Raw genomic sequence first — 57,671 nt, 5'->3', positions numbered from 1 at the left:
GAAGCTTGTGATTTAATGAATCAAATCGCACCTGAACATGCATCAATCCAAACCGCTTCACCACGAGACTATTTAAATCATGTACGCTATGTAGGAGCTCTATTTTTAGGTCATTATTCACCAGAAGTCATAGGTGATTATGTTGCTGGACCAAGCCATGTATTACCTACGAATCAAACAGCAAGATTTACGAACGGTTTATCAGTGAATGACTTTTTAACGCGTCACTCGGTCATAGATTTGTCTCAAGATACCTTCAATCAAATTGAAAAGCCTGCTCGTGAACTTGCCCATATTGAACAACTATATAATCATGAACAATCTATTGAAATTAGAACGACAAAGGGGTCATATTAATGATAAGAATTAACAAAAATGAAAGTCCACTTCGTCCTTTAACAGATTCACAACTAGCTACAATAATACAAGATGCTGCCTTTAACTTTTATCCAGATGACGAATACGAACGCTTTAAAGACGCTTATGCAAATTATTATGGCTTTACTGCTGAACAAGTCATAGCTGGTAATGGATCTGATGAACTGATTCAAAAATTAATGCTAATCATGCCAGAGGGTCCGGCATTAACACTTAATCCAGATTTTTTCATGTACCAAGCTTATGCTGCTCAAGTAAATCGTCCTATTGAATTTGTGCAAGCTGAAGACGATTTAACATTTAATCTTGAACAGATTTTACAACGTATCGAGGAAGTGCAGCCTGCATTCTTTATAATGAGCAATCCACACAATCCATCAGGTAAGCAATATGGTACTACATTTTTAACAGCTATCGCTGACAAAATGAACAATATTGGTGGTTATTTCGTAATAGATGAAGCATACTTGGATTTCGGTGAAGCTTACAACTTTGATATGCAACCACACGTACTACAAATGCGTACCTTGTCAAAAGCGTTCGGTATCGCTGGCTTAAGGTTGGGCGTTCTAATTGGTACACCAGAGACGATTCAACATATACAGAGTATTGAGCATCCCTACCCATTAAATACGCTTACCCTACACATTGCTTTGTATATGTTTGAACATCCTGAAAAAACCAAACAATTTATAGAACATCAACGTCAATTAGCACTTAGACTAAGAAACTTATTTAACGATTATGTTGCAGATATTATGGTCGTATTTCCATCATCTACTAATTTTGTACTTACTAAAGGAACGGAAGCACAAAACTTAGGGGAATATATTCAAGCACATGGTTTTTTACCTAGATTATATAATGGAACAGAAATGAATGACTACGTGCGTTATTCTATTGCTACGGATTCACAATTGGATGATTTAGAAGAAATTATTAAAACTTGGAGGTCTCAATATGATTTATCAAAAAACGCGTAATACTGCTGAAACACAATTATCTATCTCACTTGCAGACGACAATCGTCCAAGCGAAATAAACACTGGCGTGGGTTTTCTGGATCATATGTTGACTCTCTTAACCTTTCATAGCAACTTATCTATTACTATTGATGCAAATGGTGATACAGAAGTAGACGATCACCATGTCACAGAAGACATAGGTATCGTTTTAGGTCAATTGCTATTAGAAATGACACGAGAGAAAAAATCCTTTCAACGTTATGGGGTAAGTTATATCCCTATGGACGAAACATTAGCTCGTACTGTAGTTGATATTAGTGGGCGTCCATTCCTTTCATTTAATGCCAGTTTAAGTCGCGAAAAAGTAGGCACTTTTGACACTGAATTAGTAGAAGAATTCTTCCGTGCGCTAGTCATTAATGCGCGCTTAACAACACATATAGATTTAATTCGTGGTGGCAATACGCACCATGAAATAGAAGGGATTTTTAAATCTTTTGCGCGTGCCCTTAAAGTAGCCTTAACAAGTAATGATACGGAAGGCACACCGTCATCTAAGGGTGTGATAGAATGATTGCCATAATTGATTACGGTTTAGGCAACATTAAAAATGTACAACGTGCAATCAATCATCTTGGTTATGAATCTAAATTAACAGATAATCCAAAAGATATTGAAGCTGCTGATATGGTTATTTTACCTGGTGTCGGTCACTTTAAAGATGCCATGCGAGCTATCCATTCCCGAGGTTTGGTTGAAGTTTTGCAATCCGTTACAAACAAGCCTGTGATTGGTATTTGTCTTGGCATGCAACTGCTATATGAATGGAGCGCTGAAGGTGATGTCTTTGGATTAAAACTAATACCAGGTCGCATCATACCAATTGAAACGCCCTACCCAGTTCCTCACTTAGGTTGGAACAATCTAATTAGTAACCAATCGACACTTTCTCAAGATGTCTATTTTGTACATTCTTATCAGGCACAAATGTCTGAATATGTTGTAGCATTCGCTGAATATGGCACACAAGTCCCTGCAATTGTACAATTTAAAAATTATATAGGCATCCAATTCCACCCTGAAAAGAGTGGCGATGATGGCTTAGCAATACTTAATCAAGCACTGAAAGGCGGATTCCTAAATGATCAAACTATGGCCAGCTATTGATTTAATCAATGCAACAAGTGTACGTCTTACTGAAGGTAAATATGATTCAGAAGAAAAAATGTCACGAAGCGCTGAAGAAAGCATTCAATTTTATAACCAATTCAATTGTGTAGATCGTATCCATATCGTAGATTTAATCGGGGCTAAACAACAATCTTCTATTGAACAAGACTACATTAAAGCCTTACGTACACTAACCGATAAACCGATAGAAGTTGGTGGTGGTATTAGAAGCGTAGAAACTATTGAAGCTTATTTTAACGATGGGATTGATTATTGTATTATCGGTACTAAAGGTATTCAAAACTTAGAATGGTTAGCCGAAATGGCGCACCAATTCCCTAATCGTTTATATCTCTCTGTGGATGCATATAAACGAGAAGTAAAAATAAATGGTTGGGAACAAGATGCTGAACTAGATTTATTTGAGTTAATTGAAAAAATTGAGTCTTTACCTCTTGCCGGTATCATCTACACAGATATTTCAAAAGATGGACGACTAGAAGGCCCTAATTTTGAGATTACTGGTCAATTAGTCAATGCAACTCAAAAACCTGTCGTTGCTTCTGGGGGTATTCGCCATCAACAAGATTTAGAAGAATTAGAAGCGCTTGGCGTTTCGGCAGCTATTGTAGGTAAAGCTGCACATAATCCTAATTTTTGGGAGGGCTTGTCATGATTAAAAAGCGTATCATTCCTTGTTTAGATGTTAAAGATGGGCGCGTCGTTAAAGGCATCCAATTTAAAGGATTAAGGGATATTGGTAACCCTGTCGAATATGCACTGTATTATAACGAGCAAGGCGCTGATGAATTAGTCTTTTTAGATATTTCACGTACAGAAGCGGGCCATGACCTTGTACTCGATGTTATTGAAGAAACTGCAGACAAACTATTTATACCATTAACTGTAGGTGGTGGTATATCAACGATCGCTGATATTTCTCAACTCTTAAATCATGGTGCTGACAAGGTATCACTCAATTCAAGTGCACTTAAAAATCCATCATTTATTAAAGAAGCTAGCGAAAAATTTGGCAGTCAATGTATATGTATCGCTATAGATAGTAATTATGACGATGAATTAAATGACTATTTTTGTTATACACATGGCGGCAAGCAACGTACAGATAAACGTGTTTATGATTGGGTTCAGGAAGTTGAAGCTTTAGGTGCTGGTGAGTTACTTATTACAAGCATGACCCATGATGGTATGAAACAAGGCTTCGATGTCACTCACTTACATGAAATCGAACAACTTGTAAATATTCCAGTTATAGCTAGTGGTGGCGGGGGTAATCCAGAGCATTTCGTTAATCTATTTAAGCAAACCGATGTTTCTGCTGGTCTTGCCGCAAGTATTTTACACGATAAAGAAACAACTGTAGATGAAATCAAAAAAACAATGGCACAAGGGGGTGTCCCAGTAAGATGAATACAGAACAACCTGATTTTAGCAAAGGTCTTTTGCCAGCTATATTACAAGACATTAATACAAATCAAGTGCTAATGCTCGGTTATATGAATGAAGAAGCTTATCAGCAAACACTCACAAGTGGTGTTGTTTGTTTTTATTCACGTTCCAAAGACCGTTTATGGACAAAAGGAGAAACGTCTGGAAATACTCAAATCGTTAAAAATATTCATTTAGACTGTGACCGAGATACACTCCTTATCGAGGTTGTACCAAATGGGCCAACATGCCATACAGGTAGTCAAAGTTGTTTTAATACGCCCATACCTTTCAACGTGCAACAACTAGAACAAACAGTAACTACTAGTGCCGAATCTAATAAAGAAAACTCATATACACAGTATTTATTAAATGAAGGACTAGAAAAAATCACGAAAAAATTCGGCGAGGAATCATTTGAAGTTGTTATAGGTACAATGAAAAATGACCGTGAAGAAGTGACGAATGAAACTGCTGATTTAATGTATCACTTATTTGTGTTGTTACATGCCTTAGATATAAAATTTGACGACGTTGAACAAGTACTCGCTCAACGTCATCAAACCGCTAATAACTTTAAGGGAGAACGCACAGATATTAATCATTGGTAACAATGCCTTAAATATAAAGACGAGATGAATTTGGAACAAAAATCTATTTTTAATAAGATTTCTGTAAACCATATTCATCTCGTCTTTTTTATTTGTTTTTCAACAATTCTTTTTTAAATAAATCTGCCTGTTTTTCCACAGAAATTAAATCTGCATAAATCGCTTCATCCATAGCATAATAAACCACATTACCATTCTGTACAGCTTGGTTATTTTTCCAAGTATTTGATTTTACAAAATCATTATTAGGTTTCTGTCCGTCTTTTGTAGGAACTAATAAATAGTCTCCTGAGTACGTATTAAATTTTTCTTTAGGTACTTTCATAAACTTCTCTTTTGGCATAGCTTGTTTCGCTTCGGGATCCTCTTTTAAACCGAATCCTTCATAGATTGCTTCACTACCCCGACCAAATCTAGGCCCAAATTGATATATATCTTTTGCTTGAATATCCATAATTGAGAAAGTTTTATCTTCTCCAATTGCTTTTTTAATTTCTTTACCATCCTTGGCTAATTTGGATGATAATTTACTAGCTTGCTTTTTAGCTTTTGCTTCTTTATTCACTAATTTACCTATTTCTATATGTGTATCTTTATAATCCATATTTTGCACCTTAATCGGAACAGTTGGCGCAATTTTTTCTAATTTTTTATTATTCTTATTTTCTTTATATGTAATGATTAAATCGGGTTTTAATTTTGCTGCTGCTTCCACATCTTCAGGATCTATCTTCTTAATGTTTGCCATATCTAAATATTTTGAATCAGGAAAAACACTCGTTATCGCAATCGGTTTAATACCTAACTTTTTAAAATTGCCATAATTAGCTGTTAAATCAAGTACCCTTTTAGGATTTTTAGGAATTTGCACCTTATCCCCTTCACCTGTTGTATATGTTTTCGTCTCGGTATTTTCTTTTGAAGCTGCATCTTTAGACTCATCATTATTACCACAAGCTGCTAAAAATAATAGTAAACACAACATGAAATAAAATAATTTTTTCAAAATATTAACCCCTTCCATAATATTATACTTCTATTCTAATCGAAAACGATTATCAATTGCAATATAATAATATAGAATTTTTAATTATTTATAGTTTGGCATTTTTCTAAACTCGAAATTTATTATAGTCGTTTTATTTTTACACTTTTGATATTATAAGTACAAAAGGAGTTGCTATTATGGAAAAATATTTCATAGGCATTGATCATGTACAAGTTGCTGCACCAGCAAACCAAGAAGATTTAGCTAGAGCGTTTTATGCTGAAAAATTAGGATTCAAAGAAATAACCAAACCAGCTAATCTTGCACGAAAAGGCGGGGTTTGGTTTCAAATCGGACAACAACAACTTCACATTGGTGTTGAAACCAATTTTGAACCAGCCAAAAAGGCACACCCTGCATTTGCAGTACACAACGCGACGGAAGTAAGGAAAAACCTTGAATTACAAGAAGTCGAAATTATATACGGAGATGAACTTGAAGGAGCTGATCGCTTTTATATTTACGACCCATTTGGCAATAGGATTGAAATTATAGAATGGCTGTAAAGTCCCACTCTCTAAAGAACCACTTCTTTAAAGAAGTGGTTCTTACTCAGATGGCCTACTAAAACTTTACAATTATTGGAAGTTGGGCTATGTAACATCTCATCGCCAACACGTATCATATAATCATAAACAGATATTACTCAAAAAGATAGACGTCTCCCATTTCTTCATAATTGTTATAACTGCTTATTTCTTCAAATCCTAATGATTGGGCAGTCATAATAGATGGGCGGTTATCTTTTTTGGTGCGCACAAGTATTTGATTACTGACTTGTATGTCTTCTTTCACATACTCTATAACCGCTAAACATGATTCTTTGGTATAACCTTTGCGTGCAAAATCTGGGTTCAAGCGATAAGCTAAATTAAGATATGTTTCACCTAACATTGTTTTATATGTCAAACCACACATACCAATCATTTTACCGCTTCCTTTTTCTATCATTAATGCGTAACCAAAACGGTATTTAAACCAATGTTCAATCCATGACTTAAGCATCTCTTCTGTTTCTTCTATACTTTGGTGAGGCCCTGCTGGGTTATAAACATTTGTTCTTGGATCTGAATGTAAATTGTACAAGTCGACTAAATATTCGTGTGAAGGTCTCACTAAATATAATCTATCTGTTTCAATAATAAAGTTTGTCTCCATAATATAATCTGTCTCCATATTTTCCCCACCTTAGCTTAATATTTTCAACTGTTATATATTATAATTCCATGTACATTAAATCTTCATCATAATAATTAATTCCATCATAGAGTGCTTTAGGTTCTATGCCATAACGTTTAAATCCTAATTGTTCATATAATGCAATGGCACTTTTATTTTCGGACAGGACGCTTAATTCAATTATTTTCACAAACCCTAGTTCTTTTGTCTCATCAATTATTTTTTGAAGCAATAACCTGGCAATACCTTGTCGTCTATACTGGGGATCACAGTAGACCGCCACTAAGTTTCCTTTATGTTTTACCTTCTCTATGCTTTCACTATAAAAAGCACCTATACAAACTAATGAGGTGTCGTCAAATGCGCCAATTGTAAATTGAGTTTCTGTAGGTATGATTCGTGATTTAAACTTATCTATGGAGAATTCAATCTCACGCTTGTAAGTAGATGCAAAACCTTTCGGATCAGTTTGCAATGATTTCAAACGCAGCTTGCGATATTCTTTCACGTCACTTTCAATTAAACGCCTATAATACATTGATTAACACTTCTTTCATAAATTAGATACAAAAATATAACTTTTAAGAGTGAGAGGAAAATCAAAATTTGTAATTTTATTTTCCTCTCACTCTCATATGGCTAACAGATAACAAAGAACATAATAAATAAAACAAGGCTTGTCTACGCGCTATTTTATACTGGTCTTACGGTAACTTCATTTATATTGACGTGACTAGGTTGTTGTAATGCATAAACAACAGCTTCAGCAATATTTTTCGGGTCTAACTTTTTACGAGAACCCCAATCAGTATTACCACTTAATGGCGTATCTACCATACCAGGTGAAATACTTGTGACCCTTACACCTGTTTTAGCTAATTCTTTTTCTAACCCTTGGGTAATAGTATGTACCGCCGCTTTAGATGCGCTATATAAGGTGCTTTGTTTTGTAACTTCAAAACCAGAAATAGAAGCAATATTTATAATATGTCCTGTAGATTGATTTAAAAATATTGGTAATACGGCATTAATACCATATAAAGTACCTTTGACGTTGACATCAATCATATTTTCCCATGCCTCAACATCACCATCTGTAATTGCAGAAGAGAGCATTAAACCTGCACTATTCACTAATATATCTACATGACCAAATTTATTTTCAGTCTCTTTTACTAATTTTGCTACTTCATTTTTTTGCGTAACATCAACGATATGTGTAGCAATTTCAGACTGACTATTTTCTTGAAGTTGTTCTGCTACATCAGATAAACGTGCTTCATTGCGCCCTGTTAACATTACTTTCACGCCATGTTGTGACAATGTTTCGGCAATACTTGCACCGATACCACTACTTGCACCTGTAACAATTGCAACTTTATCTTTTAATTCATTCATTCATATCTTCCTTTCTTCTTCAATTTAACTATTTATAAGGTCATTTCCCTATTTTCAATTATTTTATCATGTTAATTTATTTTTTATTAAAATTTTGTGTTATAACAATTATTCATTACCTATACTTCAATTTAATGTGGGTATATAATAGATATATATCAATTTAGCAACGTTTGATTAAAGGGGGATAAAATTTGAACTTTGATGAAAAAATCAATCATTTACATGCATTTAAGGGCAAAGACAACTTTGAATTTCGCTTTGAAGCATTGTTTGATCAAGAAGAGTGGATTCAAATGTCTTTAAATCAACGCAAACAACTAGAACGTGAATTCCGTATCTATGTAGAACACCATGATCACTTACGTATACCTTATGCGTCACAAGACCATATTCGCATGGGTATGTATAATTCCGTTTATGACTTCAATTCGGTTAAACATAATTTCAAGGCCTACATTTAAGATTAATCTTTCAATAGGTTTCGTTTAAATCAATATACAAAAAGCCTACACTACTATAAAAACAGTAGTGTAGGCTTTCTTAATACTGGGGGTGAGGGTGTTTAAATAAATCATGAAAGTTTTACTGGGGAGAAAAACTTGCACAAAGTTAATAGGTTTTTATTGTAAGCGCAGTTTAAAAACACTATTAAACCTCGATTTACATCGATGTATACAGCGTATTATTGATTAACTAATAGCTCTTTCTTTAAACCATAGTTGTAAATTTTCTCTGCATCAATGTAAGCTATATAGTCAATACTTCTGTATCCATCTTTAATGTCATTAATAATACCTTGATTTACACCTGTGTGTGTGTATATTTCGTAACTACTTTCGTTTGAAAAAATAACTGCTTCAATTACTTTTCTCATAATTAATCACTCCGTAGTTTTCTATTAAGAAGCTTTGTTTATCTTCTACACCCTTATCATAATGCATATTCTAATAATTTAAAAGGATTTTGTGATTATTTTCACAAATTTATCACTTTTGTTCTTTTTTCTTCTCCCATTCAACTCTTATATTTGACATTCCCTTTGCTCAACAAATATTAAGTTGTTGTTTACAATAATTACGCTTAAATTTTCATAAAAGCTGGCGCTTATTTTCGAGGACTCTGTGGTATACAATTTTTATTTATCGCCTCATATAAACCATTTAAATATGTTGCGCCTAACGCCCGATCATATAAACCATACCCTGCTTTACCTGTTTCTCCCCAAATCATGCGTCCATGATCTGGTCTAATGGGTCCCTTATATCCAAAATCATGTAATGTCTTTATAACTTTATACATATCGATAGATCCTGATTCTGATAAGTGTGCAGATTCTTGAAATGACTTATTCCCAACTAATTTCACATTACGCGCGTGAACAAAATGTACACGTCCTTTTTGACCAAAATATGTTAACATTTCCGGAAAATCATTATGCTTATCCGAACCTAAAGAACCTGAACACATCGTTAATCCATTATGTTTAGACGGATGTATGCGAATGAACCTTTCCAGATTTTCTCTATTTGTAATAATTCTGGGTAATCCAAATATCCCCCAAGGTGGATCGTCTGGATGTATTGCCATCAGTACATCCGCTTCTTCTGCAACAGGTATTACTTTGTTAATAAAGTAACTTAAATTCTCCCATAACTTTTCTTCATCAATTGTTTTGTAATCTGCAAAGAGTGCAGCTAAGTCTTCTTTGGTGTAGCTTGAATCCCAACCTGGTAAAGAGAGTTCACCCTTTAGTGGATTCATTTTAGCAATTGCTTCTTCATCATATATCAATGCTGTCGAACCATCTGCTAAAGAAAAATCTAACTGTGAACGCGTCCAATCAAATACTGGCATAAAGTTATAACACACTACTTTAATACCCACTTGACCTAAATGTCGTAATGTTTGGCAATAATTTTCAATATATTTATCGCGCGTTGGCTTCCCTAATTTAATATCTTCATGTACGGGCACACTCTCAATGACTGAAAGTTCTAAATTGGCACTTTCGATTTCTGATTTTAATTCCTTAATTTTATCTAATGGCCAAGCTTCACCTACTGGTATATCATAGATGGCGCTGACAATGCCTCTCATGCCTGGTATCTGCTTGATATATTCTAAGCTTATTGGATCATCCTTGCCATACCATCTAAATGTCATTTCCATTCCAAATGACACCCCTCTCTATATCAATTTAAAGTAGTTATAAGCATTGTTATAGCAAATATTTTTAATTAGCTTCTCTAATAGTCTTGGATCCTCAGGTATTTCTCCTAACTCAACCAAATTACCAATATAAGTACATAGAATCCTTCTAAAATAATCATGTCTAGAATAAGAAATAAAGCTTCTAGAATCTGTTAACATACCAACAAAGTGCATTAATAAGCCTTGATCAGCCAAGGATGTCATTTGATTTAACATACCGCGTTTTGTGTCGTTAAACCACCAGCCAGCACCATGTTGTACTTTACTTTGTATATGTGCTTGATTTTGGAAATTGGCAATAGTAGACCCTACGATGTCGTTATATGTAGGATTTAAATTGTATAATATTGTTTTTGGCAAGTGACCACTTGAAGCCATCATATTTAATAAACTATTTAAGTTTTCAGCAAGATTTTGTTGATCACGTATAGAATCAAATCCGGCGTCAGGGCCTAATTGTTCAAATGCAGTAGTGTTATTATTGCGAATTGCACCAAAATGAATTTGCATAACCCAATCTTTTTCGTTATAAATTTTACTTAATTCATATAATAAGAATGTTTGAAATTGTGCATATGCTTTACTACTTACTTGTTGTTTTTTCAACGCTTTTTGGAAAATATCATCAATATCTGAACGATTATATGACTGATATTCAATAGAACTTAATCCATGATCTGCTAATCGTCCACCTTTGTCATGGAAATAATTAACTCGCATTTTTATAGCTTCTACAAAATCATCTACATTACTAATAGGGTGTGTTAAGCTACTTAATGTTTCTATAAATTCAGCAAAACTTTCTTCACCAACTTTAAAAGCAACATCGGGTCTAAATGAAGGTAATACCTGAGTCTTGAAGTCCATTTGTGTTTGTAGCTCATCATGATAACGCAAATCGTCTGTAGGGTTATCTGTAGTACAAATCACTTTAACATTTGATTGAGTAATTAAAGATTGTGCTGTGATATTATAACGCTGCAAATAACCATTAACTTGATCGTATATTTGATCAGCATTGTTTTCGTTTAACACTTCATGCACATCAAAATACATAGCTAGCTCTAAATGAGACCAATGATATAAGGGGTTTGCAACCGAATTTTCTAAAGTAAGTGCCCATTTTCTAAACTTTTCTCGTGGTGAAGCATCACCAGTTATATAATATTCATCAATACCTTGCGCACGCATCGCTCTCCACTTATAATGATCTCCCCCTAGCCACAACGTTGTGATATTATCAAAGTGCGTATTCTCGCTAATTTGTTGTGGATCTAAATGGCAATGATAGTCATAAATAGGCATATCTTTTGCGTATTTATTATATAGCTCAACCGCTTTTGTATTTTGTAACATAAAACGATCAGTGATAAATTGAGTCATTACTGAAAACGCCCTTTCCTTTAAATTTCTTCTCTTAATGCTAGTTCTTTAACAATTTGTTTATGACGCTTGTCTGTTAGTGGATAACCAATTAAGAATATAATTAGTGCAATTAAACAACCTACACCTGGCACAGCAAAGAACAATACTTTAAGCCCTGTTAATGTTTCCGTAGTCTGAGCAACATTAGGTTGATAACCGATCATAGTTAATGCAAGCCCAGGAATAAAACCTGCCAAAGCTTGTGAAATCTTACGGGTGAAACTATAGCTTGAATACGTAATGCCTTCAGAACGTATTCCAGATTTCCATTGCCCATATTCAACAACATCAGCAATAAATGCCCAAGTCACTGTATTAGGTATAACTAAAAAGAATGAAGAAATTGTATTTACTATTAAAAATGTTGTAATATAATCTCCAAAAAGTGCAAAGTTTAAAATTTCGCACACTACAAATCCTGCTATACCTACGATAGCTGTCATCTTTTTCCCTATCCTCTTGCTTAACAACGTTGTTATATAAAGCGCTGGAACAAGAACGGCAAAGTTCAAAGTACTAACAAGACCAACTAAATTAGGTGCATCCATAACATATTGGAAATAATATAATTGTGACGATTGTTTTAAAAACATCGACATAATTGTTAGTAATGTATAAATTGCTAATACTGCAAATGCTCCATTTTTCAACAAGCTCACAAAAGCTTTTTTACCCATTCCTTTTGTCTTAGGACGTTGTATCACATGTCTTTCTTTGACATTTTTATAACAAATTAAATGTAGTATAACGCCGACAATAGCTAATAATGCTACTGCAATAGGATATCCTACTGCATGATTGGGAAATTGATTAACTAATGGTATGACCACGATACCTGCCACAAATAACGCGGCTTGTGACCCTAAGTTTCTATACACTGATAGCTGCGTTCTATCTTCAGCATTAACAGTCATAGACGCAGAAAGTGAACCATAAGGTATATTAACAACTGAGTATGCCGCATTAAATAACATATAAGTCGCAAATGCCCAAATGGTTTTACCAGTTTGATCTAAATTTGGCGCAATAAATGATAAAACCGTACAAATTGCAAGTGGTACTGTACCGTATAAAATAAATGGTCTAAATTTACCACGTTTACCAATATTCGTTCTTGAATCCACATAAGTACCTACACCAGTATCTACAAAAGCATCAAATATTTTTGATACAAGAAACACCAGTCCACCATAAAAAGCGGAAATACCTAGTATATCCGTAAAAAATTTCAATAAATATATTTGTCCCATATCAAACATCATACCGTTACCTAAATCACCTAAACCGTATGATAACTTTTCTTTGAATTTTAATTTTGGTGTACTAATATCGTCAAATTTTTCTTGCTTTGTTTGTTCTTTCTTCGCTGACATTGAAACCATAAGATGACCTCTTTCTAACGTTTGATGTCCCCTAAACATTTACTTAAGCATTAAAATTATCTAAATAAAACTGTCTTTGTCTTTATTTAATATTTGATTTGTGATTTTAGAAGCACTTTCTTCTATAAATACTTTAAACATAATTTGGAGCATAGATTAATTACAATAAGGGGTAATCAAACCTACCTATATTCATATTCCAATTACACATATATTTTTATAAGCTAAAGGTTCTATGACTTTATTTTGTAATTCCAACAATATATGTAAGCGATTTCAATAAACTTCAAAATTTTTATTACTCATGCTCATGTTACATATACCGTTCCCTAATACAACAATTAGCGTTGTTTGTAATGTTATGCTATTTTCTTAAATAATGAGAATTGACAGTTATCAAAGTTAAAATATTAAGCTTTTAAATTTTTAAACCTTTCCACAAATGCACGTGTCTGTTCTACAATAATTCGATCTGCTCCATCTTGAGCACCTTTGGTTAATGCACTACCAATACCTAAGGCAAACGCCCCTTTTTCATACCATTCATGCATATTTTCTATGGATACGCCTCCTGAAGGCATCATTTCCACTTGTGGTATCGGGCCGTGTACATTTTTTATAAAATCTGCTCCTAAGCCATCTCCAGGAAATAACTTCACTACATCAACACCATGTTGTAAAGCAGTCGTTATTTCTGTAACTGAACTACATCCAGGTAAATAAGGTATCGTATATAAATTACACATCATTGCTATTTGTGCGTCAAAATGAGGACTCACAATAAAGTTTGCACCATTCATTATTGCGATACGCGCTGTAGTAGCATCCATAACTGTTCCGGCACCAATCAAAACATCATTCTTATATTTCGTATTTAAAGATTTTATGACTGTTTCCGCATTTGGTGTCGTGAATGTAACTTCAATATTTAGTATGCCGCCTTCAATAATTTGTTTACATTTTTGCCATGCGTCATCCTCCGTATTACCTCTAACAACCGCAACTAGATAATTTTCTTGTAGTTGTTGTAAAGTTCGCATTTTATTCATCATCATCTTCCTTTTCTGATTAAAATCTCATACTCAACTCACTTTCATTATATTTTTTATTTATTTCCAGTCAATTACAATAAAAATATGTCTAAATAGTGTCATGAACTCATTTACAATAGAATCATTCGAAAGTACTTGATAAATCTAAGATCAATACTAATATCTCAAATTTCAAATGATGCAAAATTAAATAGCTCACAAATTTGTAGCGACGCAGTTAACCATTTGAATTATTGAGATATATGCTCCTTTTTATAAACTTATTAACATTTTTAGAAATAAATTAGCCTAAAATAGCAATTTTGTGAATTAAATCACATAATTACTGATTATTCTGTAGTTTTTTTGAATTCTAAATGCTAACTTTAATAGTGTGAAGAAAGCGCTTTATCATATGGATTATCTACTTTAATAGAACAATAATTCCACTCGTCTTTTACACTACTCAACTCAATTATGATTGTAAAAAACATTATGATAATCACTTTATTCAAACTTATGGGAGAGGAATTTTAAAATGATTCAATCTTTATCACACTATAAAGCTAAATATAATAAACTCATTTGCGTTGATTCAGATGGATGTGCCATTGATTCTATGACTATTAAACATGAACGCGCTTTTGGTCCAGCGCTTGTCGAAGAATGGCATCTCGAAGATAAATCTGAAAGGATCTTAGAACGATGGAATGCATTCAATCTTTATGAAATAACCAGAGGCATCAACCGTTTTAGAGGTCTTGAAAAAATGTTAGGAGAACTTGTTGCAGAGGGTTTAGACATTCAAGGATATGACGACATAAAACAATGGGTACAAACTACCCAATCTTTTTCAAATCCTAGTCTAGAAGAAGCTATTGAAGATAACCCAAACAAATCTGGTTTACGCAAAGCTTTATCTTGGTCTCATAAAGTCAATGCACGTATTAAAGAACTTCCTAGTATCGGTCCTTTTGAACACGTACACAATACCTTAAAAGATGCCGCTTCATTTGCAGATATAGCTATCGTATCGTCAGCCAACCTTTCTGCAGTTCAACATGAATGGGAGTCTTATCATTTAACACCTTACTTGAGCGGCATGTTCGCCCAAGAATCAGGTACAAAAGAGCATTGTCTTGAAGTATTAAAGTCATTCTATGACTTAGAAAATATTATTATGCTAGGTGATGCCAAGGGAGATTTGGAAGCTGCTCAAATGCATGATTTATATTTTTATCCTATCCTTGCCGGCCACGAAGATCAATCATGGTTAGATTTTCACAATAAATACTTAAAACTATTCAGAGAAGGTCGTTTCAATCAAGAAATACAAACTTCTCTAATTTCTATATTTTATAATAATTTTGAAGGAGCGAAATAATTAATGGTAAAAGTAAACTTAAAAGCATCCCCTTATAATCTAGACGACACACAAATTGCTTGGGTTGAAGAAACACTAAAAGATTTATCAAGTGAAGAAAAAATTGGCCAACTCTTTTTCAATTTATTTTCATTGGAAGGTGGGAAAAAATTCCACGACGCAGATTTGAGTAATAAGGAAGTTTTAGAACGTTATCATATTGGTGGCGCACGTTATGAAGGCGGTAATAAAGTTGATGTACAAAGCTTACTCAATGACTTACAACAAAGTACAAAGGTTCCGGTACTTGTTGCAGCTAACTGTGATTCTGGAGGTAATGGAGCATGTAAAGATGGCACTTATATTGCAAGTGCAGCACAATGTGAAGCTGCACAAGATACTAAGGTTGCATACAATGCTGGGCTTGTTTCTGCACGTGAAGCTTCAGCATTAGGTGTACATATCAATTTCGATCCGTGCGTTGATATTCTTAAAAACTGGCGCAATACTATCGTAAATACACGCGCATACGGGACAGATGCACAAACTGTCATCAAATATTCTAGCGCTTTTATTGATGGTTTCAACTCAGAACGTGACATGATTACCTGTATTAAGCATTTTCCTGGAGATGGTACAGAAGAACGTGATCAGCATTTAGTATTAGGGGTAAACGAATTATCTACAGAAGAATGGGACAATAGTTTCCGTAAAGTCTATCAACACCATATTAATCGAGGCGTACAAATGATTATGGCTGGACATATTGCACAACCTGCTTATTCTAAAAAGTTAAACTCAAACTTAGAAGATAAAGATATTTTACCAGCAACATTATCAAAAGAACTTATCACTGATTTACTTAAAGACGATATGCATTTCAATGGTTTAGTCGTTACAGACGCTAGTCATATGTTAGGTATGACTGCTTCTATGCGTCGTGAAGATTACGTGCCACTTTCAATTGCCGCTGGATGTGATATGTTTCTATTCTTCAATGATTTAGAAGAAGATTATCAATTTATGTTAAACGGATATAACAATGGTATCATCACAGATGAACGATTAGATGATGCTGTTCGTCGTATCTTAGGACTTAAGGCACAATTGAATTTACACAAGAAACAAAAAGATGGCACGATTATTCGCACTAAAGAAGACTTGGAAGTTATCGGTTGCCAAGAACATTTAGATATGCGTGCTGAAGCTGCTGATTTAGGTATTACACTCGTAAAAAATACTTTGGATCAATTACCGATTCGTCCAGAAACACATAAAAACATTCGTCTTTATGTAATTGAAGGTGAAAAAGATGGCATTTATAAATCTGCTAATAATGTGCCTGAAGACATTATTAAAGAACTGGAATCGAGAGGTTTTAATGTTACTTTAAACGATGGTTCAACACGCGTTAAAGGCAAGACATTATCTTATCGAGAAGACGTTGATGCAGCACTAGTTTTCGCTAACATTATTGGTTACGCTGCTGAAAATAACTATCGAATCAAATGGGGTACTGCAATGAGCAATGAAATTCCTTGGTATGTACATGAAGTTCCAACGGTATTTGTTTCCTTAAACTTCACAACTCATTTACACGATGCAACGATGGTGAAAGCTTATATAAATGCTTATCATTCTAACCCTGAAACTATTAAACAAACGGTCGATAAACTTATGGGATTAAGCACTTTTAAAGGTACTTATAACGATTTGGTTTGGACTGATAAATGGCAAGCCAAATTATAATATAGACAACAGCATAATATAAATGAATAAATAGGGATTGGAACATAAATCCAAGAAAAATAGCACTCAGATGATTTGATTCTATTCAATTCATCTGAGTGCTTATTTTTTTATTCAATACTTCGCATTGTTGGCTCGCTTTCTTAGGGAGACAGCTTCAGCCTGTAATCTTCAGCTTGTCCTATCCTCTCAAGAGTTTCCCGAAAATACGTCTCATTCATATGGATTTTCACATTAAAATACTTAAAAAATAAGCCCCTTTCGTATAGTTTAATAAACACTACTAAGCTAAACCAACGAGCTAACTATAATCAAAACAATATTGAAAAAGACAATTTCTATTTTATTTCAATAGAAAACGCCTTTTTTTCACTTATCCAAGAACTTTATGTCCCAGATTCTTAATCATTATATTGGGCTAGTGGGACTTATGCTTGAACTTTAACTCACAGTTAAGCCTGTTATGTTTTCACCCCTAGTTATCCTTATTACAGGTATGACCGAAACCTTTTTAAATAAATTATATTTCTGTCTGACTCCCGTCCTCATCTATTATATTTTATATCCAAAATCCGGAATATTTGACCATCTTTCTTTGAAGTAATGAGCGACGGCTTTTGGCCTTCTTTCACGGGTGAAAATCCCTTTCTTATTTCCTTGAACTCTAATAATACCCGTAGAAGTTTCAAAATCTGCAAAATTCCATACCTGTTCTCCAATAAATTGTGGATACTTATCAATAACTTCATGATTGGCTTCGTAATAACGTATTTGGTATTCCTCTGTGAATAATTCATCGTTTATTGCATGCATTCCTGCCACTGTATCAGCACCATATTCAGTAAACATAATTGGTTTATCTGGTTGTTTAATACTCCAACCATCTAACTCTTCTGCTAGTGCCAATTTAGCAGCTTTCAAATCTGCTGTTTGAGTATACCAACCATAGTACCTATTTAAGCATAATACATCGACTAAATCTTGCACTTGGCATGTATCTGGTTGAGAAGTCAGTATTGTTACAATTGTAACAGGTCTCTGTTGTGGATCACACGTTCGTGCTAGATTCACTAATGGTTCGAAATATGCTTTAGCCCCCTGTTCGTCAGAAGCTGGTTCATTGGCAATCGACCACATAACCACACATGCATGGTTTTTATCGCGTTCAATTAACCCTTTAATCGCAGATTCATGCGCCGCTTTCGTACCTATTTCTTCAAATGTATTTCTTGCTTTTTCACCAGTTAAAATTGCATTAAAGTTTAAATGAACTCCTACAGCAGTTGTTTCATCAATCACCACTATACCCTGCTCATCAGCTAAACGCATCATTTCTTCTGAATACGGATAGTGCGAAGTTCTAAATGAATTTGCTCCTATCCATTTCATCAAATTAAAGTCTAATACATTCGCTACTTCATTCATACCTCTGCCATGATAATAACTATCCTCATGCTTACCAAAACCTTTAAAATAAAACGGCTCTCCATTAATTAAAAATTTACCCTTAGCCACTTCGACAGAACGTATACCGAAACGCTCAGAATAAGTATCAATTAACTCTCCATCTTCTATAAGTGACACTTCTAAATGATATAAATACGCATTTAATGGTTTCCAAAGATGTGGATTCTGAACCTTTATCGTACCTTCTACACCTGTTGCTTCTGCTATGACCTGTTTGTCTTCATCCACTAATCGAACCTCAACAGTCCCTCTGCTATGGTTCGTGCTTACTTTATAATTTACATAAGCATCCTCACCTTGTAATTCAGGTACAATTTCAATATCTTGAATATGGATCTTAGGTGTTGTATATATTTTTACAGGTCTATGTAAACCCGCATAATTGAAGAAATCAAAATTTGGTGTATTTTTCTTAATCACATTACCTTCTGCATCTGTTATTTCGCTATAATCTCCAACCGGTAAAGTTGTTTCATCTAATATATTATTTACGCATACCGTTAAACGATGCGTCCCAACTGTGTATGATTTATCTAATGTTACTTCAAATGGTAGGAAACCTCCTTGGTGTGATGTTACCTCTTTACCATCAATATATACGGTTGCCTTATGTGTTGCAGAACCAAATCGTAAGACAATACGTTCATTTTTTAAAACGTTAGGAACAGTGAATGTTCTCTCATACCAAACGTTCCCTACATGGTGGCGAATATTAGCAGTGACACCTTGGTCATTAAACGAACCTGGCACAGCCATAACTTGTTCAGTATTTAATGGTTGTGACACATCAATTTGATCTTCGTCCTCTTCTAATTTAAAACGCCAAATACCGTTTAAATTAATGATACTTCTAAATTCATTTACAACTGGATACAACATACTCAATTACTCCTTTCAATTTCATTAAATCTATCTACAATTCTTCTCTCAATGCTAACTCTTTAACAATTTGTTTATGTTTACGGTCAGTTAATGGATATGCAAAGAAGAATAGTACGACTGCAATTAAACAAGCTGTCGCAGGAACGATAAAGAATAATACTTTCAATCCATGTAATGTATCTGCTGATTGAGTAGCATTAGGAACAAATCCAATAAGTGTTAAAGATGCACCTGGTATAAAACCTGCTAAACCTTGTGATATTTTTCTTGTAAAACTATAGCTCGCATATATAATCCCCTCAGATCTAAGACCCGATTGCCATTGCCCGTATTCCACAACATCAGCAATAAATGCCCAAGTTACAGTATTAGGAATGACCAAGAATAATTGTGCAATCGTATTAATAACCAAGAACATTACGATATGATCTGAGAAAAAAGTAAAGTTGATGAATTGGAATAGAATAAATCCTCCTACACCTATAATCGCAGTCATTTTCTTGCCAACCAATCTACTTAAAAACGTTGTTAATATTAACGCAGGAATTAGCACAAGGAAGTTTAGCGTACTAACTATCCCTACTAAATTTTGTTCTCCTAATACATATTTAAAATAATATAATTGAGAAGCTTGCTGTAAAAATAGTGCACTAATTGTTAAAAGTGTATAAATTGCCAATATGATAAATGGTCTATTTTTCAATAGATTTAAAAACGCCTTACGACCAATCCCTTTCTCTTTCGGTCTTTCAATCGTATGTCTTTCAGTTACACCTTTATAACAAATCATATGGAATATTACCCCAGCAATAGCTAGAAACCCTACTGCTATTGGATAACCAATTTGATGATTTGGAAATAAACTAACAACAGGTATAACGACAATACCAGATATAAACATCGCACCTTGAGAGCCCATATTACGGAATACAGATAATTGCGTACGATCATCCGCATTAATAGTCATTGATGCAGATAATGAACCATATGGAATATTTACAAATGAATAAGCTGCATTAAATAATAAATACGAACCAAAAGCCCATATAATTTTTCCGGTTTGCCCTATCTCTGGTGATAAAAAAGTTATGACTGTAAGTGCTGCTAGCGGTATACTGCCATATAAGATAAACGGTTTAAATTTGCCACGTTTAGCAAAATTAGTCTGATTATCTACAATTGTACCTACCGCTGTATCCACAAAGGCATCAAAGAATTTCGAAACTAAAAATACCAAACCTCCTACCCACGAAGGTATACCTAAAATATCAGTGTAAAATAATAGTAAGTAAATCTGACCCATGTCAAACATCATACCGTTACCTAAGTCCCCAAATCCGTAAGATAACTTTTCCTTAAACTTCAGCCTTGGTTCCTGAATTTCTTTAAAACGCTTTAGTTTACTGTTTGCTGGCTTTAATTTTGCTGTAACCATATCGATTACCTCTTTCCACTATTGAAGTTATTGAAATAATTGATTGTTCCAATAACTTCTTAGTATGTATTAGTAACTGTATTCATAATTAACACTCAATAAGTACGCGCTTTTTTGTAAGCGTTTTCTTATGTGTGCAAAAAAAAGTAACTCTACAAATTTCTCCATCATATAATATGGTTGAATACATCCCCTGTAAGTAATTTATAGAGATCTTTCTTTTATTATATTTTTTAAAATAAAACAGTCAACACAAAAATAACAACGTTGTTATAATTACATAACATACAGCCTTGTGTTCTAAACTGAGATAATACGAATAAAAGCTATAACTAAAGTATGTTGAAAAATTACATAGACTGGGACCATTTATTACAATATACACAACTTAAATTATTTTCATATATTGTAAAACTGCATTTTTCATTCCATTTTGATTAATTTTTGAGATTATTTTTACATTTTTTATAAAAAATTTACTAAAACCGCAACTTTTTTATGATTTTAAATTTTTGAAGTTAATTTCTTAGTAAAATTCTTTATGCTCAGTTCTATATTTCAATGGAGGCATGCCATATTGCTTTTTAAAACATTGTGTGAAGTAACTCTGTTCTTTAAATCCTACATACGAAGCAACTTCAGCAACCGTCATCTTGGTTCTCGCAATCAAATCGCGGGCTTTTTTAACTCTTAGTTCAATGATATATTGTGAAATTGATTTGTGTATTTCTTGATTAAATATTCTAGTCAAGTAACTCGGTGCTAAATCTACATGACTAGCTAATTCTTTCAAAGTAAGTTGATTATCTAAATTTCTTTCTATATACTGTATTACTTTACTGACCTTTGGGCTGTAGGCATTCGCTTTTGTCTTCATAGCTCTTTCTGCATATTCTTTAACAATTGCATGAATGACTTCATCAAGCATCTCACCGTCCATAGTTTGATCAATTATACCAGCATACCTCTCAGACATTTCATCGATGTGAATTAAACTAATACCTGCTTTTTCACCCGCTTTTCTACATAACGTGTTGATGAGAAAAGCTTTATATTGTTCATTAGAAATGTCATCTTTAACTCTGCGTAAACCTGACACAGATACATTCATTTCATTTAAAATTGATAAGGCTTCTGTCACATTCCCATTTTCAATTGCAGTAAGTAATTGGTTTTCTAAATTATAGCGTTGTTCTATTTCTTGCAATGTATACTCCATTTGTACTCTCGATTCAGCTAATACTTCTATAGTAGAATGAAATTTGAAATCAATTTTCACAGTTTCATAAACAACGTTTCTATTTTTTAAAAAGCGTATTGCTAACCGACACATCTTTTGAGCTTTAACATGATGACACAAAGGTATACTGAGTAAATACTGTTTTAATATCGATAACTTTGATATTTTAATATCTGCTCTTTGCAATAGTTCATTACAACGTCGTTCATTCGGTCTTTGCTCCATATACGGTCCAATAATATAAATCTGCTTATTTTTCTTAAATTTAAAAATCAAAAAATTAACATCAAAACTATTAGAATAATGATAAATTTTATTACTGTTCATATGAACAATAAAGTGTTTTAACTCATTCTTAAACTGTTTTCGCGCAGTATTTGTAAATGGTGTTTTAATATGCGTGCTAATACCCTTTATATCACTCATATCATAACCTTCTAATTGAATACCTAATAATTGAAGAGCATTCATTTGTAAAATTTCTAACGTGTTCTCGTTCATAAAAAATCACCCCATTTCTTTATTTTATTATAACTAAAAATAAAGAAATGGGGTTGTAAATTTTATTTTATTAAGCCTGATTTTTCATTTTATTTTAGTAGCATTTTTTAATTTGCTTATGATTTTTTATTATTAAACTTAAGTTTTATTGGAGCATAGAATAAAACAAATATAAGTACGAGTCCTAAATAGCCAATTAACGGATAGAATATAGCTACTAGATCTGTAAATCCAACAAAACTTAAACATAACCCTACGATAACTGCTATTGTATAGAATATTTTAAATCTCATTGTATCGACTATCGTAAAACGTGACGCAAAAGCATAAAACATACCTAATCCAGTATTGAATATCATAGCAAATATAACAATGGCCATAATAATACCTAACACAGGTGAAATATTATTTACAATACCTAACATCGGCATATCCATATTTCCCACAACATCAATTTGGGTGAAAATAGCCAAGTGACTCAGTACAATCATGATACCTAAAGCAAGACCACCAATTAATCCACCAGTCGCAGCAACCTTTGTATTCTTTTCTGATCCTCCCATAACTATAGCCATTGAAGCACCAACAGCAGTATTAAAGGAAGCATAGTTCACTCCAGCTACAAACCAGTTTGGCAACGTTGACGGTTTAGCATCTGATAATGAATTAAGCTGTGAAAATGGTGTGTTTGTAGTAATAAAACTATAAACTGAAATAATGATAATAAATATAATTAAAAATGGCGTTATATTGCCAATAACTTTTACCACACCTTCAACTTTTAACATGCCTGCAAGCAAGATTAATGCAGTCATTAATAACGTACCAACAATGGAAGGTAAACCAAATTGCTGATTAAGATTTGAACCCGCGCCTGCAATCATCACTACACCTACACCAAATAATGTAAAGATAATAACTAAGTCAATAATCCAGCCGAGTACTTTTCCTACTAATGATTTTCCTGTTATATTATGTATCACTTCTTTATGAGAATCTGTCTTGAATTTACTACCTAACCATACAAGCATCATACCAACATAAGTAAATAGTGCAGTGGTAATTATCGCACCAAACGTACCCATAATACCGAAACTTGTAAAATATTGGAGTACTTCTTGACCAGATGCAAAACCTGCACCTACAATGACACCAATAAACGCACTTGCAATTAATAATATCCTTTTCATAGTGTAATCCCCCTATAATAAAAAAACAAAATAACTTACCCCTTAAACCATCATAATATGACTGAATTTATATAGCCTAACTTTCTGACTCATATATAAATTTATCTCCCATTTACCATATTTATAAAATGAGCAATCGTTTCTACATTTTATCATTTAAAGCGTAATTAATGTTGTATTTTCAATAGTACACCTCATACAATGAGCATTTATTTTATTATTAATTCTTCAATATTCTATAAAAAAGAGGCAAGTACAAAACGATGTACTCGCCTCCTATAACTAAATTAGTAATACGCTTTTATTATCTTAATAAATAACCACCATCAACAGGTAAAGTAGTCCCTGTAATATAATCAGATGCACTACTTGCTAAGAATATTAATGGTCTCATTAAATCTTCGGGTACGCCCCACTCACCAGATGGTATATGTCCTTTAATTTCTGGGCCTCTTATTTATTGGATCTTCTTCTAATACTTTAGTCATATCAGTACGAATGTAACCAGGAGAAAGTGCATTCATTTGTATGTTATAGGGTGCTAATGCATCAGCATACGCGCGAGTAATACCAACGACACCATGTTTACTAGCTGCGTATGGAAAGATGTTTTTACCTGCATGGTATGACTGCATAGAACCTATATTTATAATTTTGCCTGATTGCTGTTCTGACATGACTTTAGCCACTTCATGTGCCATATAATACGTTGCATTCAAATTGATATCTATAACATTTTGCCAGTCTTCATCTTTATAGTCTAAGACATTATTTCGAATTTGAACCCCAGCATTATTTACTAAGATATCTAAACTTACCCAAGTTTCTACAGCTTGTGTAACAATTTTTTCTGCAGCACCTTGTTCTTTGAGATCTTGTTGTATAATTAAGACTTCACCTTCATTTTGTACTACGCTTTATTTTAACGCTTCCCACGCTTGGTTTGAAGAACTTACAACCGTTACGTTGGCGCCATACATCGTTTATGCGATAGTGTAATATTTACCTAGTCCTCTAGCACCGCTCATAATATTAATTACTTATATTATATAATTTTACATTGTCATTGTGTTGATAAAAATATAGGAGACAGGCAGAAATCAAAGTTTGATTTCGCATACCTGTCTCCCTAAATTTTCATCTCATTATTTGATTTTAATTTTCATTCTAATTTTCTGCTGTAATATACTTAAGCATATTATAATCGTTTACACAAAAATACTTAATATTAATATAAATACAAGCCCAGAAACTGAAATTACTGTTTCTAGTAATGACCAAGTTAAAAATGTTTCTTTGACTGTTAAGCCAAAATATTCCTTGAACATCCAGAAGCCGGCATCATTAACATGAGATAATATAACACTACCTGCACCTATAGCAAGCACTACTAAAGCCACGTTAACATCTGACGCTTGTAATAACGGTAATACTATTCCTGTTGATGAAATCGCCGCTACAGTTGAAGACCCTAAAGCAATACGTAGTACGGCAGCCACAATCCACGCTAATAGTATTGGAGACATTTCTGTACCTTCAAATAATTTAGCAATTGTATCTCCTACGCCGCCATCAATTAGTACTTGTTTGAAGGTACCGCCACCTCCAATAATTAAGATCATCATACCAATTGGATAAATTGCATTAGAAACTGAATCCATAATTTCTGAATTGTTACGGCCTTGTTTAATTCCCATTGTAAATATGGCAAATAATACTGCAATAAGCATCGCGGTTCCTGCTGTACCTATAAAGTAAACTACAGATTCAAAACCATTTGTTGCTGTTTCATTTCCTGTAATTAACTGGACGATTGTTGAAAATAACATTAGTATAACTGGCGAAATAGCTGTTAACAAACTAATACTAAATCGTGGCATCTCATCTTCACTAAATTCTCTTTGTGCACCTAATGCTGATATATCGCCTTCACGTGTGTAAGCAGTTGGCGCAATTTTTTGTGCAATTTTATTAAATAATGGACCCGCTATCAATGTAACAGGAATCGCAATAATAATACCGTACATTAATACATGACCGAGGTTAGCTTCCAATTCTTTTGCGATAACTACTGGGCCTGGATGTGGTGGCAAGAAGCCATGTGTCACAGATAAAGCTACTACCATTGGTAAACCTAGTTTTAATTGTGATACGTTTGCACGCTTAGCTATTGTAAACACTAATGGTATTAATAATACTAATCCCACTTCAAAAAATAGTGCGATACCTACAATAAACGCTGCAACAAGCATTGCCCATTGTACATGTTTATTGCCGAATTTTTTAATCAACGTGTCAGCTATACGCGTCGCGCCGCCACCATCAGCAAGTAATTTACCTAAAATGGCACCAAGTCCAAAAATCAAAGCAATATGACCTAGAGTACTGCCCATACCATTTTCAACAGTTTCTATTATTTTATCTAAAGGCATTCCCAGTAAAATTGCAGTTACAATAGATGTAATTATTAATGAAATAAAAGTATTTAATTTCAAGAAAATTATTAATGATAGTAATACGATAATCCCTATTACCACCGTAGCTAGTGGCCAAATTGTTTCAAACATCTTCGTTCTCCCCTTTCATAGTAAAGAGTGAATATAGCTAACAGACATAGCTATTTCCATTCTTGGTAACGCTTTCTTTTTATTCTAAAAAAACTTTACTAACTGTAATATTTGTAGGTATGTAGGAAAGGTAATTAAATAATTTGCCACCCAATGACAACAATTAATTACTGCTTTCCTTCTCCTCCAACCTACATACTTACTTGATTATCATTAATCCATATGTTCACGTTGGAACGCTGAAATTTCTGTATAACGCTCCTCTAGTGAACGGCTTAGATTTATAAATATTGAAATTAGTTGTTGGTATATTTTCACATTGTCCTCATTTGGTTTATGTTCGTTAGTAGTACCAACCATTTCCTCAATAATTGAGAAATCTTCAATTTCTCCTAACGCTTTCATTCCTAATACACAAGCGCCTAAGCATGAGCTTTCATAACTTTCTGGGACGCTTAAATTAGTATCGAAAATGTCTGCCATCATTTGACGCCAAACTTCACTTTTAGCGAAGCCACCAGTAGCTTTAATAGTTGACGGTGTCTCATCCATGACTTCAATCAGAGCTAAATAAACTGTATATAGATTATAAAGAACACCTTCTAAAGCAGCTCTAATCATGTGTTCTTTTTTATGAGATAGTGTTAAGCCAAAGAAAGAGCCTCTCGCATCTGCATTCCATAATGGCGCACGTTCTCCAGCTAAATACGGATGGAATATGAGACCTTCTGCACCAGGCTTAACTCGGTTAGCAATTTTAGTAAGCACATCATATGGATCAACGCCTAAACGTTTTGCCGTTTCAACTTCACTTGCTAATAACTCATCACGTAACCATCGTAGTACTACCCCGCCATTATTGACAGGGCCACCAATAACGTAATGATCATCTGTTAATACATAGCAAAAGATTCTTCCTTTATAATCTGTACGCGGTTTGTCTATAACAGTTCTTATCGCACCCGATGTGCCTATGGTTACAGCGACTTCACCTTTTTTAAAGGCATTCACGCCTAAATTAGATAGCACCCCGTCACTTGCGCCAACCACAATTGGTGTATCTTCATCAATGCCCATCAATGTTGCATACCGACGTTTCATACCTTTTAATATATGCGTTGTTGGTACAAGTTTTGGCAATTGAGATTCGTTAATACCTAATAGGTCGAGCGCTTCTTTATCCCAATTTAATGTTTCCAAGTTCAACATACCCGTTGATGATGCCATAGATTTATCTATTACAAATTCTTCGAATAGTTGATAAAAAATATACGTTTTGATATCAGCAAATGTAGCTGTTTGATTATATATTTCTTGTTGCTCATGCTTCATCCAAAAAATTTTAGATAAAGGTGACATCGGGTGAATTGGTGTACCTGTTCTTTGATAAATAGCATCGCCATTATGCTTATTTTTAATTTCTTCCGCGTATTTACTCGCTCTGTTGTCAGCCCATGTTAAGTTTTCAGTTAGACGTTGATTGCTAGCATCCATAGCTATAAGACTATGCATTTGAGCGCTAAATGAAATAAGCTTCAAATCTTTTTTATCAATATCAGCCTCTCTCATGACATATTTAATCGTCATTAATACCGCATCAAATAACTCATCTGGGTTTTCTTCTGATATTTCAACATTCGGTGTATGCAATGGATAACCAATATTATGTTTCATTATAAATTGACCTTTTTCGTCATAAAGTACTGATTTTGTACTTGTTGTGCCTATATCGACACCTATCATGTATTTCATGTTTTTGCCTCCCGATTCTTCACTGCGTTAAAATGCTAAGTTAACCAAAAGCTTTCGATATCATCACCTACGTCATCAAAGTTTAAATGAAATGCTTCTTTCAATTTGTGCGCATCTTTATTTGCAATCGCTTCGATAAATACTTCGTGGTTTTGGTGAATCCTTTCAAAGTCTTCAGGGTTTTCATTCATACGTTTACGCATAGATAACAAAATAAGTGCTTCCATTACCGGGCGTAAATTATTCCAACATGTTTTTAAGTATTGATGTTTAGATGCCATAATTGTTACTTCATGAAATTTCATATCATGTTCTGTAAACGCTTCTGCATCTTCAAATTTCACCGCTACCTTCATCATTTCTAATTGCTTTCTTAATTCTTTTACAATTTGATTATGCATTAAGGGTTTAATTCTACTGAACGCAAAAGATTCCAACATAATTCTTAAATCATAAAGTTCTTTTTTCTCATTATCATCAAATGGTAGAACTTCTGCACCCATTCTTTCTAGATGGATTAACTGATCTTGTTTTAACAATTTAAAAGCATCTCTAACTGGTGATCTACTGACGTTAAATTCTTTAGCAATTTGATTTTCTGTTAATAAAGTGTCAGGTGTTATCGTACCATCAACAATTCTCAAACGAATTTCAGCTGCAATCATTTCGCCTTTTGATACACCGTCTAACCATTGTTCAGGATATGAATAATCCACTAAAACATCACCTCTTTATCAATACGATATACTTGTATACAAGTATGGTAATACACAACTATCAATATTGCAAGCGCTTGCAACTATTGATTGATATGCTTTACATCATAAAAAACCGACACATCAGGTTTTTCAAACCTAATATGCCGGTAAAAATTTTTTTAGTAACGCTAATACAGATATGTAAACTCTTGTATTCTTTAATATAATTAAATTTGTTTTAGTGTGTTTAAATTTTCATATTTTCTGTCCTATTGCCATACAATGACTAGTCTCACAGCAATTAGGACACTTCAGTTTTCTAGTCTTTGGTGTGTGCGATGCAAAGAGCCAAAACTTTATATTTGGCTTGAAAACCTCCTGGCAATTTGGACAAACATACATCAAATGCTTATAGATAAAACGTGTAAAATAGACAGCAAAAGCTATTAAAAACGGTAATACAATAACACTGGGCCACCACTTTCTCGTAATAACGCTTGTTACTAGCGCTGTATATTGTACAATCGCAACTGGTAACACTCGATATATGATTGAGCGAGTCAATATGTTCATGTTACCTTTATTTGTTACATATTGATTAGTTTCTAATAATTTATTTAATGGTGCCTGAGAATCTTTATCGATATAATTTTTAAATTGCTTTATTTCTGATAAAAGCATTTGGTTTCTCTGAATTTCATGTTCTATATTTAATGCTCTTTGTTCAATCATTGATCGTACCGACTTTAATTTATTCTCTTCTATGGTAATTTTTTTAATATCTTTCAAACTAAATCCAAACCGCTTAAGAATTAAAATTATTTCTAAGTCTTGCTTACTTTGATCGTCAAACACTCGTCTTCCATTCTGTTCAGTCTTAGTTGAAGTTAAGAGACCCTTTCTATCATAATATTGAATTGTTCTTATTGAGACATCACATTGCTTTGCTAATTCACCTGTTTGATACTGTGTCATATTTTTATACCTCCTCAATAAAAATATACATGGTGACGTTACGTAATCAGCAAGCAATTCATTTAATTTTTAAATACTTCTGAATATATATCTTGTAATTTACCTTCTACAGAAGTAATATCTGTTGCACATTGCTTCAATACAGCTCTATATTTTTCTGTATTTTCACTATTTTTATAACGGATTTTATGTTCTAGGCTAGCCCACATATCCATTCCTATTGTTCTTATTTGTATTTCTACTGGTACAAGTTCCATAGAATGCGCTAAGTAAACCGGGATAGTCACTACAATATGCAAACTCCGATATCCATTTTCTTTTGGATTTTCAATATAATCTTTACGTTTTATCAAATTAACATCTGCTTGTTTAAGTAATAAATCTTCAATCACGTATATATCATCTAAATAATTACAAACGACTCGGATACCGGCAACATCTAAAATATTCTCTTTTGCAGATTCTGTACTTATCTCATAACCTTTGCGCGCTAATTTGTTTATCAAACTCCGCATTTCTTTAACACGGCGTTCCATATGATGTATTGGATTATGTTTATACATCTGCTGAAATTGGTCATCTAATATATCTAATTTTGTACTTACTTCTTTTAAAGCTGAAGAATACAGTTGTTCTAAGGCAACAAAACCCACAACCATTTCTAAAGCCTCTTCCGATTCATTAATATGATCAATACTTTCTTTAAATTCTTCCTTCAAGTCGTCAACATTCAGCGAAGGTTTACGTTCTATGTACATATTTCGTACCTCCAATTAATAACTTCTTATAAAACATTATAGCTAATTCTAAATTACAATTTAAATATAAAGATAAACCACTTATATTATTCGCCATCCTAAACATGTTTTGGTTATTAAATTTTATGTATCCTATTCAATTAATATTTAAATACAAAAAGAGGGGCAAGCCAGAAATCAATTTTTGCTAAAATGATTTCATCGTCCCGCCCCGGTGAGTATGACTTGGAATGAAGGACTACGTAGTCCACAACATCTATTTATGTCAAAAACTGTTTTAACGCTTTAACAAATACATAGCATTATTAAATAGTAAATATGATTATTCATCTTTTTTATGCTCTATAATTTCTGTTTCTCTATTATCCGTAATATTACGTGCTCGTTTCATTGCATCTTCTTTTTTAGGAAAGGTATCTGAGGCTTGTTTCGCTCCATCTGATTTAACTTTCCATTCCTCGTCTTCATAATATACGTGTACGTCTTTTTGATTTAATTTCGGATTGGCTGAGTCATCTTGTTTGTGATTAGTGATTTTTTTGTTTTTTAATTCTTTTAATTCGCTGTCTGAGGCGTCTTTATACCATGATTCAGCTTGTTTAGTTGCGATAGGAATTATGTTTTCTTCTTTATAACCATCTTTTAACATAGCGTTACCTATATCAATTGCCTTTTTACGTTCTAACTCATCAAAATTTTTCCAACTTTGAGGATAATCTTCCATTGTCCAAGGCATGAACACCACTTCCAATCTTTTTATTCTTGTTTATTGTTTACCACTAATAAATTAGTGTAAACTGTTCGTTGTACTCAATTCATATTAAAAGTCATACAGTTAACAATGATTAATCATTGTCATAAAGGGAATTGTAGTACATGTATTAATTTGATAAATCTCATACATATTGGAGGGACTTTTATGGCAAATATCACAGTTGGTTTAATCCCTTCACCTGATATGCCGCATAAAATTATAAATAAAATATACGACGAATTACCTAGAGCAATTCAAGAACAGACAGATTATGACGGCTGGCACTTTGATAAACATGTAGCTTCTATTGTTGGTACTGCTGAACATATGGATAAAGCCATGGATATAGCAGCTAACATGAAAAAGCAAAAAGAATGGGATTACGCCATTTGTATTACTGATTTGCCCAACTTTTCTAACCATAAAACAGTTATCTGTGATATAAATTATGATAATAATATTGCACTTATTTCATTGCCCGTCTTAGGCGCAGTCAAACTTAAAAAGAAGTTGAAACATTTCATTACCTATGTCATCCAATTATTACACAATGGCAGTTCTGACCAGCAACTTCTAAATAAACGACACTTTAAATTAACTCAATTCAATACTGTAATACCTAATGAAGACACCGATGATCAAAATCATGAACGCATCGTTGTAAAGTCTACCACTTTAGGATGGTTTCATTTGATAGCGGGAATGACTTACGCCAACGAACCATGGTCTGCAATTTTTGATTTCAAAAAAATAATTTCAGTTTCTTTCGCTACTGGAACCTATATATCGATTTTTTCTACCCCATGGGATTTAAGTTTAGATTATAATTATTGGCGTTTTATATTACTTACGCTGTTGTCTATATTCGGGATGGTTGGCTGGCTAATTTATTCTTATAGTTTATGGGAACGACAAAGCCCTAAAACTCAAAAACTATATAGATATATTTATAATTTCACTACAGTTACTACTTTAACTACCATCACACTTTTTAACTTTTTAAGTTTATTTCTACTACTAACAATTAGTACCTTACTTTTTGTGCCTCCAGAATTATTCTCAAACTGGACAGCACTTAACAGCAAAGAGCCTACTTTATTAAACTATATTAATTTAATATGGTTTATAACTTCTCTAGGTATTTTGGCAGGAGCGATGGGTTCAACAGTAGAGAATGCAGATAAAATTAAACGTGTAACTTATTCCTTTAGGCAATATTATAGAAATAAACAGTTAGAACAGGAAGATGAGGATATTTATGATAAATATGAGGAAAATCATTCTTACGTAGGGCAAAAACAAACACATAGAGAGGAGCGTAAGTAATGTGTAGTAATATCGTGAAAATCGGTTTAGTTGCAGCGCCTGGTGTAACTGAAAAAATTGCTCAACATTTAAAAAAAGAGCTGCCAGAATTGCTTGCTTCACATTTTACCGAAGACAAAAAATGGCAAATCGAGACTATTATTGATCCTCTTACCGGTTCGGCAGAAACTGTCCAAAAAATATTTCGTAAGATTTCTGATTATCAAAATAACAATGAATGGCAATATACAATTGGCCTAACCGATTTACCGATTATCAGAAATGGGAATGCTGTCGCATTTGATATCAATAGTAGTAATGGGGCAAGCTTAATCTCTATACCTGCTTATGGTTGGCGTCCTATAAAAAAACGTCTCCAACGTTCTATATTAGGTATTATAGAAGCTATTAATGAAGATAATAAATCGACTATGACACAAACACAAGATAAAAGTGAACAACAATTAAATGCTCAGTTTCCTTTTTCGAATTTAGTCACAACAACTGAGTATTTTGAAGATACAAATTCTCAACATACGTTGTATTACGTTTCTTCAAATACGAAAGGCTCATTTCGTTTAATTAGCGGTATGACCTTTGCCAATAATCCATTTAATATGTTAAAAAGTCTTAGTAACGTAGTTGCAATTGCTTTTACCACAGGAGCCTTTGGTATCGTTTTTACTACTATGTGGAATTTAAGTTTTGTCTACTCTGCGTGGCGCATGCTATTGATTATGCTAGCCGCCATTTTAGGAATGATGGTATGGATTATTGTTGCACATAACTTATGGGAATCATCCAAAGAGAGTAACAATAAGCAAATAACAATGTTATATAATTTAACAACCACTTTGACTTTAACTGTATCTATTGTTTTTTACTATTTAATTTTATTTTGTCTTTTCTTGTTGGCTTCACTAGTAGTGTTACCGTCAGGATACTTAGGACAAACATTGCAGTTAAATGGGCCAGCCAACTTCATTACTTATATTAATCTCGCATGGTTTGCAACATCTATTTCTACCGTTGCAGGGGCGATTGGCGCTGGTCTAAATAATGAATCGCAAATATTAGAAAGTACGTATGGTTATCGACAAAAACAACGATATCAAAAAATGAATGAAGATGAAAAAGAACGTGCTGAAAGAGAAGAAGATGCTCAAGATGAAATAAAAGCAAAAAAACAAGAAAGTGAAACTAAAGCCAAAGAATATAACAATTAGTATTCAACACTCACCGATAGCCTAACCTGAGACAAACCTCAGTCTCTTTTGCTTCTTTATATTCAAAGTAACGACTAACTTTTTTATAAAACAAATAAGCCATCCTTAATGCTGTCGAAGCAGCAAAAGGATGGCTTACTTTATACATTTAATTATAATATCGCTTCTTGCCTCACATTCATACAATTATTTTGAATACTCAACAATGAAGTTTTTATATGTGCATACTGAGGTAAATCTGGTAATGCTTTTAATTGAATATGGTTACCTCTTTCAAAATGTTTAGCAATGTTTTCAAAAATCAATAAATAATCTCCCATAGTATCATCATCTATGTGATAACGTTGTTCATTGCTTAACGCTCTCGTCAGCATAAAACTAATTTCCTCTAAAGCATAAATACTCGGATAATAATTTTGTATTACCATTTTATCACTAAATATTTCACCATTAGCGCTATTATAAACTTGCGTCATATTATTTAACTTCACACTGAGTTTTAACATTTCACGTTTATCTTGTTCTCTTGAAGCGTATTTATTACTTGAAAATAAATAATGGAAAATAACTGCCTCATCTCTAGCAACTGCAGCCAACGTATCAGGTAGCATAGATGAAGCTGTTTTTCTGCCAATGAATAGCAAACAAATCACAGCAATGAGAATACCTACTATAACATCTATCACTCTTGGTAATGCAATTAAAATGGTTAGATGATTAGAGGCAAGCCCGTTTAATAAAATAACTTGTATTGTAATAAATATCACTGCAAACGAATAGTTAGCACCGACAAACATTTCAGTTATTCCTGCTGCCACAGCCAATAATATAATTGCTACAGGAATTGGTGGTGTTGCTAATAATATTAGCGATAAGAATAATACACCGATAATGGTGCCAATTCCTCTTGCCCCTGCACGTTCAAAACTGTGTAACGTAGTCGATCCTAATAATACAGTATGTGCACTTAATGGAATCCAATATGCTTTTTCAAAATCAAACATAAGCGCAATAAAAATAGCAATTGTCATGATAACGATATAACGTATCGTATTTCTAAATACAAATGAATCTAAAGTTAAATTCTGCATCATACGATGGCCATAGATAGGCACTCGAATATCTATTTCATGTTCAACGCGTTCACTATCTGCATTCATAATTGCATCCACTTTAATAATACTATCAACTAAATTTTGATATACAGAATCTACTTCTACTTTTTGTGTCCATTGACGCGTTGTATTACCTTGTGAATAAACCCGTTTAATTACATAATCGGCCATCTCTTTTATTTCTTCTGGCAAAGAGCGTGCACCCTTTTCATTTAACTCTAATAATTCTGAATGAATACCTTGTGCCGTATTATGTAACAATAACAGACGCTGAAACTCTGCTGATTCTTTTGATTTTGCTGTACTTGATGTGATGAGTTGAATATCTGAATTTCTGAACGCCGTTACTGCAAATTGTGACGCCTTAGCAAATGCTTTTGAATCATCAAAATTATAAATCAACTGTTTGATAATGTTGTAATCATTTTTGATTGCTTTTGATTCTGTAGATTCTTTGGATAACAATATTACTAATATCACAATAACAGTTGCTAGCAAACCTCCGACAAACATTGCGCCCCCTCTTATTAAAGCTTCTTCTGGCGCTATAGGTAAGTTAATTGGCAAACTAAATGCAACGATAAAAAACGTGGAAGATGGTCCAGGAATATTTAAGGAGCTAAAGATATAGTACGGTATTACTGAAACAACCAAAAGCAATACACCAAATATGATAGGTTGGCTAACAGTTAACGTCCCTAGAATCATAGCTAAAGACAATCCTATTGCTGAAAATAGCACCGTACGTAATTTAGATTTAGCTGGTCCTCCAAAAACATAGATATGTGCCAAAGTACCAGTTGAAATTAATAATCCAATAGAAAAATAGCCAGTGGCATAACCAATAAGTAAAGGAATTAACATTAAAATACATTGTCTAATCCCTTTTGTTACATCTATTTTCATTGAATTAAAGCGTAGTAAAGATTTTATATAATTAGCCAATATGATCAAACATCTCCTTTTCTGTTTTATTTTACAACGATATGTATCATTTTATTAAGTCTATCACCACATAAAGAGAGCGGGACAGAAATCAACAATGAGATGATTTCGTATTCCCGCCCTCATAAGGCCAATTAAATAGCTAAAGCGTCCTGTATTGAAACATGCCAACCTAATTGTCGGATGACAAGTTTGTTATATTTGCTTTAAATATCAGTGACTACCATTGCTTACTATAATTAATATGCCCGTTTATTAAAAAGCCATATGATTTAGTGAATTTGTTATTTACCTATTTAGTTTAATAAAATATATAGCGTCATCTTTAATATATACTCATACATTAGAAATATTACTTCTCTATTTTAACACTTTTTCTAAATTCTTCTAGATGTGATTCGTATGAGCACTTTTCATCTTATTCAACTAAAAATTAACGGTTGCTTTTGCTACTCTGCTTCTTTAATGTCTTCTTCCACATTTGAATAATCAATATCCGCTTCTAAGAAAGTTTGATTATTTACTGGGAAATGTTGTTCTAGTGTCTCTATATTACTCAATTCAACACTACCATGATTCATTTCAAAATCTAGTACGTGCCCTCCGACTGATTTATAATCATCTACAAAGTGTAAATGGAAGCCACTAGCAGCTATTCCATGAAATAGTTGTGGGGCATAAAAGCCAACAATTGTACCATCTATTTGTTCATGTGTAAATTCCGGTTGACGTTTAGCAGATTCAATAAGTTTCGTATATGGTTGTTCTTGTTTTGGCATCATACGTACATGCACCATTTCAAATTTACCAGTTATTTTTACAGCAATAAAAATATTATCACTTAAAGCTTGTTGTTGTACTTTATTTAATAATGTTTCAGAATCAGTTATATTACGAACATCAAATTGTTTATCTGGATTGAATGGTGTAACTGTAGCAAAAGGTGTTAGCTCGTCACCATTTAACTCTTTAAATTCTCCATATTCATTTGCATGAAATGCTTGATTGTCTAAAATAATCACTTCACCATCAGAACCTGTAAGTGTACCGATACCTAAATCACCGTGTTCTAAAATTTCATTAATTGTTGCAGTACCCTCTAATAAACCGGCCATTAACGTTCCTAAAGTCCCGTGTTGATATAACATTATTTTTACACTCCTAAAACTACTTTTCTCTACCAAAACCATTATTATATTACCCGCAACATAAAATTATACACTTATTAATATGATTAAAACAGTATGTTGCTTATATTTTCTAAGATAAAAGAGTGGGATAGAAATCAAAATTAAATTTTGATTTCTATCCCACTCTTTTATTATTTATGTTGTTTGATCTTGTGAAACGCTAATATCTGGTTTTTCAACTAAATATTGGCTTACTTCAGCAAAGAATGCTTTAAAATGATCAGAATTGTTATGTGCTTCAACAGCTGCTTCATCTTTGTAACGTTCTATGAATGCGAAAGTATTAGGTTCATCAGTTTGTTCGAAATGTTTATAGAATAATGATCCTTCCTCTGTGCTAGCACCTTCAAGTAATGGTTTTACTAATTCTAAATAATCATCTCTTTTAGCTGGGTCAATTTTCATTATTGCGTTAATAGTAATCATATTTTTCTCCTCCTCATAAGTATAATTATTATACTAGGAGCTAAATAAAAAATACAAATAATTAAACTTTATAAATTTTCTTTTTCTATAATTAAAGGTTGATCAGGTTTTACAAAGAACCACATAATAATTGCAAACACTACTGGGATAATTACTAATTCTAATGTCATTGTCCAACCCACGATGTCAACCATCATACCAGCTAATAAGGGGCTTAATAACGCACCGATGTTCCCCCAAAGATTCATCCAACCTGATACTGAACCAGAGAAATTACGTCCTAAATCCGTTGCTGCTGCCCAACTCATGCCTGTAGCAATACCAATACCACCAAGACATAACGACAACCAAAATACATTAACTACTAAGTTCTCTGTTTGTAAAGACATAAATAGTGAGATACAAAATACTAGAAAACCAATAATCGCAATTGATGCACGTGCTACAAAGCGAGATTTACCACTTTGTAATAGCTTATCTGAAATAGCTCCTCCACAAAGTATAAGTAAGAACATCGCTATCCAAGGGGCACCTGCTGCCCATGCCATATCAGGATCAGTAAGTTTCACCTTATACTGTTCTGTAAGATACGTTGGTAACCAAATTAAAAATAATGAGACTACAAACTGTACTACAAAGTATTGTGCTGCTATCGCATAAAAACTAAAACGTATAAAAAAGATATTCCACGGCGCATTCGATTTTTCTGTCTTGATAACATCCCTATTCTCAATAATATAATTTTTCTCTGCTTCATTTACCATCTTGTGTTGCTCCGGTAAATCTTTAGCAATCACCATCCATAATATAGCAATAACAAAACCTACCGCACCAAATATGTAAAATACCGCTTGCCAACCAAACATATTTACAATTGCTATCGTTACCACTGGCGCAATTACTGGACCAAAGTACGAACCAGCGAGCAATGCGCTAGACGCACGCCCTTTTTCACCTTTTGCAAACCAGTTTGTATTAAATACCGCATTAGAAGGATACATTGGTGCTTCGCCAATACCGAATAAGAAACGTACCGCGTAAAGCATACCATGATTTTTCACAACACCAGTTAAAATTGTAAAAGCACTCCACCAAACGAGTGCGATTGTTAATAATTTTTTTGAACCAAATTTTTCTGCCAAAAACCCAGAAGGCACTTGCATCAATGCATATCCTAATGAGAAGAATGACGCTAATAAACCAAATTGTGTTTTATTTAAGTTTAAGTCTTCCATCATCGGTCCTGCAATTATAGATATATTGGAACGGTCCATATAAGCAATTACCCCAATAATAAAAAATGCTATTGCAAAATACCATCTAATATTCGTTCTTTTTTCTTTCATTTCTCTCCAACTTTCTCCCTTAAGTCACTAGTCATCATATGACCTATTGTTTTTAATGATATTATCACAATATGAAATCGCTTACAATAACTTTTTTACTTTCTTCTTAAATAAATAAAATCAATCATAATATCATACTTGAGCCGTATATAAGTTCCATGGACAATTTAGTATTTTAGATTATACTTAAATATATACAAAAAAATTTTGAATTTTTGAGTTTAAAGGAGCCAATCTTAGAACTATGGAACAAATACTTACTGACTTTATTAGCACATGGGGCTATGCTGCCATTGCAATATTAATATTATTTGAAAATATATTACCTTTCATACCTTCTGAAATCATTCTAACTTTTGCAGGGCTAATGTCTGTTAAATCTGGATTATCTATACCAATACTTTTTATAATTTCAACAATTGCATCGTTAATAGGTTTACTTGTACTTTATTATATAAGTAGACTTGTTTCTGAAACACGTTTATACCGATTTGTTGATAAGTATGGTAAGTGGATTAAACTAAAAGGGAAAGATGTTGAACGTGCGAATGATTGGTTTAAAAAATATGGTGCCGTTGCAGTATTCATTTGCCGCTTCATACCAGTTTTACGTGTACTCATTACTATCCCTGCAGGAATTAATCGTATGAATGTTGTAGTTTTTACGATTCTTTCGTTAATTGGTACAACCATTTGGAACTTCGCTTTAATTTATTTAGGCAAATTATTGAATGGCAGTTGGGATATGCTAATGAATGGATTACATACCTATTCATATATTATGTATGTCATTATTATTTTAGCGGTGATTTTTGTCATTTATAGACTTTTCAAAAAAGACAGCGTCCAATAAGAAAACTTTCCAATTGAAAGTCTAATTCAATTAGCCTAAGGCTAATAAAAAAACATGCTCTTGCCACAGTAATCAAATATTGTGGCTGGAGCATGTTTTATATATACGTCTTTAGTTTTGAAACTATTATCAATATTCGAACGTAAAAAAGACTAACTTCCCCCTTTGAAGTTAGCCTTTTACGATTTATATAAAATTTCTCCCATTTAATTAAAACTATAATGTTTCATTGAACAGGTGAACATCAACCATAATTTAAACCCCTTTTTAAATTATGATTCACTCTGTTCATCTTTATTTTTAACAATTCGACGTACATCAGCTAAATCAGTCGCTACATCAATTTGTGGTTTTTTAGTCAATTTACTGACTATGAATGTAACAATCAGACTTGTTAAAAAGCCAGGTATGATTTCATATAAATTAAAGAAATCATTTATATCTCCTAGTGGTTTAACAAACGCAATCCAAATTATAACTACTATTGCACCTGACACCATGCCACTTATCGCACCAGTACGACTTAAACCCTTCCAATATAATGACAAGAGCACTAGTGGTCCAAACGCAGCACCAAAACCTGCCCAAGCGTTACCTACAAGATTTAATATCGTATCATTAGGCGACCATGCAATGCATATAGATATAATTGCGACGATTACGACTGATAGACGCCCAACCAATACAAATTCTTTTTGATGTTCTTTAGCGGCTTCTTCACCACGAAATAGTTTATAGAAATCTTCAGTTAATGAACTAGACGTTACTAACAATTGTGAAGAAATTGTGCTCATAATAGCTGCTAAAATTGCAGCGAGTAAAAATCCGCCAACGAGTGGATGGAATAATATTTGTCCCATTAAAATAAATAATGTTTCAGGATCTTTTAATTCAACACCACCGCTATTTACAAAAGTGATACCTACCAGCCCAACACCCACTGCACCAAGTAAGCTAATCGCCATCCAACTTATACCAAAACGTCTTGCTGTCGGTAATTGTTTGATAGATTTGATAGACATAAAACGAACAATTATATGTGGTTGACCAAAATAACCTAACCCCCAAGCAAAGAAAGAAATAATACCTATAAACGTTGTTCCTTTAAATAAGTCTAAATTTGTAGGTTTTAATTCTGCTGCTTGCGATATGGTATCAAGACCACTTAATTGCAACATAGCCACTATCGGGACCATAACCATAGCAATAATCATAACAACCCCTTGGAAAAAATCTGTTAATGATACTGCTAAATAACCTCCGAAGAACGTATATACAATCACTATAACCGCTATTAATAACATACCGAAGTGATAATTTAATCCAAAGGCACTTTCAAATAAAACCCCACCTGAAACCATTCCAGAGTGAGTGTAAAGCGTAAAGAATACAACGATTATGCCACCAGCGATAATTTTAATAAGATTTGATTTATCATCTACGCGATTTTTAAAGAAATCTGGTAATGTAATTGCGTCTCCAGCCTTTTCTGTATATACACGCAGTCGAGGTGCCACAACTATATAGTTTATGTATGCTCCAATGGTTAAACCAATGGCTAGCCATGCTGCAGATAATCCAGTCGAATATACTTCTCCAGGTAATCCCATAATCATCCAACCACTCATGTCAGATGCTCCTGCAGACAATGCCGTTACATATGGACCAATATTTCTTCCGCCTAACATATATTCACTTACGTTACTCGTAGATTGTTTAAATCCATAGTATCCTATGCCTAACAAAATAATAAAGTAAACGCTCAACATAATATACGTTTGCCAATTCGGATCTACTTGACTCGATAATGATGTCCCCAATATAAACATGTAACGAACTCCTCCCCTTATAATTTTGTTACATGCATATATTATACAAAAATAATCAGCAAATTAAACAATAAATCACAATTTTTTTGTTGATTTCTATACATAACGACCCAATATAACGCTATAATTACTGTTATTACAATATTTTAACACCTTCAAATTATAATTGTATTTTTACATTTATATGATAAAAATACCTATAGTAACATTCGTAAAAATGTATGTTTATCACAATATTTATATAAATACCGAAAATAATATATTTGAGTAACATAACAGATTTTTAATTCAGATTTTGCTATTTATAGTTCATAATAAAGCACTTTTTGACAATAGATTATACAATTAATCCATATCTTCGAATTTAATTAAAATTCATAATATAATAAGTAGTAGACATAAATTTGTATTTTAATGCTACAATAAGAGACATATAATGGAAGCGTTTTATTGATTTATATTTTATACTTTAGAAATTTATTCAACTGGAGTGACATAAATAATGCATAATTCAACAGACAAGAGTGTAAAAGAAAGATTTTTAGATTTACTTTCTGAACAATTTGATACTAAAGAAGCGCTCGCAACTGAAATCATCAATTTAGAATCTATTTTGGAACTTCCAAAAGGGACAGAGCACTTTGTTAGTGATTTACATGGAGAATTTCATGCTTTCCAACACGTTTTACGAAACGGTTCAGGGAATGTCCGTTCAAAGATTAATGATATTTTCCAAGACACGTTAACACGAAAAGAAATTAATGAGTTTTCTGCTTTGGTTTATTATCCTGAAGAAAAGTTACAGCTCATCAAAAATAGTTTTAGTTCAAAATCAGAATTAAATGAATGGTATATCACGACTATTAATCGTCTCATTAAACTAATTACTTATGCTTCATCAAAATATACACGTACAAAACTACGTAAATCTTTACCAGAAAATTATGTTTTTATTGTGGAAGAGTTATTGTATAAAAGTAATAAATATAATAATAAACACTCATACTATGAAACGTTAATTAAACAAATTATAGAGTTAGAACAATCAGATGATTTAATTATTGGGCTTTCTTTTACTGTGCAACATCTCGTGGTAAATCACTTACATGTCGTGGGCGACATCTATGACCGTGGACCTGAGCCAGATAAAATTATGGAAACACTCATAGACTACCCTTCTGTAGATATTCAATGGGGTAATCACGATGTACTATGGATTGGAGCCTATGCAGGATCTAAGGTTTGTCTTGCAAACTTATTGCGAATTTGTGCACGTTATGACAATTTGGATATTATTGAGGATGCATATGGCATCAATTTACGTCCTTTATTAACCCTTGCAGACAAATATTATGATGGTTCAAATCCAGCTTTTCGTCCTAAAAATGCTGAAGGATTATCTGAGTTAGAGTTAGAACAAATCACTAAACTTCATCAAGCCATCGCTATCATCCAATTCAAATTAGAAGCACCGATTATCAAACGTCGCCCTACTTTTGAGATGGAAGAACGTCTAGTATTAGAAAAAATTGACTATGATAAAAACGAAGCAACACTTTATGGAAAAACATATCCATTAGAGCACACTTGTTTCCAAACAGTTGATCCTAATGACCCTAATAAATTAACTGATGAAGAAACAGATGTAATCGATAAATTATTATTATCGGTTCAACAATCTGAAAAATTAAAACGGCACATGACTTTCCTTATGCAAAAAGGTAAACTTTATTTACCTTACAATGGTAACTTGCTTATCCATGGTTGTATCCCTGTCGATGAACAAGGTGAAATGGAATCAATGGTTATTGATGGCGTGGAATGTTACGGCAGAGATTTATTAGACCATTTTGAAGAATATGTGCGGATAGCTTTTGACCATAAAGACATTCAAGATGATTTAGCTACAGATTTAGTTTGGTATTTATGGACTGGTAAATACTCTTCTCTATTTGGCAAACGTGCAATGACTACATTCGAACGCTATTTCATTAAAGATAAAACGGCACATAAAGAAACTAAAAATCCTTATTATTATTTGCGCGAAGATGTAGATATGTGTAAAAAAATGTTAAAAGACTTCGGTTTAGATCCTGAACAAGGTCATATCATCAACGGCCATACACCAGTGAAAGAAATTGATGGTGAAAACCCAATTAAAGCTGATGGTAAGATGATTGTTATTGATGGCGGTTTTTCAAAAGCTTACCAATCAACAACAGGTATTGCAGGGTATACCTTACTTTATAATTCATTTGGTATGCAGCTCGTGGCTCATCAACACTTTAATTCTAAAAATCATGTATTACTTAACGGTGCTGACGAACTCTCAATTCGTCGAGTCGTAGATAAAGAGTTACAACGTAAAAAAATTCGTGACACAAACACAGGTCATGAAATTCAAGCTCAGATTGATATCTTAAAAGAATTAATGCATGACCGTTTTGTAAACTAGATACACACACATAAAGACAAATATTTCAAAATAATCCGAGGCATTAATTATGCCTCGGATTTTCTATGAATATAGGTAACAGCTATGAAAAATAAAAAAACTGTCGACAAAGACACATGCTTTGTCGACAATTCAGAAAGAAAACTAGGTTCATTTTTATATATTTTGATGTAAGTAAGCATCTTTTAAATATCCAATTACCCCTTCTTCAGCTTCAGAGATAAACTGATTACTACGCTTAAATGTTACTACATTATTATTATCTATATGATAGAGTACCATGTCATTTTTAGTTAATTGATTTTTTTGTTTCGCTGGGATTTCTAAAATATTGTGTTCACTTATAAAGCGATTAAACCAACGTGATGTGAAATTCCAATCAAAAAGAATATGATTTCTAATAGGACCATCCACGTTACTCCGCTCATGTTCATCGCTAAATGACACTGGCATCATATCCACATGTTTCAAACCAAATTCTGGCACTAACTCATTAAAAGCTAAACTGTTGAATATGAAGGATTGTGTCATCAGTAAACATTTATTATACCTTGTCATATCCGCATATATTCGATCATTACTTGATAATAAGTTGCCATCAAAAACTTCAAATCCCAATTCTTTTGAACGTTGTGTTGTATTACTAAATAGATTAAATGTCATAACTGGTATATTATGACTTCTTAATTTTGCTCCAAGATGAAAAGAAAACTCACTTTCTCCTACTATAATAATACCAGGAGGTTCGGTACTAGATATATGCATAATTTTACTTAACGGTAAAAAGCTAAAGCCATATATTACAACAGTAATAAATACTAAGCCAAAAGTCACTGGCGTTATATATTCTGCCATCGGTGTACCTTTTTCAATAAATAAGCCACCGAAAAATTGTGCTACAGTTAGAACCACAATACCTCTCGGAGCCATCATTGACACCATTGCTCTCTCACGTTTGGATATCTCAGTGTTCACTGTAGACAATAAGATAGAAATTGGTCTTACTAAGACAATCATTATTGCACAGAAAACAAATAGTTTCCAAGACATGACACTTTTTAATACTTCTAAGGTTAATGAAGAAGTAATTAATATAAAGACAGTGGAAATCATTATAGATGATGTATTTTCAATAAAATGATCGGATTCCTTGAAAATTAAATCGTGTCTCTTCATACGAGCCATCATAAGACCAAATATTGTGACTGCTAACAAGCCAGATTCCGGTAAAATCTCATCACATATTGAAAAAATTAATAAAATAAAGATTAATTGTATCGGTGGCATTAAATTTTGCGGTATAAGATCTTTTTTAATTAACCACATAAATAGGTAAGATGCACCAAACCCAATAGCAATTGCAATGAATAAGCTTATAATGAACCTAGCTATTAATTGCAAATCAAATCCTTGTTCTATAATTTGAAAAATATAAAATGCACCTAAAGCAAGCATCGGTCCAATAGGGTCAAGGATAATACTTTCCCATCTTAATATTGAATCTACACGCTTTTTAACTTTAGCTTGTTTTAATAAAGGTTGAATAACAGTCGGCCCTGTGATTAAAAATAACCCACCTAACACTAACGAAATAGATAGTGAAAAACCAATTATATAATGTAGCGTGACTGCTCCAAGTATCCAAGCAATGATTGCACCTATTGTGATAATACGTATAACCGCTTTAGAAATTCCTTTAATTTCACGAAAATCCAAATTACTACTGCCCTCAAATAGGATAATTGCCACTGCTAATGAAACTAAGGGACTGAATACTGCTTCTCCCAAGCTTTCTTGCGGATTGATTAAACCAAATACTGGACCTACAAGCAATCCGACGATAGCCATAACTACGATAGATGGCCATTTTATTCTATTTGCAAACCATTGGCTAAAAACACCCAATGCCAAAAATATAACAATGAGTAATGTTAAAGGTAAATTTAATAATGACACATGACTCACACTCTCCCGATTCTTTATATTTATTACCCAGTATTTTTATGTAAATTAGCTACTAAATTAAAGCATAAAATAAAGCAATAAGAAGATATATTATCAAAAATTTTATATTAACGCACTAAAAAAGTTTCTCTTTTATTAATTGCTTTAGTTCACTTCCAAAAGTTCACTCTATATACACAATTGTATTCACTATATAAACTTTAGTGTTTAATTTTACTTTATTTTCATATAAAATGATTCATTGTGATACTTTTCTTCAAAATTTTACAATCTAAAATAATGAAAGGATTTCAACTTTTATGACAAACTTGAAAGAAATTATTATTGTAGCTTTTGCATTCGTTGGTGTCGTTGTTGGCGCAGGATTTGCAACTGGTCAAGAAATTTTTCAATTTTTTACAAGTAATGGGAATTTTAGTGTTTATGGTGTGTTTATTACTGGATTAATCATTACAGTTGGCGGTGTCTTTGTACTACATACTGGTTATCGCTTGCGCTCCCATAACCATACTGAACCCATTAAACATTATTTACCGCGTCCTATCGCAACAATATTTGATATTATTTTGACATTATTTTTATTTGCGCTTGCTATGATAATGACAGCTGGTGGGGCATCAACAATTAACGAAAGTACAGGAATGCCCTATGTATTTAGTTCATTGATTTTAGTTCTCGTTATCTTACTAACACTATTTTTAAAATTTGATCGGCTCATTACAGTTTTAGGTATAGTTACGCCATTTTTAGTAATTATTGTTACAATCATTGCTGTTTATTACTTTTCTACAGGACAGTTAAACTTTAATGCCGCGCATCATTACGCGAACAGTGAAGGACGCTCAGATCGATGGTGGTGGTTCGATGCAATTAATTACGGTAGCCTGCAAATTGCCGCCGCTTTTAGCTTTTTATCAGTTATGGGTGGCCGCTTAAAATTTGAGAAATCAACAATTTGGGGAGGTATATTAGGTGGTATTACTATTACCTTCTTACTTTTGATGCTCAACTTAGGTATGATTACTGAATTTACGCAAATTACTGGTGTTGCGCTACCTTCATTATTGTTAGCAAAACAAATTTCTCCAATTATTGGGATTTTTATGTCGGTTGTAATGGTATTGGTTATTTATAATACAGTCGTTGGGCTTATGTACGCTTTCGCATCAAGATTCACTACGCCTTATAGTAAATCTTATTATCGACTTATCATTGTGATGATAACCATTACATTTGCAACAACCTTCATTGGATTTATTGAATTAATAGGTAAAGTATTCCCAGTTATGGGTGTATTTGGTTTTATTCTATTAATCCCAATTTTGGTTAAAGGAATATTACGAAAATAGACACATTTAATTTTGTATGGGGATTTTAAGCTCAATACCATGCTTTAAAACCTTATTTTCTATATTTTAAAAAATTCATCTATTTAAACACCAACTTTACAATATGTATTGTCATAATTATAATTATTATGACAAATTTATAAGAAATTAATAGGATATCAAAATATATGGACACTATAACTTATATTTTCTATTCCTATATTACTTTTTTTATCACAATCATACGTAAAGGAAGATGATTCTAATGCACGAAGGCATTAATTATAAAAAATTTATTTTTCCTATCGCTGCAGGTATCATCATCTGGCTATTTACACCGCTTAGACCAGATGGTTTAGATTCTGCTGCTTGGCACATGTTTGCTATATTTGTAGCCACAATCATTGGTTGTATTACTCAGCCGCTACCGATAGGTGCAATCGCTATGATAGGTTTTACGTTAACTGTGTTAACTAACACGGTTAAAATTGATACTGCTGTAGCTGGATTTGGTAATAGCAGTATTTGGTTAATTGCAATGGCCTTTTTCATTTCTAGAGGTTTTGTGAAAACTGGTTTGGGGCGACGTATTGCATTACAATTTGTTAAACTATTCGGTAAAAAAACGCTTGGTTTAGGGTATTCACTTATCGGTGTAGATTTAATCCTTGCACCTGCCACGCCGAGTAATACTGCTAGAGCAGGTGGTATTATGTTCCCTATTATCAATGCGCTATCCCGTTCATTTGGTTCAAAACCAGAAGACGGTACGCAACGTAAAATGGGTGCTTTTCTTATCTTCACAGAATTTCACGGTAATTTAATTACTGCAGCTATGTTTTTAACTGCTATGGCTGGTAACCCACTTGCACAATCACTTGCAAAACATCAAGGTGTCGACATCACTTGGATGCACTGGTTTTTAGCAGCATTAGTCCCGGGTATTATTTCATTAATACTAGTGCCCCTTATAATTTATAAAATGTATCCACCAGAAATTAAAGAAACACCAAATGCCAAATCATGGGCTGAAAATGAACTCACTGATATGGGCATCATGGCTAAAAGTGAAAAATTCATGATTGCAATCTTCATCATTGCACTTGGACTTTGGGTTCTAGGTAGTACTTTAAATATTAATGCTACTTTAACTGCTTTTATTGCACTATCTCTATTGCTCATTACAGGTGTGCTTACTTGGAATGATATTCTTAAAGAAACTGGTGCTTGGAATACTTTAGTCTGGTTCTCAATCCTAGTAATGATGGCAAATCAACTTAATGAACTCGGCTTTATTCCTTGGTTAAGTGAATCGATATCAGGTAGTTTAGGCGGCTTAAATTGGCCAATCGTTTTAATTATTTTGATACTCTTTTACTTCTATTCACACTATCTATTTGCAAGTTCAACCGCACATGTTAGTGCAATGTACTCAGCCCTACTTGGTGTAGCTATTGCTACGGGCGCACCACCATTATATAGTGCATTAATGTTAGGTTTCTTCGGGAATTTAATGGCTTCTACTACACACTATAGTAGTGGTCCGGCACCAATCCTGTATTCAGCTGGCTACGTTTCGCAAAATCGTTGGTGGACTATGAATGCAATACTCGCCTTCTTCTATTTTGTAATATGGTTAGGCGTTGGATCACTATGGATGAAACTTATTGGCCTTATGTAACAGCTAATCCCCAAGTCATGTTTAGTTATTGTAAACATGACTTGGGGATTTTCAGTTAATTTATTTATTCATCCATATATCTGTCATTATATCAGCAAAAGTTGATTAAAATGTATAACACTATTTTGCCGTTCTAATCCACTCACTATTCCGTTTTATATACCCATGACAATAAGCATTCGACTATTATCCATTTATTAATTCCTTCTTTTTATTCTATTAACTATTCATCAGATATAATAAATAATTTTATAATTCCTAACTCAAATTGAACTCATACAAAATAAGCCACCGAACATCATACTTTACTAATGTATGATGTCGATGGCTTATTATTTTATTAATCTAATAATGATTGTCCTGCTGCTACACCAGCTTGTGTTAGTTCATGACTATTAACCCAAACTTGCTCTACTCGAGCGCCACGACTTTCAAAGATATTAATTACATTTTCACTCGCTTCGACAGGAACAATTGGATCATGCTGCCCCATTGAAAGCAATACATTCATATCACTTAAATCTTTATTATCAACAAGGTCTACTGGATATAATGGCGCATATAATAAAGCTTTTTTAAAAGATGTGTCTGGATGTAAAATCATGCTGATTGCAATATTCGATCCATTTGAAAATCCAACAGGTACTGCTTTTGACAAGTCAAAACTATAACGTTCAGCCGCTTCTTTTAAAAATGAGATTAATCTATCAGTACGGTATTTTAAATCTTCTAAATCGTATTTTCCTTCTCCAAGTCTTTTGAAGAAACGATTCATTCCATTCTCAGAAATTTCACCTCTGAGACTGAGGACATTGTATTTAGGATTAAGTGCTTGAGCTAATGGTAATAAATCATTTTCGTCTCCGCCAGTACCATGTAATAAAATGAATGTCGGCGCGTTAGCTTCACCTTCTCTAAAAATATGTTCCATAAATTTCCATCTCCTTTTTAATTACTAATGTTAAACGCGTATCTGTGGTAATAAACGTAATAATTCATCTCTTCTATCTTCGTATTGTGGTGGTAGCACTAACTGATGACCTAACTGATCAAACGGTTCGTCTATCGTAAACCCAGGGCCTTCTGTTGCAAATTCAAAGATAATACCACCGTGTTCTTTCATGTAAATTGCATTAAAATAGCTACGGTCTTTAACTTCTGTTACGTGATAACCTTTGTTACTCATATATGCTTGCCAATCAAGATGTGCTTGGTTTGTTGGAACTGACCATGCAATGTGATGAACGACGCCAACGCCCCAACGAACGTTTGTGTCAGCAATTTGTTTTTTTACTATAACATGATGACGCCACTCACCTTGTGTTTCAATATGAATATATCCTTCATCTTCGCTCGTTTTAACCAGACCCATATCAGTTGTTAAAGTTTTTACTGTTTCTTGCGGGTTTAAAGATAACAGCGTGACGCCATGAAAACCAATAATGGATTGTTGGTCACTTTGAACTTTATCATCTTCCACCAATGCTAAAGGCAAACCGTGTATATCTTCAAACTCTAACGTTTTAGATTCAAATAATTGCGTAATCATTATTTCTATTTGGTGTGCTTCTAAATACTGTGCCCATTCATCAAGGGAGCCTTTTGGAACTCTGAATGCAATACGTTCTACTTGGCCATTACCGATACGTCCTTTATGTGTATTTGGCCAGTTGAAGAAAGTAATGATTGTACCGTTATCTACTGAATTGTTCGCAAAATATAAATGATAGGTTGAAGGATCATCATAATTTACTGTTTTCTTGATTAGTTTCAAGTTCAATATATCTCTATAAAATTTTATATTCTCTTCAGGATTACCAACAATTGCTGAAATATGGTGGATATGTTGAATTGCTTCCATCTCGATTTCCCCCTAACTTTCTAATTATTTATTTTTACATTTCTTTAGGGATTCTTTGTTATTAATGTTGTCTTTGCTAAACTATCTTTTTGTATCAAATGGACGTATTTCTGATTCAATATACTCACGCTGCTCTTCTAAAAATGGTGGGAGTGCTAAACTTTCACCTAAAGTTTCATATGGCTCGTCATCCATAAACCCTGGTCCATCTGTTGATACTTCTATTAAAATATGACCAATGCGTGCATATAGTGCCTCGAAATAAAATCTATCAACTAAACCTGAATTACCTATACCAGCTGCTTTATATTTTTCTAACCACTGTTCAATTGCTTCATGATCTTTCAATCTAAATGATACGTGGTGCACTTCACCATAGCCTTGTCTTGCTTCAGGACCTTGAGTATCTTGTCTTAAAATAACTTGACCACCATTACCGCCTTCACCAACTTCTAAAATGGCTACGTTTTCTTCTTCAATAATTGCTTTCATACCATAAATTTCTTCTAAAATTTTCTTAAAATCATCAAAGTAACTTACAGTAATTTCAATTGGCCCTAAACCATAAATCGCTTTGTCAGTTGGTACTGGCCCATTTTTCCATGGTTTACCAGGTGCAACGCCTTCATTATCCTCATCAGATACAAGTTGATAACTTTGTCCGTCTTCTTCTTCAAATGGTAATACTTTTGTGCCAAATAATTCTTGTATACCTTCATGTTGCACTCCGAACTCATTAAAACGTTGTTCATAGTATTCAAGAGCCGCGTCATTAGGTACTCTGAATGATGGACGTGTAATGGAGTTTGTACCAGGTGCACCTTTAGGTACATTAGGAAAATCGAAGAATGTCATATCTGTACCTGGAGAACCTTCATCATCCGCAAAAAATGTGTGATAGGTATATATATCGTCTTGGTTAACTGTTTTCTTAACAAGTCTCATGCCTAGAATTTCAGTGAAAAATTTATAGTTTCTTTCAGCGTCATCTGTCATAGCTGTTACGTGGTGAATGCCCAATAATTGATTATTTGTCATAGTAAAACTCCTCTTTATAATTTTACCTCGATTTCGAAGTAATTTAAGTTAAAATTTTAAGCGCTACTACTATTCTATAGGTTGAGCACTTAGTTTTTTTAAAGCTTGTTGCAATACAGTTATTTCATCATCAGTTAATACTGAAAATGTTGATTCTAATGTTGAAGCATGATCAGGAAAAATTTCATCCATCATTGCATAGCCTTTTTCAGTTAATGATGCGTTCGTCACACGTTTATCTTGTTCATCTCGTTGCCTAATGACGCATCCTTTTTCTTCAAGTTTATCCACAACATAGGTAATACTACTACTTGCAATAAGTACTCTATTACCAATACGCTGTATCGGTTGGTCGCCTTTGTTATAAAGTAATTCCATAACTGCAAATTCAGTTACATTTAAACCATGCCTTTGGACATCTTTTCTAACAATCTTCATTAAATGATCTACCGTTCGATTTAAACCAACAAATGAATTTAAAGATTCTTTTGTACGATTCATTGGAATCACCAACTTTCCGAATTTTATTTCGAATTCGAGATAAATTATAACCCCTCTTTCCAAATTAGTCAATGATTTAGTATAAAAAATATACTCTCGATTTCTGAATATTCTTCTTTACGGTATTTACGGTTTATTATTTCTGATTTTCTAACTAACTATGGCTACTTACTATTATATAAAAATAAAGTATGTCGTTTTCAGAAGGAACATAAGTGGTATGCATAGAGTGTGGAGGTGTCAAACATTGAATCAATTATTTATAAACAATGAATTTATAGAAAGTAAATCAACAGACACGATGGACGTTATTAACCCTGCAACTGGAGAAAAGATAGATACGATAACTTTTGCAACTGAGAATGATGTTAATGATGCAGTTGCTAAATCAAAACAAGCGCAATTAGAATGGGAACAAACACCAGAACCTACACGCGCAGATCACGTTAAGTTATTAATTCCCCTACTCGAAGAAAACAAAGATGAACTTGCAACATTATATGTTAAAGAACAAGGTAAAACGCTCGCATCTGCGAAAGGAGAAATAGATAAAGCAATACACTTTATTGATTATATGACAAGCTTAAGCATGAACAATAAAGGTGAAGTTTTACAGAACACTAGAGAGAACGAGACTATCTTACTAACTAAAAAGCCAATTGGTGTTACTGCTGGTATCGTTCCATGGAATGCACCTATTATGGTATTAATGAGAAAAGTCATCCCTGCGATTATCACAGGTTGTTCTGTCGTTATTAAACCGAGTGAAGCGACTTCATTAATCACATTGAAAATTGCAGAACTTATTCGTGCTTCCACAATACCAGCTGGACTTGTCCAAATACTTCCTGGTACAGGTGAAACAGTAGGTACTCAATTAGCACAACATCCTGATATCCAACTCATTTCGCTTACGGGGAGTATGAGAGCTGGCAAATCAGTATACGCTGAAAGTGCCAACACAGTTAAAAAGGTGAATTTAGAACTTGGTGGTAATGCTCCTGTACTAGTAACGCCTAATGCTAACTTAGATAAAGCTGTTGATTATATTGTTACAGCCAGAATCAATAACGCCGGACAAGTATGTACATGTCCTGAACGTATTTTTGTACACGAAGACGTTCACAAAGATTTTATAAATAAATTAAAAGCCAAAATGGAACAATTAACAGTGGGCGATCCATTTGATGAAACCACTGATTACGGCGCGATCATTAATCAACAACAACTTGATAGTATTGATGAAAAAGTACAAAACGCCGTAAAAAATGGTGCTACTTTAATTACGGGTGGACATAAGATAGAACGCTCCGGTTTCTTCTATGAACCGACTATTTTAGATAACGTAAACAGTGAAGATGAAGCATTTAAAAATGAAATTTTCGGACCTGTTTTACCTATCGTAACTTATCAAGATTTTGATACTGCAATTGCTCAAGCCAATGATACAAATGCTGGCTTATCATCCTTTATCTTCTCAGAAAATTTAAAAGAAATTATGTTAGCCACTGAAAAGCTTAAGTTTGGTGAAGTTTATGCAAATTGTGAAGCCGAAGAAGTAGTAAACGGTTTCCACGCAGGTTGGAGAGAATCCGGTATTGGTGGCGCCGATGGTGTACACGGTTTAGAAGAATACTACAACACAACTGTTTCCTATATAAGATATGACTAAAAACATAACACGAGAAACTTTAAAACAATTATCTTTTTTAATAAAATAAACCTATTGCGCAAAATCATATTCTAGTATAGCAAACCCCCTGAGATATTTTCGGTCTCAGGGGGTTGCTAATGTTATTCATTTAATGCTTTATCTAATGATTTTATGTTTTGTTTCATTAAGGATTGATAAGTAATATTGCTCTCTTTACTTTCTTCTTTTGAAAGTGTTGCCATATTGTGAAAGCTTAAGGGTGTTGAATTAGATTCTTTCTGTATTACATCCGTAACTTTAGATGAAATATTTTGTTCATAAAGTACATAAGGTTGTTTAGTCTGTTTGATATTGTTAACAATATTCATCAAGTCTCTTTGACTAGGTTCTTCGTTATTCATACCGCTGACACCTTCTTGTTTAAATCCATAACGATTTGATAAATAACCAATAGAGTCGTGAGAAATCACTACAGTATCACGCTTTGGATGCTCTGTTATTTTAGTTAGGCTTTGGTTTATGTCATTTAAGTCATCAACAACTTGTTTGTAATTGTTCTCATAATAAGTTTTATGTTGAGGGTCTTTTTTCACTAAATCATCTTTGATTGATTTCACCATTTTTTTATTTAGAACTGGATCTAGCCAAACATGTGGGTCTTCACTGCCTTCTTCATGATTATGCCCGTCCGCTTCGTGGTCATGGTCATGTCCTTCATGTTCGTGTTCATGATTTACAACTAGATCATCATGCGTAAAGTTAGCCGTTAATGCTAATTTTAAATCCTTATTATTAATAGAACCTGCGATTTTTTTAGCAACTGGATCCATCTCTTTGTTAGAATAGATAAATAAATCACCTTTTGCAATATTGACCATTTCTTTTTGTGTTGGTTCAAAAGTATGCATATCGGCGCCTGGTGGATAGATAGATTCTACATCTACGTATTTACCGCCTATTTGCTCAGTAAAACTTTGAAACGCAAATGCCGTAGTATAAATTTTAAGTTTATTCTTTGAATTGACGTCTTTGTTTTCGCCTTTATTGATATTACCACATGCACTCAACATCACGACAACTACACATGCCATAATGAGTATTATACTTTTCCTCAAAAAACGCCCCTCCAAATCGAAATTATTCCGTTAAAACTATAAACTTATTTTTAGGATATTTCAATGGTTTTTACTTAATCTACTAATATTCTTTTTTATTCACGACTCGTTTTGTTTAATAATCACTAAAATGTGATATTTAATATATATGACTTATAATTAGGAGAGATAGTATGGCTGAAATCAAACAAGGTTCAAACAAGTTTTATATTGGTGACGACGAAAATAACCCACAAGCACAAATCACTTTCCAACCTCAAGGAGATAACCAAATCAATATTGATCACACAGGTGTGCCTGATGAATTAGGCGGTCAGGGCATCGGTTCACAATTAGTAAAATCTGTAGTTGATTATGCACGCGAGAATAACTTAAAAGTTGTCGCTTCTTGTCCATTCGCCAAAAGTGTGATTGAAAAGAATGATGAATACCAAGATGTATACGCAGGTTAAAGTTTAATAACCAATCAATCAAATAGGATTACATGTGATTGATGTGGTATACATTTATGTAATTTATATACAATTAAAAGGTGAAACTAAGTATAAAATTAATGCCTTAGTTTCACCTTTTTTATTATGTTGCTTATTAATTAAATCAATCATAATACGCATTAATATACTTACGAACAAAGCCTTAACCATTTTGAAGTAAATACATATTATGATAAATCCCTTTTTGCGCAATTAGTTGCTCGTGGGTGCCACGTTCGACTATCTCGCCTCGGTTTAACACAAATATCTGGTCTGCATCTTGAATTGTAGATAACCGATGGGCTATCGCTAACGTTGTTCGACCTTTACGCATTTCATTTAATGATTGTTGTATTTGTTCTTCAGTCTCAGAATCAATGTTGGCAGTTGCTTCGTCTAAAATCAAAATTTTAGGATCCGTAGCAATTGTTCTAGCAAATGCAATTAACTGCCTTTGACCACTTGAAAAAGCGCTACCCTTTTCAATTACTTTGTGCTGATATTGTTCAGGTAGTTGCTCAATAAAACGATTAGCATGAACAAATTCTGCTGCTACCTTCACTTGTTCATACGTCATTGTAGGATGATATAATTTTATATTAGACGCTATAGTTCCATAAAAGATAAATGCATCTTGTAATACTAAGCCTATCTTTTCTTTTAATTCTGCTTTGGGTATTGTCTTGATAGAATGTCCGTCTATCTTAATATCTCCTCGTTGATATTCATAAAATCTCATAAACAAGTTGATGATTGAACTTTTACCAGATCCCGTATGACCAACAAGTGCTATCATTTCACCAGGATTTGCAGTAAAATTAATATCTTTTAGTACATCTGTATTACCATCATAACTAAAACTTATATTTTCAAACTCTATTTTGCCGGGTCCTATACAATTTGACGCTATTTCATCTTGTTGTGGTTCATAATTATTATCATCAATTAATGCAAAAACTCTACTTGCTGAGACAAGCGCTTGCTGTAAAATATTTAGATTTTGGCTCACTTGATTAATCGGTTCAAAAAAGCGTTCCATGTATTGAATAAATGCAAAAACTACACCCGCTGTCACACCTGTCGTAAAACTAATTACTCCGAAATAACCAAGAATCATTACAATAGCAAAGATTGAGATAGAACTGATAGCTGGTCTTAACAATAAGCTGTCTAGTTTCACAGTTTTTAACATATATTGATAATGCTCATCATTAATTTGATTAAATTCTTTATTTAAGCGTTTTTCTTGATTAAAAGCTTGTATAATTCTCATACCTTCAATTGACTCTGCTAATTTTGAATTCAAATCAGACAAACGCTGCCTTGATTTTGAAAATAAATACGCTGAATACTTACGATAAGTAGACAAAATCACAAAAATAATTGGCAAAAAGACAAGTGCTATCAAAGCTAATTTAACGTCTAGTACAAACATCATGACATAACTAGATATCATCATAAATAATGCCATAATAAAAGTTGAAAACACGCCAACAATCATATCCACGATGGTTTCCGTATCATTTGTTAATCGTGAGACAATACTTCCACTTGGTACTTCATCAAAATATTTCATACCTAATTTCCCTAGTTTATTAAAGGCGTCAATTCTCAATTGTTGTATCACTTTAAAGGCTAAATATTGAAAAAGGTATTGGCTAAAATAAAGTGTTAATGCGCCAATTATTTGTACACCTAAGAAAATAACAATGAGCCAAATCATACTACCTCTTGGAAAATTTTGCGGTGTTAAATAATCATCGATAAATATTTTTACCATATAG

The 57,671-nt window shown here is 33.3% G+C and carries 52 protein-coding genes (2 of these 52 running past the window's edge); 19 read left to right on the top strand and 33 right to left on the bottom strand.

Annotation, left to right across the window (positions count from 1 at the left end; all coding sequences use genetic code 11):
- The 7 genes in view from hisD to hisIE are tightly spaced (each overlapping or abutting the next) and all read left to right on the top strand, a layout consistent with a single transcriptional unit that may run on beyond the window.
- Positions 1-357, top strand: partial view of a histidinol dehydrogenase gene (hisD, locus tag J5E45_RS08115; protein WP_039067425.1) — the final stretch only. Its footprint begins 900 nt before the window's first position; 357 of the gene's 1,257 nt are visible here — the last part of the coding sequence; its start codon lies beyond the left edge, outside the window; its stop codon occupies positions 355-357.
- Positions 357-1,361, top strand: coding sequence for a pyridoxal phosphate-dependent aminotransferase (locus tag J5E45_RS08110; protein WP_039067392.1), 1,005 nt, complete (start codon positions 357-359; stop codon positions 1,359-1,361). Before hisD ends, J5E45_RS08110 begins: the two co-directional genes overlap by 1 nt.
- Positions 1,339-1,917, top strand: coding sequence for an imidazoleglycerol-phosphate dehydratase HisB (gene hisB / locus J5E45_RS08105; protein ID WP_039067394.1), 579 nt, complete (start codon positions 1,339-1,341; stop codon positions 1,915-1,917). Before J5E45_RS08110 ends, hisB begins: the two co-directional genes overlap by 23 nt.
- Complete coding sequence (gene hisH, locus J5E45_RS08100; RefSeq protein ID WP_069792290.1) at positions 1,914-2,510, top strand: imidazole glycerol phosphate synthase subunit HisH; 597 nt, start codon at positions 1,914-1,916, stop codon at positions 2,508-2,510. The genes hisB and hisH overlap by 4 nt, the downstream gene beginning before the upstream one ends.
- Positions 2,485-3,189 (top strand): 1-(5-phosphoribosyl)-5-((5-phosphoribosylamino)methylideneamino)imidazole-4-carboxamide isomerase, encoded by a 705-nt coding sequence (hisA, locus tag J5E45_RS08095; protein WP_208181991.1) that lies wholly within the window; start codon positions 2,485-2,487, stop codon positions 3,187-3,189. Before hisH ends, hisA begins: the two co-directional genes overlap by 26 nt.
- Complete coding sequence (gene hisF, locus J5E45_RS08090) at positions 3,186-3,944, top strand: imidazole glycerol phosphate synthase subunit HisF (protein ID WP_039067398.1); 759 nt, start codon at positions 3,186-3,188, stop codon at positions 3,942-3,944. Before hisA ends, hisF begins: the two co-directional genes overlap by 4 nt.
- Positions 3,941-4,573, top strand: coding sequence for a bifunctional phosphoribosyl-AMP cyclohydrolase/phosphoribosyl-ATP diphosphatase HisIE (gene hisIE, locus J5E45_RS08085; RefSeq protein WP_208181990.1), 633 nt, complete (start codon positions 3,941-3,943; stop codon positions 4,571-4,573). The genes hisF and hisIE overlap by 4 nt, the downstream gene beginning before the upstream one ends.
- Positions 4,574-4,661: 88 nt before the next feature.
- Here the strand turns inward: hisIE and J5E45_RS08080 are convergent, their stop codons facing one another.
- On the bottom strand, positions 4,662-5,579 hold the full coding sequence (locus J5E45_RS08080) for an ABC transporter substrate-binding protein (RefSeq protein ID WP_101050239.1): 918 nt from the start codon (positions 5,577-5,579) through the stop codon (positions 4,662-4,664).
- A 179-nt stretch (positions 5,580-5,758) separates the two neighbouring features.
- On the opposite strand from J5E45_RS08080, the gene J5E45_RS08075 reads away from it, so the two are divergent.
- Positions 5,759-6,127 (top strand): VOC family protein, encoded by a 369-nt coding sequence (locus tag J5E45_RS08075; RefSeq protein WP_069792285.1) that lies wholly within the window; start codon positions 5,759-5,761, stop codon positions 6,125-6,127.
- A gap of 136 nt (positions 6,128-6,263) precedes the next feature.
- Here J5E45_RS08075 and J5E45_RS08070 read toward each other — a convergent pair whose 3' ends face one another.
- The 3 genes from J5E45_RS08070 to J5E45_RS08060 form a co-directional block, all read right to left on the bottom strand.
- A complete protein-coding gene (locus tag J5E45_RS08070) occupies positions 6,264-6,797 on the bottom strand; it encodes a GNAT family N-acetyltransferase (protein WP_081324984.1) in 534 nt (177 codons plus the stop codon).
- A gap of 40 nt (positions 6,798-6,837) precedes the next feature.
- Positions 6,838-7,338, bottom strand: a complete 501-nt coding sequence (locus J5E45_RS08065; RefSeq protein WP_208181989.1) for a GNAT family N-acetyltransferase — start codon at positions 7,336-7,338, stop codon at positions 6,838-6,840.
- Positions 7,339-7,493: 155 nt separating this feature from the next.
- Positions 7,494-8,198 (bottom strand): SDR family oxidoreductase, encoded by a 705-nt coding sequence (locus J5E45_RS08060; RefSeq protein WP_039067406.1) that lies wholly within the window; start codon positions 8,196-8,198, stop codon positions 7,494-7,496.
- Between the two features lie 194 nt (positions 8,199-8,392).
- On the opposite strand from J5E45_RS08060, the gene J5E45_RS08055 reads away from it, so the two are divergent.
- Complete coding sequence (locus J5E45_RS08055) at positions 8,393-8,662, top strand: DUF1413 domain-containing protein (protein WP_039067408.1); 270 nt, start codon at positions 8,393-8,395, stop codon at positions 8,660-8,662.
- Between the two features lie 221 nt (positions 8,663-8,883).
- Here the strand turns inward: J5E45_RS08055 and J5E45_RS08050 are convergent, their stop codons facing one another.
- From J5E45_RS08050 to J5E45_RS08030, 5 genes are all read right to left on the bottom strand, one after another.
- Entirely contained in the window at positions 8,884-9,075 is a 192-nt protein-coding gene (locus J5E45_RS08050) for a hypothetical protein (RefSeq protein WP_029378284.1), read from the bottom strand.
- Positions 9,076-9,305: 230 nt separating this feature from the next.
- Positions 9,306-10,370, bottom strand: coding sequence for a mannonate dehydratase (uxuA, locus tag J5E45_RS08045; protein ID WP_208181988.1), 1,065 nt, complete (start codon positions 10,368-10,370; stop codon positions 9,306-9,308).
- Positions 10,371-10,388: 18 nt separating this feature from the next.
- Complete coding sequence (uxaC, locus tag J5E45_RS08040) at positions 10,389-11,795, bottom strand: glucuronate isomerase (RefSeq protein ID WP_208181987.1); 1,407 nt, start codon at positions 11,793-11,795, stop codon at positions 10,389-10,391.
- 20 nt (positions 11,796-11,815) lie between these two features.
- Entirely contained in the window at positions 11,816-13,219 is a 1,404-nt protein-coding gene (locus J5E45_RS08035; RefSeq protein ID WP_069792281.1) for an MFS transporter, read from the bottom strand.
- Positions 13,220-13,629: 410 nt separating this feature from the next.
- Positions 13,630-14,268, bottom strand: a complete 639-nt coding sequence (locus J5E45_RS08030; protein WP_080750268.1) for a bifunctional 2-keto-4-hydroxyglutarate aldolase/2-keto-3-deoxy-6-phosphogluconate aldolase — start codon at positions 14,266-14,268, stop codon at positions 13,630-13,632.
- A 520-nt stretch (positions 14,269-14,788) separates the two neighbouring features.
- Here J5E45_RS08030 and J5E45_RS08025 point away from each other — a divergent pair.
- Both J5E45_RS08025 and J5E45_RS08020 read left to right on the top strand, forming a co-directional pair.
- The gene (locus J5E45_RS08025; protein WP_208181986.1) at positions 14,789-15,634 is read left to right on the top strand and encodes an HAD hydrolase-like protein; all 846 of its coding nucleotides are present in this window, start codon (positions 14,789-14,791) and stop codon (positions 15,632-15,634) included.
- A gap of 3 nt (positions 15,635-15,637) precedes the next feature.
- Entirely contained in the window at positions 15,638-17,362 is a 1,725-nt protein-coding gene (locus J5E45_RS08020; protein WP_069792279.1) for a glycoside hydrolase family 3 protein, read from the top strand.
- 552 nt (positions 17,363-17,914) lie between these two features.
- Here J5E45_RS08020 and uidA read toward each other — a convergent pair.
- The 12 genes from uidA to J5E45_RS07965 form a co-directional block, all read right to left on the bottom strand.
- The gene (gene uidA, locus J5E45_RS08015) at positions 17,915-19,708 is read right to left on the bottom strand and encodes a beta-glucuronidase (RefSeq protein ID WP_107550169.1); all 1,794 of its coding nucleotides are present in this window, start codon (positions 19,706-19,708) and stop codon (positions 17,915-17,917) included.
- A gap of 34 nt (positions 19,709-19,742) precedes the next feature.
- Positions 19,743-21,146 carry an MFS transporter gene (locus J5E45_RS08010; protein ID WP_039067421.1) on the bottom strand — a complete coding sequence of 468 codons (1,404 nt, stop codon included), beginning with the start codon at positions 21,144-21,146 and terminating at the stop codon, positions 19,743-19,745.
- A gap of 526 nt (positions 21,147-21,672) precedes the next feature.
- The gene (locus J5E45_RS08005) at positions 21,673-22,887 is read right to left on the bottom strand and encodes a helix-turn-helix domain-containing protein (RefSeq protein ID WP_208181985.1); all 1,215 of its coding nucleotides are present in this window, start codon (positions 22,885-22,887) and stop codon (positions 21,673-21,675) included.
- A gap of 116 nt (positions 22,888-23,003) precedes the next feature.
- Positions 23,004-24,077 carry a YkvI family membrane protein gene (locus J5E45_RS08000; protein ID WP_039069720.1) on the bottom strand — a complete coding sequence of 358 codons (1,074 nt, stop codon included), beginning with the start codon at positions 24,075-24,077 and terminating at the stop codon, positions 23,004-23,006.
- Between the two features lie 304 nt (positions 24,078-24,381).
- The gene (locus J5E45_RS14450; protein ID WP_253270284.1) at positions 24,382-24,471 is read right to left on the bottom strand and encodes a hypothetical protein; all 90 of its coding nucleotides are present in this window, start codon (positions 24,469-24,471) and stop codon (positions 24,382-24,384) included.
- Between the two features lie 43 nt (positions 24,472-24,514).
- Positions 24,515-24,961 carry an SDR family NAD(P)-dependent oxidoreductase gene (locus tag J5E45_RS07995; RefSeq protein WP_338061907.1) on the bottom strand — a complete coding sequence of 149 codons (447 nt, stop codon included), beginning with the start codon at positions 24,959-24,961 and terminating at the stop codon, positions 24,515-24,517.
- A 324-nt stretch (positions 24,962-25,285) separates the two neighbouring features.
- Positions 25,286-26,644: a gluconate:H+ symporter gene (locus tag J5E45_RS07990; RefSeq protein ID WP_069792276.1), complete on the bottom strand. Its 1,359-nt coding sequence runs from the start codon at positions 26,642-26,644 to the stop codon at positions 25,286-25,288.
- A 213-nt stretch (positions 26,645-26,857) separates the two neighbouring features.
- Positions 26,858-28,396 (bottom strand): gluconokinase, encoded by a 1,539-nt coding sequence (gene gntK, locus J5E45_RS07985; protein ID WP_069792275.1) that lies wholly within the window; start codon positions 28,394-28,396, stop codon positions 26,858-26,860.
- A gap of 35 nt (positions 28,397-28,431) precedes the next feature.
- On the bottom strand, positions 28,432-29,112 hold the full coding sequence (locus J5E45_RS07980; protein ID WP_039069717.1) for a GntR family transcriptional regulator: 681 nt from the start codon (positions 29,110-29,112) through the stop codon (positions 28,432-28,434).
- Positions 29,113-29,349: 237 nt separating this feature from the next.
- On the bottom strand, positions 29,350-30,069 hold the full coding sequence (locus tag J5E45_RS07975) for a MerR family transcriptional regulator (protein WP_039069716.1): 720 nt from the start codon (positions 30,067-30,069) through the stop codon (positions 29,350-29,352).
- 62 nt (positions 30,070-30,131) lie between these two features.
- Entirely contained in the window at positions 30,132-30,827 is a 696-nt protein-coding gene (locus tag J5E45_RS07970; RefSeq protein WP_069792274.1) for a GTP pyrophosphokinase, read from the bottom strand.
- 322 nt (positions 30,828-31,149) lie between these two features.
- Positions 31,150-31,563, bottom strand: a complete 414-nt coding sequence (locus J5E45_RS07965) for a DUF2188 domain-containing protein (protein ID WP_039069714.1) — start codon at positions 31,561-31,563, stop codon at positions 31,150-31,152.
- A 183-nt stretch (positions 31,564-31,746) separates the two neighbouring features.
- On the opposite strand from J5E45_RS07965, the gene J5E45_RS07960 reads away from it, so the two are divergent.
- Positions 31,747-32,907: a hypothetical protein gene (locus tag J5E45_RS07960; RefSeq protein ID WP_039069713.1), complete on the top strand. Its 1,161-nt coding sequence runs from the start codon at positions 31,747-31,749 to the stop codon at positions 32,905-32,907.
- Positions 32,907-34,112, top strand: coding sequence for a hypothetical protein (locus J5E45_RS07955; protein WP_039069712.1), 1,206 nt, complete (start codon positions 32,907-32,909; stop codon positions 34,110-34,112). Before J5E45_RS07960 ends, J5E45_RS07955 begins: the two co-directional genes overlap by 1 nt.
- A 152-nt stretch (positions 34,113-34,264) precedes the next feature.
- Here the strand turns inward: J5E45_RS07955 and J5E45_RS07950 are convergent, their stop codons facing one another.
- From J5E45_RS07950 to J5E45_RS07935, 4 genes are all read right to left on the bottom strand, one after another.
- Positions 34,265-36,172, bottom strand: coding sequence for an FUSC family protein (locus J5E45_RS07950; protein WP_039069711.1), 1,908 nt, complete (start codon positions 36,170-36,172; stop codon positions 34,265-34,267).
- 449 nt (positions 36,173-36,621) lie between these two features.
- A complete protein-coding gene (gene budA / locus J5E45_RS07945) occupies positions 36,622-37,320 on the bottom strand; it encodes an acetolactate decarboxylase (protein ID WP_039069710.1) in 699 nt (232 codons plus the stop codon).
- 177 nt (positions 37,321-37,497) lie between these two features.
- Positions 37,498-37,788, bottom strand: coding sequence for a putative quinol monooxygenase (locus J5E45_RS07940; protein ID WP_039069709.1), 291 nt, complete (start codon positions 37,786-37,788; stop codon positions 37,498-37,500).
- A 68-nt stretch (positions 37,789-37,856) separates the two neighbouring features.
- Entirely contained in the window at positions 37,857-39,134 is a 1,278-nt protein-coding gene (locus tag J5E45_RS07935; RefSeq protein WP_069792273.1) for a pyruvate MFS transporter, read from the bottom strand.
- Between the two features lie 244 nt (positions 39,135-39,378).
- On the opposite strand from J5E45_RS07935, the gene uptA reads away from it, so the two are divergent.
- Positions 39,379-39,987, top strand: coding sequence for an undecaprenyl phosphate transporter UptA (uptA, locus tag J5E45_RS07930; RefSeq protein ID WP_208181983.1), 609 nt, complete (start codon positions 39,379-39,381; stop codon positions 39,985-39,987).
- 272 nt (positions 39,988-40,259) lie between these two features.
- Here the strand turns inward: uptA and putP are convergent, their stop codons facing one another.
- Positions 40,260-41,816 (bottom strand): sodium/proline symporter PutP, encoded by a 1,557-nt coding sequence (putP, locus tag J5E45_RS07925; protein ID WP_101093889.1) that lies wholly within the window; start codon positions 41,814-41,816, stop codon positions 40,260-40,262.
- 502 nt (positions 41,817-42,318) lie between these two features.
- Between putP and J5E45_RS07920 the strand changes: the two genes are divergently transcribed.
- Positions 42,319-44,271 (top strand): fructose-bisphosphatase class III, encoded by a 1,953-nt coding sequence (locus tag J5E45_RS07920; RefSeq protein ID WP_069792270.1) that lies wholly within the window; start codon positions 42,319-42,321, stop codon positions 44,269-44,271.
- A gap of 156 nt (positions 44,272-44,427) precedes the next feature.
- Here the strand turns inward: J5E45_RS07920 and J5E45_RS07915 are convergent, their stop codons facing one another.
- Entirely contained in the window at positions 44,428-46,227 is a 1,800-nt protein-coding gene (locus tag J5E45_RS07915) for a cation:proton antiporter (RefSeq protein ID WP_039069535.1), read from the bottom strand.
- A gap of 308 nt (positions 46,228-46,535) precedes the next feature.
- Between J5E45_RS07915 and J5E45_RS07910 the strand changes: the two genes are divergently transcribed.
- Positions 46,536-47,585 carry a YkvI family membrane protein gene (locus J5E45_RS07910; RefSeq protein ID WP_069792269.1) on the top strand — a complete coding sequence of 350 codons (1,050 nt, stop codon included), beginning with the start codon at positions 46,536-46,538 and terminating at the stop codon, positions 47,583-47,585.
- Positions 47,586-47,829: 244 nt separating this feature from the next.
- Entirely contained in the window at positions 47,830-49,245 is a 1,416-nt protein-coding gene (locus J5E45_RS07905; protein ID WP_039069533.1) for an anion permease, read from the top strand.
- A 340-nt stretch (positions 49,246-49,585) separates the two neighbouring features.
- On the opposite strand, the gene mhqD is transcribed toward J5E45_RS07905, so the two are convergent.
- The 4 genes from mhqD to J5E45_RS07885 form a co-directional block, all read right to left on the bottom strand.
- Entirely contained in the window at positions 49,586-50,176 is a 591-nt protein-coding gene (mhqD, locus tag J5E45_RS07900) for a methylhydroquinone degradation carboxylesterase MhqD (protein WP_069792268.1), read from the bottom strand.
- Between the two features lie 30 nt (positions 50,177-50,206).
- The gene (locus tag J5E45_RS07895; protein ID WP_069792267.1) at positions 50,207-51,106 is read right to left on the bottom strand and encodes a VOC family protein; all 900 of its coding nucleotides are present in this window, start codon (positions 51,104-51,106) and stop codon (positions 50,207-50,209) included.
- Positions 51,107-51,187: 81 nt separating this feature from the next.
- Positions 51,188-52,144 carry a ring-cleaving dioxygenase MhqE gene (gene mhqE / locus J5E45_RS07890; RefSeq protein ID WP_069792266.1) on the bottom strand — a complete coding sequence of 319 codons (957 nt, stop codon included), beginning with the start codon at positions 52,142-52,144 and terminating at the stop codon, positions 51,188-51,190.
- Between the two features lie 69 nt (positions 52,145-52,213).
- On the bottom strand, positions 52,214-52,645 hold the full coding sequence (locus tag J5E45_RS07885) for a MarR family winged helix-turn-helix transcriptional regulator (protein ID WP_039069529.1): 432 nt from the start codon (positions 52,643-52,645) through the stop codon (positions 52,214-52,216).
- A gap of 220 nt (positions 52,646-52,865) precedes the next feature.
- Here J5E45_RS07885 and aldA point away from each other — a divergent pair, with 220 nt between their 5' ends.
- Complete coding sequence (gene aldA, locus J5E45_RS07880; RefSeq protein ID WP_039069528.1) at positions 52,866-54,317, top strand: aldehyde dehydrogenase; 1,452 nt, start codon at positions 52,866-52,868, stop codon at positions 54,315-54,317.
- A gap of 122 nt (positions 54,318-54,439) precedes the next feature.
- Here aldA and J5E45_RS07875 read toward each other — a convergent pair whose 3' ends face one another.
- A complete protein-coding gene (locus tag J5E45_RS07875) occupies positions 54,440-55,414 on the bottom strand; it encodes a metal ABC transporter solute-binding protein, Zn/Mn family (RefSeq protein ID WP_208181982.1) in 975 nt (324 codons plus the stop codon).
- Positions 55,415-55,587: 173 nt separating this feature from the next.
- Here J5E45_RS07875 and J5E45_RS07870 point away from each other — a divergent pair, with 173 nt between their 5' ends.
- The gene (locus tag J5E45_RS07870; RefSeq protein WP_039069526.1) at positions 55,588-55,866 is read left to right on the top strand and encodes a GNAT family N-acetyltransferase; all 279 of its coding nucleotides are present in this window, start codon (positions 55,588-55,590) and stop codon (positions 55,864-55,866) included.
- Between the two features lie 184 nt (positions 55,867-56,050).
- Here the strand turns inward: J5E45_RS07870 and J5E45_RS07865 are convergent, their stop codons facing one another.
- On the bottom strand, positions 56,051-57,671 hold the 3' portion of the coding sequence (locus tag J5E45_RS07865) for an ABC transporter ATP-binding protein (protein ID WP_101093991.1). 149 nt of this gene lie beyond the right edge of the window; the window shows 1,621 of its 1,770 coding nt (coding positions 150-1,770); its start codon lies beyond the right edge, outside the window — the gene reads right to left on this strand; it ends in the stop codon at positions 56,051-56,053.

This window comes from Staphylococcus shinii, assembly GCF_017583065.1.
GTDB classification, from domain to species: domain Bacteria; phylum Bacillota; class Bacilli; order Staphylococcales; family Staphylococcaceae; genus Staphylococcus; species Staphylococcus shinii.
The sequence above is the reverse complement of the archived record's forward strand: the minus strand, read 5'-3'. Positions and strand labels throughout refer to the sequence as shown.

Bases quoted from the DNA above. Each gene is read 5' to 3' on its own strand.
- hisIE (WP_208181990.1), top strand. From the start codon at position 3,941: ATGAATACAGAACAACCTGATTTTAGCAAAGGTCTTTTGCCAGCTATA.
- hisA (WP_208181991.1), top strand. From the start codon at position 2,485: ATGATCAAACTATGGCCAGCTATTGATTTAATCAATGCAACAAGTGTA.
- gntK (WP_069792275.1), bottom strand. From the start codon at position 28,396: ATGAAATACATGATAGGTGTCGATATAGGCACAACAAGTACAAAATCA.
- J5E45_RS07910 (WP_069792269.1), top strand. From the start codon at position 46,536: ATGACAAACTTGAAAGAAATTATTATTGTAGCTTTTGCATTCGTTGGT.
- J5E45_RS08005 (WP_208181985.1), bottom strand. From the start codon at position 22,887: ATGAACGAGAACACGTTAGAAATTTTACAAATGAATGCTCTTCAATTA.
- J5E45_RS08065 (WP_208181989.1), bottom strand. From the start codon at position 7,338: ATGTATTATAGGCGTTTAATTGAAAGTGACGTGAAAGAATATCGCAAG.
- uxaC (WP_208181987.1), bottom strand. From the start codon at position 11,795: ATGACTCAATTTATCACTGATCGTTTTATGTTACAAAATACAAAAGCG.
- J5E45_RS08020 (WP_069792279.1), top strand. From the start codon at position 15,638: ATGGTAAAAGTAAACTTAAAAGCATCCCCTTATAATCTAGACGACACA.
- uidA (WP_107550169.1), bottom strand. From the start codon at position 19,708: ATGTTGTATCCAGTTGTAAATGAATTTAGAAGTATCATTAATTTAAAC.
- putP (WP_101093889.1), bottom strand. From the start codon at position 41,816: ATGTTTATATTGGGGACATCATTATCGAGTCAAGTAGATCCGAATTGG.
- budA (WP_039069710.1), bottom strand. From the start codon at position 37,320: ATGTTATATCAACACGGGACTTTAGGAACGTTAATGGCCGGTTTATTA.
- aldA (WP_039069528.1), top strand. From the start codon at position 52,866: ATGCATAGAGTGTGGAGGTGTCAAACATTGAATCAATTATTTATAAAC.
- J5E45_RS07975 (WP_039069716.1), bottom strand. From the start codon at position 30,069: ATGACACAGTATCAAACAGGTGAATTAGCAAAGCAATGTGATGTCTCA.
- J5E45_RS08000 (WP_039069720.1), bottom strand. From the start codon at position 24,077: ATGAAAAGGATATTATTAATTGCAAGTGCGTTTATTGGTGTCATTGTA.
- J5E45_RS07990 (WP_069792276.1), bottom strand. From the start codon at position 26,644: ATGTTTGAAACAATTTGGCCACTAGCTACGGTGGTAATAGGGATTATC.
- J5E45_RS07920 (WP_069792270.1), top strand. From the start codon at position 42,319: ATGCATAATTCAACAGACAAGAGTGTAAAAGAAAGATTTTTAGATTTA.
- J5E45_RS14450 (WP_253270284.1), bottom strand. From the start codon at position 24,471: ATGAGACCATTAATATTCTTAGCAAGTAGTGCATCTGATTATATTACA.
- uxuA (WP_208181988.1), bottom strand. From the start codon at position 10,370: ATGGAAATGACATTTAGATGGTATGGCAAGGATGATCCAATAAGCTTA.
- J5E45_RS07870 (WP_039069526.1), top strand. From the start codon at position 55,588: ATGGCTGAAATCAAACAAGGTTCAAACAAGTTTTATATTGGTGACGAC.
- uptA (WP_208181983.1), top strand. From the start codon at position 39,379: ATGGAACAAATACTTACTGACTTTATTAGCACATGGGGCTATGCTGCC.
- J5E45_RS08050 (WP_029378284.1), bottom strand. From the start codon at position 9,075: ATGAGAAAAGTAATTGAAGCAGTTATTTTTTCAAACGAAAGTAGTTAC.
- J5E45_RS07965 (WP_039069714.1), bottom strand. From the start codon at position 31,563: ATGCCTTGGACAATGGAAGATTATCCTCAAAGTTGGAAAAATTTTGAT.
- hisB (WP_039067394.1), top strand. From the start codon at position 1,339: ATGATTTATCAAAAAACGCGTAATACTGCTGAAACACAATTATCTATC.
- J5E45_RS07935 (WP_069792273.1), bottom strand. From the start codon at position 39,134: ATGAAAGAAAAAAGAACGAATATTAGATGGTATTTTGCAATAGCATTT.
- J5E45_RS07885 (WP_039069529.1), bottom strand. From the start codon at position 52,645: ATGAATCGTACAAAAGAATCTTTAAATTCATTTGTTGGTTTAAATCGA.
- J5E45_RS08010 (WP_039067421.1), bottom strand. From the start codon at position 21,146: ATGGTTACAGCAAAATTAAAGCCAGCAAACAGTAAACTAAAGCGTTTT.
- hisH (WP_069792290.1), top strand. From the start codon at position 1,914: ATGATTGCCATAATTGATTACGGTTTAGGCAACATTAAAAATGTACAA.
- J5E45_RS08025 (WP_208181986.1), top strand. From the start codon at position 14,789: ATGATTCAATCTTTATCACACTATAAAGCTAAATATAATAAACTCATT.
- J5E45_RS07960 (WP_039069713.1), top strand. From the start codon at position 31,747: ATGGCAAATATCACAGTTGGTTTAATCCCTTCACCTGATATGCCGCAT.
- J5E45_RS07940 (WP_039069709.1), bottom strand. From the start codon at position 37,788: ATGATTACTATTAACGCAATAATGAAAATTGACCCAGCTAAAAGAGAT.
- hisF (WP_039067398.1), top strand. From the start codon at position 3,186: ATGATTAAAAAGCGTATCATTCCTTGTTTAGATGTTAAAGATGGGCGC.
- J5E45_RS08060 (WP_039067406.1), bottom strand. From the start codon at position 8,198: ATGAATGAATTAAAAGATAAAGTTGCAATTGTTACAGGTGCAAGTAGT.
- mhqD (WP_069792268.1), bottom strand. From the start codon at position 50,176: ATGGAACATATTTTTAGAGAAGGTGAAGCTAACGCGCCGACATTCATT.
- J5E45_RS08035 (WP_069792281.1), bottom strand. From the start codon at position 13,219: ATGGTTTCAATGTCAGCGAAGAAAGAACAAACAAAGCAAGAAAAATTT.
- J5E45_RS08110 (WP_039067392.1), top strand. From the start codon at position 357: ATGATAAGAATTAACAAAAATGAAAGTCCACTTCGTCCTTTAACAGAT.
- J5E45_RS07895 (WP_069792267.1), bottom strand. From the start codon at position 51,106: ATGGAAGCAATTCAACATATCCACCATATTTCAGCAATTGTTGGTAAT.
- J5E45_RS07970 (WP_069792274.1), bottom strand. From the start codon at position 30,827: ATGTACATAGAACGTAAACCTTCGCTGAATGTTGACGACTTGAAGGAA.
- J5E45_RS08075 (WP_069792285.1), top strand. From the start codon at position 5,759: ATGGAAAAATATTTCATAGGCATTGATCATGTACAAGTTGCTGCACCA.
- J5E45_RS07955 (WP_039069712.1), top strand. From the start codon at position 32,907: ATGTGTAGTAATATCGTGAAAATCGGTTTAGTTGCAGCGCCTGGTGTA.
- mhqE (WP_069792266.1), bottom strand. From the start codon at position 52,144: ATGACAAATAATCAATTATTGGGCATTCACCACGTAACAGCTATGACA.
- J5E45_RS08030 (WP_080750268.1), bottom strand. From the start codon at position 14,268: ATGAATAAAATGCGAACTTTACAACAACTACAAGAAAATTATCTAGTT.
- J5E45_RS08070 (WP_081324984.1), bottom strand. From the start codon at position 6,797: ATGGAGACAGATTATATTATGGAGACAAACTTTATTATTGAAACAGAT.
- J5E45_RS07905 (WP_039069533.1), top strand. From the start codon at position 47,830: ATGCACGAAGGCATTAATTATAAAAAATTTATTTTTCCTATCGCTGCA.